We start from the raw sequence: 57671 nt of genomic DNA, 5'->3' as shown, positions 1-57671 counted from the left end.
GGCGCACGGCCTTTTCAAACGATCGCTTTAAACACCACTAATTTCGCCGAACTGGACAGCATCCTCAGCTTCCGCCAGACTGCCGCCCTTTCCCGTCAATCGGATCCCATGGCGAAGCTGCTGGTCCTGCATGGCCCCAACCTCAACCTGCTCGGCAGCCGCGAGCCGGAGGTCTACGGCCACACCACGCTGGCCGACATCGACCAGGCGCTGGCCGCCCAGGCCGCTGCCGCAGGTCATGCGCTGGAGAGCCTGCAGTCCAACGCCGAGCACGTCCTGGTGGATCGTGTACAGGCCGCACGCACCGACGGAACGGCCTTCATCCTGATCAACCCGGCCGCCTTCACCCATACCTCGGTTGCCCTGCGCGATGCGCTGGCGGCGGTGGCGGTGCCGTTCATCGAGATCCACCTGTCCAACCCGCATACCCGCGAGCCCTTCCGCCAGCACAGCTATTTCAGCGACAAGGCGGTGGGCGTGGTGTGTGGCTTCGGTGCCGACAGCTACCGCTATGCGATGGACGCGGCATTGGCACGCGTGCAGGCCGCCGCCGCATCATGAGCCTGTCGCGCGTCCTCGCCAGCGTTGTGCTGTGGGCCGGCCTGTGCGGCGCTGCCAGCGCGTTCGACCGCAAGGACGAGGGCATCGACTGCGCGCATCCGACCACCACGATGGAGAGCGACCTGTGCGCCTCGGACGTGGCAGCGGCCGCCGACGTCGAACTCAACACCGTCTACGCCCAGGCACGCAGGCAGTTGCGCACGCCGGCCAACGGCGGCAACTGCAGCTACTGCGGCAACGCCGAACAGGAACTGGTGCTGGCCCAGCGCGCATGGATGCAGCTGCGCGACCACGACTGCCAAGCGGTGTACGCCCTCAATTCCGACGGCACCGCGCGCAACGGCGCGCAGATGCGCTGCCTGATCACCCTCGCGCGCGACCGCACCCGGCAGCTGCGCGACTTCTACGAACTGCTTTGACCCGAGCGCAACGCGCTTCCCACCACACTGACATCAAAGAGCAAAGAGGCCACCATGGATCTCCGCAAAATCAAGAAGCTGATCGACCTGCTGGAAGAGTCGAACCTGGCTGAAATCGAAATCAAGGAAGGCGAAGAGTCGGTGCGCCTGTCGCGCGCTCCGGTGTCCGGCTACGGCATGATGCAGGCCCCGCCGCAGATGATGATGGCCGCTCCGGCCGCTGCCCAGCCGGCCACCCCGGCGATGCCGATGCAGTCGCCGACCGAAGCCTCCACCGGCGGCACCGCCAAGCCGGGCAACGCGCTGCCGGAAGGCCACGTGCTGCGCTCGCCGATGGTCGGCACCTTCTATGCCTCGTCCGCACCGGACAAGCCGGCGTTCGTCAGCATCGGCCAGCAGGTCAAGGCCGGCGAGACCCTGGCCATCATCGAAGCGATGAAGATGTTCAACCCGATCGAAGCCGATGCGTCGGGCACCATCGTCGCCATCCTCGGCGAGAACGGCCAGCCGGTGGAATTCGACCAGCCGCTGTTCGTGATCGGCTAAGGGGCGGCTGCCATGCTCGACAAAGTCGTCATCGCCAACCGAGGGGAAATCGCGCTGCGCATCCTGCGCGCGTGCAACACCCTGGGCATCCGCACGGTGGCCGTGCACTCCACGGTCGACCGCAATCTCAAGCACGTGGCCATGGCCGATGAATCGGTCTGCATCGGTCCGGCGCCGTCGGCGGAAAGCTACCTCAACATCCCGGCGTTGATCGCCGCGGCCGAGGTCACCGACGCCCAGGCCATCCACCCGGGTTATGGCTTTCTGTCCGAGAACGCCAACTTCGCCGAGCGCGTGGAAGAGTCCGGCTTCATCTTCATCGGCCCGAAGGCAGACACCATCCGCCTGATGGGCGACAAGGTCGAAGCGATCCGTGCCATGAAGTCGGCCGGTGTGCCGTGCGTGCCCGGTTCGGGCGGCCCGCTGGGCGACGACATCGTCGCCAACACCAAGATCGCCCGTGAGATCGGCTACCCGGTCATCATCAAGGCGGCCGGCGGCGGCGGTGGCCGCGGCATGCGCGTGGTGCACGCCGAAGCTTCCCTGAAGACCTCCATTGAAACCACCAAGAGCGAGGCCAAGGCCGCGTTCGGCAATGGCGAGGTCTACATGGAGAAGTTCCTGGAGAACCCGCGCCACGTGGAGATCCAGGTGCTGGCCGACGGCCAGGGCAACGCCATCCACCTCGGCGAGCGCGACTGCTCGATGCAGCGTCGCCACCAGAAGGTGGTCGAGGAAGCACCGGCACCGGGCATCACCGCCGAGCAGCGCGAGCAGATCGGCAAGGTGTGCGTGGAAGCCTGCATCCGCATCGGCTACCGCGGCGCCGGCACCTTCGAGTTCCTGTACGAAGACGGCCGCTTCTACTTCATCGAAATGAACACCCGCATCCAGGTGGAGCATCCGGTCACCGAGATGGTCACCGGCATCGACCTGGTCGCCGAACAGCTGAAGATCGCTGCCGGCCAGAAGCTGTCGATCAAGCAGAGCGATGTGGTGCTGACCGGTCACGCGATCGAGTGCCGCATCAATGCCGAAGACGCCGAAACCTTCGTGCCGAGCCCGGGCACCATCACCGGCTTCCACGCACCGGGTGGTCCCGGCGTGCGCGTCGATACCCACATCTACAGTGGCTACCGCGTGCCGTCGAACTACGACTCGATGATCGGCAAGCTGATCGTGCACGGTCCGGACCGCGAGACCGCCATTGCCCGCATGCGGGTGGCGCTGAGCGAGATGGTGGTCGATGGCATCAAGACCAACATCGCCCTGCAGCAGCGGATCATGCGTGACAAGGGCTTCCAGGCCGGTGGCCAGAACATCCACTATCTGGAAAAGCGCCTTGCCGAGCGCAAGAGCAAGCCGATCGCGTTGACCTGATCGGCAACTGCAGTCGCTGCACATGAAAAGGGCGGGGTTTTCCCCGCCCTTTTTGCGTTTTTACGGTAGCGCCGGGCCATGCCCGGCGGCCTTCCATCGCCACCGCCCACCCGCCGGGCATGGCCCGGCGCTACCGGCGTGGCGTCAGCGCGCGTCGGCCGCGGTCGCCGGAATCTGCGAGTTCGCCAGAGGACGCACGCCGTTCGGCGAGGTCGGATCGACGATCACCATGGTCTCGCTGGACCCATCGGGCCACACCACCTGGAAGGTGCTGCCGGCCGGCAACGACGAGAACGGCACGCCGCTCTGCGCACGGTAAACGGCGGCAACCTGGCTGGCGCCGGCACGGCGTACATCCTCCTGTGCCTTCACCGAGGTCAGCTCCACCTTCGACAGATGCCGGTAGCGGTCCTCGTAGGTGTCGATCATCAGCAGGCCTACCGCACCGGCCGAATAGGCCACGAACAACACCACCCAGAACCAGAACTTGGCCCCATGCAGGAATCGACGGTAGTTCATCGCCCGTCCCTCGTGCCAATCAATCGCTTGATCCATTCCTTCATTTTCCCCGCACCTTGCCGCGAAACCGCGGCGTCATACACAAATTCACGGAAGTCCTGCGTCCCATCCGGCGAACAGATCCCTCCATTCGCGCAAAAACTGTTGACCAGCACGCTGTCGGCTCCACAGGGAAGACCGAGTTCGCAGGCCGCAACCCGCCATGCCAGTTCACTCAGCTGTTCACCGGCCACCATGCCGGTCAATGCCTTGTCGCCCGCCGCACGCAATCCCATGCCCGGCGCGATCGCCATGTACGCCTCCGGATCGCGCGAGGTACGTACGCGTTCAACCAGGTCGCGGCGGTACTGCTCGCTGTCCTGCAGTGGCTCACCTTCGGCAAACAGCGCCGCTTCGGCAGCGAGGTTGCCCTGCTGGGCCGCACGACGACGCTCACCGAGCACCAGTGCCGGCCCCAGCTTGTCGCCGGGCACGAAGCCACCGCAGCGCTGCGCCACCCGTTCGCGCGCCTCCACCATCTCCGGTGCAGCACTCAGGCCAAGGCCGGACAGCACGTTGTTGTCCAGCCGGTAGCCACCCGGGTCAACGGCGTACTGCGCGCAGTAGTCGTAGACCCGGCTGAGCATCCAGCGCGCCTCGTGGTTGCCCTGGTCGGCCTGCACGCGCAGGCGCTGCGCGTAGGCGTACAGATCGGTGGCACTTTCGATGTCGGCGCGGATATCCAGCGGCAGGCCCGAAGGCAGCGCGGTGCCGGGTTCGAACGCAGCGAGGCGGCGTGCCAGCGCTTCGGGCATCACCGGTGCCAACGCCCCCTGCACATCGCCGGCCGGGGCAGCCAGCGGCGCATCGACGCGCGCGTCCATGTCCCGGCTGTGCCCATTGGCCCGATAGCCGGCCACGCCCAGCACGGCCACGGCCGGCAGGACGAGCAACCAGGTTTTCAGGGTCGGGGCGAAAGCCATCGGCAACGTTCGCTGGTACGGCGCACAGGAAAGCGCCGAGTTTAGCAAGGCCCGTGAGGCCTGTCTGAACCGGCTTCGTTCATCTCAAGGCATACGGAGACGCCCTGATGGTCTAGCATGGCCCCCTTTCCCGCGATTGCCCTCACCGCCATGCCGTTCCTGGAACTGACCCTGCGTTGTACCGAAGCCACCCAGCCCCGATATGAGAATGCGCTGGAGGATGTGGGCGCGCTGGCGGTGACCCTGCTTGATGCCGAAGCCGACACCAGCAACGAACAGGCCATCCTCGAACCCGGCGTGGGTGAGACCCCGCTGTGGGACACCTTGGTGCTCAGCGCGCTGTTCCCGGCCGACAGCAATGCCTTGCTGCTGCTGGCCGCGCTGGAAGCCTTCGATCCGGAGCTGGACTGGAGCAACGGCAGCTTCCGCGCCGTGGAAGACGAAGACTGGGAGCGCGCGTGGCTGGACCAGTTCCAGCCGATGGACTTCGGCAGCCGTACCTGGATCGTGCCGTGGAACCACGAGCTGCCGGAAGCCGCGCAGGCCGCCGACGCCGCCATCGTGCGCCTCGACCCGGGCCTGGCCTTCGGCTCGGGCACCCACCCGACCACCGCGCTGTGCCTGCGCTGGCTGGACCAGTTGGCCGTTGATGGCCAGCTGCAGGGCCAGCGCGTGCTCGACTTCGGCTGTGGTTCGGGCATTCTCGCCCTGGCCGCACTGAAGCTCGGTGCCGCCCAGGCCATTGGCGTGGACAACGACCCGCAGGCGTTGATCGCCACCGCCGACAATGCCGAACGCAACGGCGAACAGGCACGCATGCAGGTGTACCTGCCGCAGGACGAACCGGTCGCCACCTACCCGATCGTGGTCGCCAACATCCTGGCCTCCGCGCTGGATGCACTGGCCGAACTGCTGGCCGCCCGTGTCGCCAGCGGTGGTCGCATCGCCCTGTCGGGCATCCTGCATGGCCAGGAAGACGAACTGCTGCAGCGCTATGCGGCCTGGTTCGACGACCTGCAGGCCACCCAGGATGGCGACTGGATGCGCATCACCGGCGTACGCCGCGCCTGATCGTGGTTGAATGACCGCTGGATCCGAGCCCGCGCCCTGAGCATGTCCGAGCCGAACCCACCGCGCCGCCCCCTGGCCACGTTCCTGCGCACCGCGCCGGGACGCGATGCCACGCCTGAAGCCACCGAACCGCGCGAACCGGCGCCGACCGATGCAGCGCCGGTGATCGAGGACATCGACCCGGCAACGGACATCGTGGCGGCAACCGAAACAGAACCGCTGGCCGCCGCTGATCCAATCATCGAGCCGGACTTCACCGCCAAACCCGGCATCGTTGCCACTGCCGCCGATGCGCCCAGCTTCCTTGGCGTGCGCCCGCGGGCGCTGCCCACCCCTCGCTGGCATTGGCTGCTGGTGGCCGCGCTGGCGCTGCTGCTGTTGCTGCAGAGCGTGCTTGCCGATCGTGCACGGCTGGCCGCCGATGCCGGTACCCGGCCGTGGATCGGTGCGCTGTGCAGCGTGCTGCGCTGCGAGCTGCCCGCCTGGCGCGAGCCCACTGCATTGACCATGACCAGCCGTGAAATCCGCCCGTTGCCGGCCCAGCCCGGCGTGCTGCAGATCCAGGCCAGCATCCGCAACGACGCGCGCTGGCCGCAGGCATGGCCGGACCTGCGCCTGTCGCTGTCCGATGCCGATGGTCGTGTGATCGGCACCGGCGTGTTCGCACCGGCGCAGTACCTCGGCGAAAACCCGGGTGCGGCCCCTCTGGAACCGGGCCAGAGCGCACGCATCGCCTTCCGCGTGCAGGAGCCTGCCGCATCCACGGTCGCATTCACCTTCGAGTTCCTTTGACCTGGGCCGGACCGTCCGGCCGTGGCAGGTCGGGCACGCTCGCGCTAGACTGACGGCAATCACCTCATCCGGTCCGGCGCCCCGCGTGCATGGACCAACCAGATCGGGAACCCCCTTGAACGCTGTCCTTTCTCGTCCTGACAACAGTCGTGGCGCTGCCCGGCCACCGCTGCGCGAACATGTGGCCCAGTCCGTGCGCCGTTACCTGCGCGACCTCGATGGCTGCGATGCGGACGATGTCTACGAGATCGTACTGCGCGAGATGGAGATTCCACTGTTCGTGGAAGTGCTCAACCACTGCGAAGGCAACCAGAGCCGCGCGGCCGCGATGCTGGGTATCCACCGCGCCACCCTGCGCAAGAAGCTGAAGGAATACGGCATCAGCGCGTAAGCGCAGCAGGGGTAGTGCCGGCCGCTGGCCGGCAACCGCAACACACTGTCATCATTCATGGGGTTGCCGGCCAGCGGCCGGCACTACCGGCTCCGGTAGATCCACGCCATGCGTGGATGGCCCGCCGGCGGAATCACCCGCCGCCACCCGCCTTCCAGTAGTAACGCACCACGTGGAAGAACACCGGCGCGGCGAAGCACACTGAATCCAGCCGATCGAGCATGCCGCCATGGCCCTCGATCATGTTGCCCCAGTCCTTGATGCCGCGGTCGCGCTTGATCGCCGACATCACCAGGCCGCCCCAGAACCCCATCAGGTTGATCAGCAGCGACAGGCCGAACGCCTGCAGCGGCGTGAACGGGGTGATCCACCAGAGCGCGGCGCCCAACGCGCTGGCACAGAGCACGCCGCCGACGAAGCCTTCCACCGTCTTCGACGGCGACAGCTTCGGTGCGATCAGGTGCTTGCCCAGCAGCTTGCCCCAGATGTACTGCAGCACGTCCGACGACTGCACCACGATCACCAGGAAGGCGAACAGCAGCACGTTGCGCGCCGGATCGTAGCCCGGCACGCGCAGGTTCAGCAGCAGCGGCACGTGCGAGATGCAGAACACGCAGATCATCAGGCCCCACTGCACCTTCGACGTGCGCTCCAGGTAGTGGGTGGTGTCACCACCGATGGTGGCCAGGATCGGCAGGAACAGGAACGCGTACACCGGGATCAACAGCGTGTACATGCCATACCAGTCGATCCACACCAGGTAGTACTGCCACGGCAGCACGATGTAGAACGCGGCCAGCAACGCGTAGTAGTCACCTGATCGTGTTGGCGCCAGGGTGATGAATTCGCGCAGTGCGAACAGCGAGATGATGGCGAACAGCACGATCACTCCGGCGCGCCCGAAGAACAGCGCCAGCCCGACCACGATGGCCATCACCCACCACGCGCGGATGCGCGAGACCAGGTTGGCGATCACCGCGTTGGGCTGTCCACGCTGGCGCCAGCGCAGGGTTTCGGACACCAGCGTGGCCAGCACCAGCACGGCACCTACGCCCGCGAACAGCAGCCCTGTCTGCTGGCCCACGCTGCGTGCGGCAAGATCACCGGACACATCGATCATGAAGCTCATGCACGGCCTCCGTTCGGGGCCAGGGCCAGCAGCGCCTGCCGGCTGCGTGCCAGGAACGCCGCCTTGTCCTCATCGGCCTGCAGCCGCAGCGGCGTACCGAAGGTTGCCGTGCACAGCAACGGCAGCGGCAGGAAACGCCCTTTCGGCATCACACGCTTGAGGTTGTCGATCCACACCGGCACGAACTCCAGCTCCGGGCGTTGCCGGGCCAGGTGGTAGATGCCGCTCTTGAACGGCAGCAGCGGCTCATCACCGATGTTGCGCGTGCCTTCCGGAAACAGGATCAACGAACAGCCCTCGTCCACCGCGTCACGCAGCACCTGCAGCGGATCCTGATGGCGGTTGCCGGCCTCGCGCTCCACCAGTACGCCATTGAATACCGCGTCGATCAGGTAACGACGCAGACCGTCGCGCTGCCAGTACTCGGCGGCGGCGACCGGCCGCACCTGGCGCCGCAGCGCCGGCGGCATCGACGACCAGATCAGCACGAAATCACCATGACTGGCATGGTTGCCGTAGTACACGCGGTGCTCGCTGGACGGCGCGCAGCCAACCCACAGCGCGCGTGCGCCGGTCACTACATGGATGGCCGCGCTGCAGGCGCGGGCGACCAGTTCAGCAAACATCGGCACCTCCGGTCAGGTCTGCGGCCACAGCACGGCCAGCAGCAGGGCAGCGAACTGCAGCAGCGTGGCGGCGTACTGGCGCATCAGCAGACGCCGCATGCCGGTCCAGCGCGCATCCCAGCCACGCGTCGGCGCCTCTGCGTCCAGCCTGCGCAGGCCAGCGGTGTGCAGCGCCTGGTCCACGCGTTGTGCCGCGACTTCACCCTGCAGGCCCTCCTGCTGCAGCAGGCGCAGCAGGCTGGCGTCCAACTGCACCCGCACCGCGTAGTACGCCTGCACAACACCTGCAACCAGGCTCAGCAGCAGCAGGCCAGCGGCGAACATCGCCAGCCCAGGCTCGATGCCCAGCAACAACAGGGCCACCAGCAGCAGGCCCAGCGACAACGCGGCAGGCAATCGCCCCTGCCGCAGCAGCAGATGCATCATCGGCAGATCGGGCACGGCGCTCATGCAATGGTCTCCTGCGCGGCAGCGGCCGCGATCACCTGTAGATGAACGTCGTGCAGCACGATCGACGGCCGCGCGCCACGCACGATCGACACCGCGTCGGCCACATCGCGCGCACGGCCGGTGCGCAGCAACCAGGTCGCCAGGCTGGCCGCGCTACGCGAATACCCCAGCGCACAGCAGACCAGGACGGGGCCTTGGCCGCGCAGGCGTTCAATGGCATCTGCCGCGGCGCGCAGCTGCGCCGCCGAGGGCACCACCAGGTCCAGCATCGGCACGCTGGCGTACGCTGCTCCCGGCGCGCGGCAGGACAGCTCCGCACAGGTGTCGACCACGCCCACCAGCGGTGCCGGCAGTGCGGTACCTGGCAGGCGCCCCAGCCAGACAGCGTCGACGACCGGCACCGGCTGCGGCGCGCGGCGCGTCCACAACCGCGAGTTGATCCACGCCGCACCCAGGTACGGTGCCAGCAGCCAGCGCGCGGCCATCGTCAACCGGCCGGCGCGCTTCTGGAACACCGCCGTGCCCAGCCCGGCATAGGCCAGCGACACCAGCAGCAACGACACCACGGGCCACAGCAGCCACAATGCGGTGCCGCGCAGCATCACCACCGGCACCAGCAGCAGGCCGGCACCCAACACATACAACGCGGCCAGCCGCCAACGCTTCGGGTCACCTGCAGCCTGCCAGGCACGCAACGGCGGCGTGCCCTGCTCTGGCCACAGCCACACGCACAACCAGCCGGCCAGCAGCCCGGTGGGAATGTCGATGAAGTGATGCTGGAACGTGGTCAGCACCGAAATGCCGATCAGCAGCGCCCACACATGCAGCACCAGCCGCCAGACCCCGTGCAGGTACTGCGCGAACTTCACCCACAGCACGATCAGCAGCACGATATGCAGCGACGGCGCCTGGTTGAATGGCTTGTCGAAGCCCAGCAGCACGTCGAACAACCAGCCGAACACACCGCCGATTTCCGGCCGTTCGAAGCTGAAGCGCAACGGCCACAACAGGAAGCACGCCACCGCGATCACCTGCGCGCTGAGCAGGCGCAGCGCGTGCCGGTCCAACTCCAGCCGGCGCCGGCACAGGAAGAACGAGATCGCATAGAACAGGTCGATCGACCAGTACGGCACGATCGTCCACGGCACGAACGGAATCCGCGCCTCCCAGGCAAATGCCATCACCGGCAGCTGGGCATGGCGGCCGGCCATCCAGTTGGCGAAGCCATAGCTGGCGAAGAAGAACGGACCGAGCAGGGCCAGCCACAGCAGGGCGCGCCGCCAGGGGCGCGCCTCGCTGGATGATGCGGTTGCCGCCAGCGTCGCCATCACGCGATCCGTCGTGCCAGCGATACGGTGAAGATGCCGAAGTCATCGATGCGCTGGGCCACCTTCTGGAAGCCGGCCAGGCGCACCAGTTCGTCCATCTCGTGCTGGGTACGGCGGCGCATCACCCACGCCGCGCCACCACGATGGCTGGTCAACGCACGCGCGATGAACTCCAGCTGCGGATGCCACGGCTGCCCGGTATAGGCCAGGTAACCGCCCACCGACACCGTCGCAGCGATGCCCTGCAGCGAACGCAACACCGCATCGTTGTCGGGGAACAGTTCGTAGAGGCCGGACACCACCGCCAGCGTCGGCGCCGGTTCCACTGCTGCCAGCTGCGCCGGATCGAACGCATCGCCCTGTTCGAAGCGGGCGATGTCGGCCGCGCCGAGGCGCTCGATCAAGGCCTTGCCCTGCGTTACGTTCAGCTCGCTGAAATCGCGCAGCACGATGCGGTCGGCACGCTGTTCGCCCTGGCCGAGTGCTTCCAGCACGTAACGGCCATGGCCGGCCGCCACGTCCAGTACGCGCACCGGCGCGCCCTGCCCGCGCAGTCGCTGGGCGGCATCGCGCAGCAGTTCCTGCAGGTGCTTGCCGCGCACGCGGATGCCGCGCCAACCGATCGCATCCAGATAGTTGCGGTCGACCATCCGGCCCAGCGGGCCCTTGCCCCGCGCCTCATCACGGTAGATGTAGTCCAGCGTGCTGCCCGAATCGAAGCCGGTCTGCAGGCCCAGCGCGATGCCCTCCGACAGCGTGCCGCCGAAACGCAGGCCACCGCGCACCACGCGCCAACGCAGGTCGGCCAGGCTGTTGCGCTCCGGTGGCCACGACAGGATCTCCGATTCCTCGAAGGTCGGGCCATGCCGATGCGCATCGCGCCGCGACAGCTCCTGCAGCGGTTCGGCAAAGCGTGCCTGGATGAAGCTGCGGATACGCGCCAGCGCCGGTGCACGGTCACGCTCGCCGAGGGTGTCGTGGAAGAAGCCCGGCAGGTGCACGCGCTCCTTGATCGGGCTGGACAGGCGTTCGTAGAAGCGGTCCTGCGGGCCGCGATGCACCACGAAGTCCGAGCCCGATACCAGCAACTGCACCGGCACGCTGATCGCCTGCGCGTCGGCCACGATGCGGTCGGCCGCTTCGTACAGGCCCAGCAGCACGCGCACCGAGATCGGCCGGGTGATCAGCGGATCGGTGCGGTAGCTTTCCACCCGTGCCGGGTCGTGGGTCAGCCACTGCGGCTTGACGTAGCTGTTGACGAAGAAGTTGCCGCGCAGTTTCTGCATCAGCGCCAGTCCAGCGCGTGCGAACGGCACGTACAGCTTCACCTTGAATGCCGGCGAAGCCATCACCAGCGCGCGCAGCCGCGGCGCATAGTCATGCACCCAGGTGGCGGCAACCACCGCCCCCACGCTCTGCGCGATCACCACGATGTCCTCCACCGCGATGCCATGCTCGGCACTGATGTGGGCGATGAAGCTGTCCAGGTCGCGCACCAGCGCCGGGAAGCCCGGTGCGTCGCCGCGCGTGCCGGGCGAGCGACCATTGCCGCGCGCATCCCACGCGAAGAACGCGGTGTCGGGCAGGTCCAGCTCGTCGACCAGATGGGTGACCCGGCCGGAGTGTTCATGGCCGCGATGCAGCAGCACGATGGCCTTGGCCGGCGTGGTTGCCGTGGTGCTCGGCCAGTACCGGTAGAACAGCGGCACCTGGTCGAAGCTGTGGAATTCCCGTTCCTGCGCCTGACGCATGCAATCTCCGTATGGATAGGGCGTGTAATCGTGTTGTGCTTACCGCTGCGATATCGCCGCGGCTTCCTTCAATCCCTGGCGTACGCGACGGACCACCGTCACCCCACACAGCAGTGCGGCCAGTGCGGCGACCGCGCTGACCACGGTTGCGCCTGCCCAGCCAAACGCCAGCAGCAGGCCCAGCACGCCGATCACGAACGCACGGTCGCTCTTGCCCATCGGGCCGTCATAGCGGCGGCTGGCGCCGACCATCAGGCCCAGCACGCCGGCGTACTCGCTCAGCGCGGCGGCCCAGGCCAGCAGCCACAGTGCCTCGGGGCGCACGCCCGGTACGCTGAGCAGGCTCAGGTACAGCGCCGCGTCGGCGATCACATCGCACAACTCGTTCAGATAGGCGCCCAGCCGCGATTGCTGGCCGAATTCGCGGGCCAGCATGCCGTCGACGGCGTTGAGGGCCATGCGCAGCAGCATCCACAGCGGCAGGGCCAGATACAGCAGCGGCTGGGTGGGAGCGCAGCACCACACCGCAGCGGCCACCAGCAGCGAGACCACGGCCGCAGCCACGGTCACCGTGTTGGCGGTGATCCCCATGCGGTACAGGCCGTGTACGGCCGGACGCAGCAGGTCCTGGAAACGTCCTTTCAATGCATAGATCGACACGATCTGAACCCGCTAATCCTTGGCAGTGCGGGCACAGCCTACCTGATTGCGACAGCGCCACGTATCGAATTGCGCCCAATGCCGGCCCATGCAGGTGCTGTCGAGCGAATCAGGAAGGGAGTCTGCACCGGCCAATTTCCCCCACCAGCGCCCGCCACCGGCCCCCACCGCCTACAATATCGGCCCCGCTCCGCTGCCGATTGCCCTGTCCCCATGACTGCTGATCTGTTGCCCGTCCGCCGGGCCCTCCTCTCCGTTTCCGACAAGACCGGCCTGGTCGAGCTGGCCACCGCGCTGGCTGCACGCGGCGTGGAGCTGCTGTCCACCGGCGGTACCGCCAAGGCGATCCGCGATGCGGGCCTGGCCGTGAAGGACGTCGCCGAGGTCACCGGCTTCCCGGAAATGATGGATGGCCGGGTCAAGACCCTGCATCCGATGGTGCATGGCGGCCTGCTGGGCCGCTCCGGCCTGGACGACGCGGTGATGGCCGAACACGGCATCGGTGCCATCGACCTGCTGGTGCTGAACCTGTACCCGTTCGAATCGGTCACTGCCAAGGCCGACTGCACCCTGGCCGACGCGGTGGAGAACATCGACATCGGCGGCCCGGCGATGCTGCGCTCGGCGGCCAAGAACTTCGCCCGCGTGGCGGTGGCCACCGACCCGTCGCAGTACGCCGAACTGCTGGCCTCGCTGGATGCCAACGACGGCCAGCTGTCGGCCGGCACCCGTTTCGCCTTCTCGGTGGCCGCATTCAACCGCGTTGCCCAGTACGACGCGGCGATCAGCAACTACCTGTCGGCCGTCACCGCCACCGACGCCGCCGTGCCGGTGCGCGCCGAATACCCGGCGCAGATGAATTCCACCTTCGTGAAGGTGATGGACCTGCGCTACGGCGAAAACCCGCACCAGAGCGGCGCGTTCTATCGCGACCTGCATCCGGTGCCGGGCACGCTGGCCACCTTCCAGCAGCTGCAGGGCAAGGAGCTGAGCTACAACAACCTGGCCGATGCCGATGCAGCCTGGGAATGCGTGCGCCAGTTCGACGCGCCGGCCTGTGTCATCGTCAAGCATGCCAACCCGTGCGGCGTGGCCGTTGGCGCCGGCAACGGCGATGCCTACGAGCTGGCCTACGCCACCGACCCGACCAGCGCCTTCGGCGGCATCATCGCCTTCAACAAGCCGCTCGATGCAGCCACCGCGCAGGTGATCCTGGACCGCCAGTTCGTTGAAGTCCTGATTGCGCCGGACTACGAACCGGCCGCGCTGGAATACGCGCAGAAGAAGGCCAACGTGCGCGTGCTGCGCATCCCGCACGGCGATGGCCTGAACAACTTCGACAACAAGCGCGTGGGCTCCGGCCTGCTGCTGCAGTCGTCGGACAACCGCGGCATGACCCGCGACGAACTGAAGGTGGTCAGCAAGCTGGCACCGACCGACAAGCAGTTCACCGACCTGCTGTTCGCCTGGAAGGTCGCCAAGTTCGTGAAGTCCAATGCGATCGTCTACGCCAAGGACAACCGCACCATCGGCGTGGGTGCCGGCCAGATGAGCCGCGTCTACTCGGCGCGCATCGCCGGCATCAAGGCCGCCGACGCGAACCTGGTGGTCGAAGGGTCGGTGATGGCCTCCGATGCGTTCTTCCCGTTCCGCGATGGCATCGATGCCGCTGCCGCCGCCGGCATCAAGGCAGTGATCCAGCCGGGCGGTTCGATGCGCGATGCTGAAGTCATCGCCGCCGCCGACGAACATGGCCTGGCCATGGTGTTCACCGGCGTCCGGCACTTCCGCCACTGATACCTGGAGCGACACGGATGTCTGCAGTCTCTTTGAAACCGCTTGCCGTGCTCGCCTTCGCTGGCACGACCCTGCTGGCCGGCTGCAAGCCGGCTGCCGAGCCCGCACCTGCCCCGCAGGCAGATGCGGCAAAGCCCGCCGCCAGCGAACCGGCGGCGCATGTCAGTCGCACCGCGCGTCTGCAGGCCTTCCTGACCGGGCGTTACGGCAAGGACGCCAAGCTTTCCGGCCAATGGCGCGGCAGCTGGACCCAGGACGATGAAACGCGCGCGATCGACTGGCAGGTCTGCGCCGAGCAGCCGGTGGTGACCGGTGACAGCTGGCAACAACTACTGGCGGTGTGTGGTGCGCTGGTCGATGGCGCGCATATCGACCCGGGAACGATCGAGTTCTTCGTGCTGCAGCCCAAGGGCGATGGCTTCGGGGTAACCAGCGAACTGACCGGCGAGCGCTTCGGCAGTGGTGGCCAGCCCGGCACCGCCAGCATCATCCGCGCCGGCAGCGATTTCTACGGCTTCCGCGTCGAGGATGGCTGGTTCGGCCAGGGCTTCTCGCTGCTCTCGCAGACCCTGGTGCTGCCGGGCCCGAAAGGCCTGACCAGCACCGGCAACGTGCGCAGCCACATCGACAACGACGCCCAGTACGAATGCGAGAACGTCGATGCGGCCGCCGATCCCGATGCCGCCGAAGACTGCCGCACCCGCCGCTTCAGCATCGATTTCGCGCTGCGTTTCGACGACAGCGACCGCAGTGCGCGCATCTGGCCACTGCTGATCGAGGAATCCGGCAACACCTGCGGCGGCAAGCGGGTGCGTCAGGAGCACCGCTTCACCCTGGACCCGAAGTCCTGGACCTACTCCTTCCCCGAATCGCTGCGACGCGAAGGCTGCGAATGACGCACACGCGCCGCCGGGGACCTGGAACTTCCCTTCCCACGCAATCTGGAATCTCGTGATGAACGTACTTGTCATCGGCTCTGGCGGCCGCGAACACGCCCTGGCATGGAAGCTGGCCCAGTCCTCCCGTGTCACTGAAGTGCTCGTGGCGCCCGGCAATGCCGGCACCGCCAACGAAGACAAGTGCCGCAACGTGGCGGTGAAGGTCACCGACATCGATGGCCTGCTCGCCCTGGCCCAGGCCGAAGGCGTGGCGCTGACCGTGGTCGGCCCGGAAGTGCCGCTGGTGGCCGGCGTGGTCGACCGCTTCCGCGCCGCCGGCCTGCGCATCTTCGGGCCGACGGCGGCGGCCGCGCAGCTGGAAGGCAGCAAGGCCTACGCCAAGGATTTCCTGGCACGCCACAACATCCCCACCGCGTTCTATTCGGTGCACACCGATATCGAGCCGGCACTGGCCTACCTGCGCGAGAAGGGCGCACCGATCGTGGTCAAGGCCGACGGCCTGGCCGCCGGCAAGGGCGTGATCGTGGCCATGACCCTGGCCGAGGCTGAAGACGCAGTGCGCGACATGCTCTCGGGCAACGCCTTCGGCGATGCCGGCGCACGCGTGGTGATCGAGGAATTCCTCGACGGCGAGGAAGCCAGCTTCATTTCGATGGTCGATGGCGTGCATGCACTGCCGATGGCCACCTCGCAGGATCACAAGCGCGTCGGCGACGGCGACACCGGCCCGAACACCGGCGGCATGGGTGCGTACTCGCCGGCCCCGGTGGTCACCCCGGACGTGCACGCCCGCGTGATGCGCGAGGTGGTGAACCCGACCGTGCAGGGCATGATCGCCGACGGCATCCCGTTCACTGGTTTCCTCTATGCCGGCCTGATGATCGATGCCAGCGGCGCGCCGAAGGTGATCGAGTTCAACGTGCGTTTCGGCGACCCGGAAACCCAGCCGGTGATGCTGCGCCTGCAGTCGGACCTGGTCGACCTGGTGGACGCGGCGATCGATGGCCGCCTGGACCAGGTGGACGCGCAGTGGGATCCGCGCCCGTCGCTCGGCGTGGTGCTGGCCGCCAGGCCGTACCCGGAAACGCCGATCACCGGCGAGGTGATCTCCGGCCTGGATGATGTGCCGGCAACGGCCAAGGTGTTCCATGCAGGAACGACGCTGGATGCGCAGGGCCAGGTGCTCAGCGCAGGTGGCCGCGTGCTGTGCGTGGCAGCACTGGGTGACAGCGTGCGCGAGGCGCAGGCGAACGCGTACGCGGGCGTGGCGAAGGTGACCTGGGCCAACGAGTTCCACCGCACCGACATCGGCTGGCGCGCGATCGCGCGGGAAATCTGAGACCGCGCTGATCCACGCGTGGCGTGGATCTACTGGATCGCGAAGTAGATCCACGCCATGCGTGGATCCAGCAGGAAAAAAAAGGCCCGGCAATGCCGGGCCTTTCCATTACTCAAACGCTTCGCCGCCTTATGCGGTGAACAGCGCCTTCATCTTCTTCAGCGCGTTCGCTTCAACCTGGCGGATACGCTCGGCCGATACGCCGTACTCGTCCGCCAGCTCCTGCAGCGTCACCTTGCTGTCCGCATCCAGCCAACGGCGGCGGATGATGTCGCGCGAACGCGCATCCAGTTCCGCCAGGCCTTCGCGCAGCAGCTGCATCTGGTTGTCTTCGCTGTCCTCGCGCTCGTAGGCCATCGACGGATCTTCGTCATTGGCCACCAGATACGCAGCCGGCGACGGCGGCGCGTGGTCGTTGTCTTCATCGGTGGGGGCATCGAAACCGATATCGCGGCCGGACAGGCGCGATTCCATTTCCAGCACCTCGCGCTCGGACACGTTCAGGTCCTTGGCCACCGCACTGACTTCGGCCGCGTTCATCCAGCCCAGGCGCTTCTTCGACTTGCGCAGGTTGAAGAACAGCTTGCGCTGCGCCTTGGTCGTGGCGACCTTCACGATGCGCCAGTTCTTCAGGATGAACTCGTGCATCTCGGCACGGATCCAATGCACGGCGAAGGACACCAGGCGCACGCCCATGTCGGGGTCGAAGCGCTTGACCGCCTTCATCAGGCCGATGTTGCCTTCCTGGATCAGGTCGCCCAGCGCAAGGCCGTAGCCGTTGTAACCGCGGGCCACGTGCACCACGAAGCGCAGGTGCGAATGCACCAGCTCACGGGCAGCGTCCAGATCGTTGCCGTCGCGGAAGCGACGGGCCAGGTCCTGTTCGTTATCGACCGACAGCACCGGAATCTGGTGCACGGCACCGATATAGGCGTCCAGCGAACCGAGCGCACTGGGAATCGGCAGATTGTTTGCCACAAGGGCAGTAGAGGTGTTCTGGCTCATAGGCACCCATCTTAGCAGTCTGGGATTTGGACTGCTAAAGGAGGAAAAAGTTCCAGCATTCCACAGATGAAACACTGGTCCCAAACAGAACCCTACCGTAACGCGATTTGATGACAGTGGCGAGCGCGCTTTTCGGGATACACAATCCCTTGGAATTCAACCCACTAGCGCGGAAAGCCCGGCTATTCCGGGTCAAAGGCAGCTGAACAGGTGGCGGTTTCGCCCATTCACCATGGGGCAGCGTTGTTCGCCGTTCAGCCCGATGGCGCCAGCGTCGCCCGCGGCGGCAGCGACCAGTCGATCGGCGCCTGCCCGCGGCGCTGCAGGTACTCGTTGGCCATCGAGAAATGACGGCAGCCGAGAAAGCCGCGGTGGGCCGACAGCGGCGAGGGATGCGGGGCTTTCAGCACGCGGTGGCGGCCGGTATCGATCACCTTGCCCTTCTGCTGCGCGTAGGCACCCCAGAGCATGAACACCAGGCCCTCGCGCTCGCGGTTCAACACGTCCACCACATGGTCGGTGAAGCCTTCCCACCCGCGCCCCTGGTGCGCACCGGCCTTGCCCTCTTCCACCGTCAGCACCGCGTTGAGCAGCAGCACGCCGCGCTGCGCCCACGGGATCAGGCAGCCGTGGTCCGGGCGGGCAATACCGAGGTCACCCTCGATTTCCTTGTAGATGTTCAACAACGACGGCGGCACCGGCACGCCCGGCTGCACCGAGAAACTCAGGCCATGGGCCTGTCCACGGCCGTGGTACGGGTCCTGGCCGAGGATGACCACTTTCACCTGATCGAACGGGGTCGCATCGAAGGCGGCGAAGATCTGCGGTCCAGGCGGGAACACCGCCGCACCGCTGGCCTTGCGCTGCCGCAGGAAGCTGGACAGCTCGCGCATCTGCGGCTGCAGCAGGTAATCGCCCACACGCTGCTTCCAGCTCGGTTCCAGCTGGATCGCCGGGGTGTCCACTACTTCATCGATCATCGCAACACGTCATCGCAACAGAGGTCCATCATTCAACCGGGCCAGCCGCAGCTGGAACAGCACCTTGGTGATCAGCAGGCGCTCTTCGATCGGCTTCAGCACCAGATCGTTGGCGCCGGCCTGGAGCAGGCCGGTCTGGTTGTGCGGATTGCCATCGCCGGTCATCACCAGCACCGGCAGGCGGCGCTTGCCGTAGCCGAAGTCCACGCGCACGCGCTGCACCACGTCGCGGCCGCTCAGCTCTCCCTTCAGGGTCACATCGGTCAGCACCAGATCGATGCGATGGCGGCTGCGCCCGAGCGATTCGGCGGTGAGCAGGGTAAACGCCTCTTCGGCGCTGACCACATGCATCACGTTGAGCTGCTGGCGCTCGAGCATGCGCTTGGTCGCCTCGGCCACCACCCGGCTGTCCTCGATGTAGAGAATGGTCGCGCCGGGAATGGTCTGCGGCTGCACGTAGCCGCGCACGAAGGTCGCCAGGGCCTCGTGGCCCAGCGATTTGTCGAAGTAGTCGGTGACATACTCGGTGAAGCGGCGCTGCTCCAGGTGCTGCTGGGCGTCGCCAGAGACCACGATCACCGGCACATAGGCCTGCCCTGCCGCTTCGCGCACCATCCGCGCCAGCGCCAGGCCGTCGCCATCGCGCAGGGTCAACGAGGTGGTGACCAGATCGACCGGCCCCTGCGCCAGCGCATGCTGTGCGTCTTCGATGCTGTCGCAGCCGATCACCTCCACGCCCGGCAGATCGCGCTGCAGGACGTCGGCGATCAGCTTGCGCACCAGCTTGGAGCCGTCAACCACCATCACCCGCGTCGCGGGCCCTTCAAGGTGCTTCAGCGCTTGCGGTTGCATGCCGGTCTCAGGTGTCGGTCGGGCGGGTCTGGCGGAGGAAGTGGCCGGTCACCAGCCATGCACCCAGCCAGCCCAGCAACAAGGTGCCAAGCAGCACCAGGCTGCCATGCAGCAGGTCCAGGCCATGCAGCACGAACGGGCTGCCGTAGCTGCGCGACAGCTCGGCCAGCGGCGCGCGCAGGGCGGCACCGGCAATGCCGATCAGGCCCAGCGCGACCGCACCGGCGCCCAGGCCATACCAGGCGCCCAGGTACAGGAACGGGCGGCGGATGAAACCATCGCTGGCGCCGAGCAGCTGCAGCACGCCGATTTCCTCGCGGCGGGCCTGGATGTCCAGGCGCACGGTGTTGCCGACCACCAGCGCGGCACCGGCGCCGAGCAGCACCGACAGCACCTGCACCAGCCGCGCACCAAACGCGAGCCAGGCATCCAGGCGCTGCCGCCACAGGGCGTCGTGCTGCACCAGGTCGGCACCGGGCAGGCTTTCCAGCGCGCGTGCCAGCCGTGCATCGTCCTGGCCCTGGCCGGGGGTGACCACCAGCAACGAGGGCAACGGGTTGTCGTTGAGTGCGTCGATGGCTTCGCCGAGGCCGGCCTGGCGCAGTTCCTCCAGGCCCTGCTCCGGCGTGCGCACGGTGACACTGGCCACGTCCGGCCGGTCGCGCAGCTCCCCGGCCAGGCGCAGCGCACCCGGGCCGTCGACGTCCGCCTTCAGGAAGACATTGATGTCGCGCGACTGCTGCACGCTGCCGGCAAACTGCTTGAGGTTGTCCAGCGCGATCGACAGGCCCAGCGGCAGCGCCAGGGCCAGCGCCATGACCATCACGGTCAGCAGCGTCGCCCACGGCTTGCGGCAGGCACGGCCGAGGCTGAACACCACGCTGTGCACGTGGTGCTGGAACCACACGCCCAGGCGCGACGGCGCAGCAGCTTCGGTGTTTTCGTTCTTGGCCATGGTTACTCCGCCAGATCCTGCGGCGAGATGTCGTCCACCAGCCGGCCGTGGTCGAGGATCAGCACGCGCTTGCGCATGTGGCGCAGCAGCGGCAGGTCATGGCTGACCACCAGCACGCTGGTACCGCGTGCGGGCAGCTCGGCAAACAGGGACATGATCTCGGCTGCCAGGGTGGGATCGAGGTTGCCGGTCGGCTCGTCGGCCACCAGCAGCTTGGGCTCGCCGACGATGGCCCGGGCGATGCCGACGCGCTGCTGCTCACCGGCCGACAGCTGCGAGGGCAGCGCCTTTTCGCGGTGGCCAAGGCCCATGCGCTCGAGCACCGAACGCACGCGCTTGTTGATGTCGCCACGGCGGGTACCGCGCAGGATCAGCGGCAGGGCCACGTTCTCGGCGATGGAGCGGTCCATCAGCAGGCGGTGGTCCTGGTAGACCGCGCCGACCGCGCGTCGATGCCGCGGCACATCGCCGCCGCGCACCTTCAGCAGGTTGCGCTCGTCGAACATCACCGCGCCGCGGCTGGGCCGCTCGTCGAGGTGGATCAACTTGAGCAGGGTGCTCTTGCCCGCCCCGGAGTGACCGGTGACGAACAGCATTTCGCCCGGCGCGACCTCGAAGCTGACATCGGTCAGGGCTTCGTGGCCACCGGCGTACTGTTTGCTGACATTGTCGAAGCGCAGGACACTCATGCCCCGATTATGCAGGACCGGCGCGACGGCGTGGAGATGCCGGGGCGATGGTGGGTGCCGACCGTTGGCCGGCACGCCCCGAAAGCCACCCGACCAACGGTCGGGTGCTACCGCACCGATCAGCTGCCGGACAGCATCCGGCGGATCTTGCGGCCGATACGGGTCAGGAACGAGTCGCCGGCATCGGCGCTGGTACGCACCGGCTTGGCCACCACCTGCACCGGGGTAACCGGGCTGGCGCCGTTGCCGGCGTTGCTTGCCACACCTTCGGCGCCCTCGACCGGACGGCCGTGGCGACGACGACGACGCTTGCGCGGCTTGCGCTCGCCGTCCACCGCACCTTCCGGCGCAGCTTCAGCGCGCGGCGGACGCGGGGCCTGCACGGCGGCAGCTTCAGCCGTCACTGCACCCTCGACTGCGGCGGCAGCAACCTGCTCACCTTCCACACGCGGCTTGCGCGGGCCACGCGGACGGCGTTCGCCGCTGCGCTCGCCATCGCGGCCACCACGCCCAGCGCCAGCACCACTGCCGGAACGACCGCCACTACGGCCGCCGCCACGACGCTCTTCCTCGGCGGCGCGCGCTTCGCGTGCTTCGCGGAAGATCTGGCCGACGCTTTCGTTCTCGTCGCCTTCCTCGCCCGGTGCCGGGGCGGCACGCTCAGGGCGCGGCAGCGAAGTCAGGATCTCGCTGGTGACCGCTTCGACCGGGATCTTCTGTTCGATGTAGGCCTCGATGTCCGGCAGGCCCATCGCATAGCGCTCGCAGGCGAAGCTGATGGCATCGCCTTCCTCGCCCAGGCGGGCGGTACGGCCGATGCGGTGCACGTAGTCTTCGGCGTCGAACGGCAGGTCGTAGTTGTAGACGTACTTGATGCCGTCGATATGCAGGCCGCGGGCGGCCACATCGGTGGCCACCAGGATTTCCAGCTGGCCCTTCTGGAAGCGGTTGAGCAGGCTCTCGCGCTTCTTCTGCGGCACGTCGCCGGACAGCACGCCGACGCGGTAGCCGGAACGCTCCAGCGAACGGGCCACGCGCTCGACGAACACCTTGGTGTTGACGAAGACCATGGTGCGTGCGCCTTCGCTGCGCGACAGCAGGCCCAGCAGCAACGGGATCTTCTCTTCGTCGGCCGGGAAGTAGATGCGCTGGCGCACGCGCGCGGCGGTGATGGTCTCGGCTTCGACCACCAGCTTCTGCGGCTCGTTCATGTGCTCATAGGCCAGCTCGAGCACGCGGTGGCTCAAGGTGGCGCTGAACAGCAGGGTCTGCCGGGTGGAGCGCTCGGGCATGCGGCGCAGCAGGAAGCGGATGTCCTTGATGAAGCCCAGGTCGAACATGCGGTCGGCTTCGTCCAGCACGCAGATCTCGCAGGCGTGCAGCGACACCACCTTGTGCTGCTTGACGTAGTCGATCAGGCGGCCGGGGGTGGCGATGATCACGTCCACGCCCTGCTGCAGGATCTCGCGCTGCTTGTCGTAGTCAACGCCGCCGTAGACCAGCGCGAAACGCAAACCCAGGTCCGAACCGAACTTGACCGCATCCTTGTGGATCTGGATGGCCAGTTCGCGGGTGGGGGCCAGGATCAGCGCGCGCGGGTCTTCCGGCTTGCGATCGGCCAGTGCCGGGCGGGTCAGCAGGCGGTTCACGACAGCGACCAGGAAGGCCAGCGTCTTGCCGGTGCCCGTCTGGGCCTGGCCGGCGACGTCGCCACCGGGCAGCGCGACCGGCAGGGTCAGCGCCTGGATGGGCGTGCAGCGGGTGAATCCGGCTCCTTCAAGACCGGCCTGCAGGGCCGGATGCAGATCAAAGGAGGAAAAAGTCAAATCGGTCAGCGGTTTGTCGCTCATGTGTCCGTCTTGGTATGGCCACGCGCCTGCGGGCGGCGGCACTGAAATCTGTCTGGGGCTCCGTCGCAAACTGCGGCCCCTGCGGCGGGTCGGGCTGGCCGGGACCCCTCGGGTCCGCGCGCCGCACAATGCCCCAGTTTACCGCACTCGGGCCAGCAAACCGGAATCGGGCGTCTCACAGCTTACGGAGACGCACTTCTTCACCCCGCAGTACCGCGCTTGAACAGCGGCGCGGGCTCCCATGGCCTACCGCGCCAGCACCCCCATTTCAGCCATGGACAGTGACATCGGACACATACCGGGCTCAGCATCGATCACGATACGCTGGGTTCCAGCCAGCATCTGTCCCTGCCCTGCGATAGGGGTACACTGCCGGCCGTGAGCGTCCAGGCATCCCGCCGAACGCACCGTGGCAGTCCGCCGCGAGGCAACGACGAGGGTCACGCCACCGGGCATGGCCCAGTTCACCCACCTCCGGCCTGGCCGGGTGCAATCCAAGACGAGAAACCAAGATGAGCGACAAGGTTGTACACGTCGGCGATGCCGACTTTGATAGCGCCGTACTGAATTCCAAGGAACCGGTGCTGGTCGATTTCTGGGCCGAGTGGTGTGGCCCGTGCAAGATGATCGCCCCGGCGCTGGATGAACTGGCCGATGCCTACCAGGGCCGCGCCAAGATCGCCAAGGTCAACGTGGACAACAACCGCGCCCTGGCCGCCAAGTACCACGTGCGTTCGATTCCCTACCTGGTCGTCTTCAAGGACGGCGAGAAGGTGGGCGAGCAGATCGGTGCCGTTGGCAAGGCCCAGCTGGCCGGCCTGCTGGACAAGGCCCTGGCCTGATCCCGCGCTTTCCGGCAGCCGTTTTCGACGGCTGCCGGGCAGGCGCCCCGGCGCCTGACTGAATACCGTATCCGGCGACCCTTGCGTGGCGCCGCGGGCCGATGATAGTGTCGGCACATCCGGCCGCGTTCGCGTGCCGCATCTTCTGGACGCAGTTTCTTCCAGACCCATTCCCAATGTTCGCCGCCCCAGCCGGGCGCTCGCACCTTCAAGCGAGGAATAACGCTCTTGTCCGATAACACTCCCGAAACCGGTAGCGCTGATGCGCCCGCCGAAAAGCGCGTGCGCAAAGCCCGCGTAACCAAGGCTGCCGCTCCGGCCGCCGCCGAAACCAGCGCCGCCCCTGCGCAGCCTGCCCTGCCGCTGGCAGCCGCGCCCGAGGCGCCGGCACCGGCCGCAGCGCCTTCCGCGCCGAGCGCACCCGCCGCCGAGGCCCCTGCCAGCAGTGGCGGCGGCGAAGGTGGCGAGGGCCGCGAATCCGGCCAGCCGCGGCAGTCGCAGCAGAACAACCAGGGCGGTGGCCAGAACCAGAACCCCTACAACCAGGGCGGTCAGCAGGGCCAGCAAGGCCAAGGCAACCGCCGTGACCGTTTCCGCAACCGCCGCGACCGTGATCGCAATGGCGGCGGTGGTGGTGGCGGTGGTGGCAACGGCGGTCGCTTCCGCGACGACGGCATGCCCAACGACAACGGCGAACAGCAGCCGTTCGTACCGCGTCCGCACGCCAACGTCCCCGAAGGCTTCCCGGTCTATTCGCTGAGCGACCTCAAGCGCATGCCGGCCCAGAAGCTGCTGGAGATCGCCGAGCAGCTGCAGATTTCCGAAGGCGTGGCCCGTGCCCGCAAGCAGGACGTGATCTTCGCGCTGCTGAAGGTGCTGACCCGCCACGGCGACGGCGTTGCCGCCGACGGCGTGCTGGAAATCCTGCCGGACGGCTTCGGCTTCCTGCGCGCGGCCGAGGCCAGCTACCTGGCCGGCCCGGACGACACCTACATTTCGCCCAGCCAGATCCGCCGCTTCAACCTGCGTACCGGCGACCACCTGTCCGGCCGCATCCGCTTCCCGAAGGACGGCGAGCGCTACTTCGCGCTGTCGATCGTGGACACCATCAACGGTGAGCCGCTGGAAGCGTCGAAGAACAAGGTGCTGTTCGAGAACCTGACCCCCCTGTTCCCGCGTCGCCGCTTCACCCTGGAGCGCGGCAACGGTTCGTCGGAAGACATCACCGGCCGCATCCTCGACCTGATGGCGCCGCAGGGCAAGGGCCAGCGCTCGCTCATCGTGTCCCAGCCGAAGGCCGGCAAGACGATGATGATGCAGCAGGTGGCCACGGCCATCACCACCAACCATCCGGACGTGCACCTGATCGTGCTGCTGATCGACGAGCGCCCGGAAGAAGTGACCGAAATGCAGCGCACCGTGCGCGGCGAGGTCATCAGCTCGACCTTCGACGAACCGGCCGCGCGCCACGTGCAGGTGGCCGAAATGGTCATCGAGCGTGCCAAGCGCCTGGTCGAGCACAAGAAGGACGTGGTGATCCTGCTCGACTCGATCACCCGCCTGGCGCGAGCCTACAACAACGTCGTGCCGAGCTCGGGCAAGGTGCTGACCGGTGGTGTGGACGCCAACGCCCTGCATCGCCCCAAGCGCTTCTTCGGTGCCGCGCGCAACGTGGAAGAAGGCGGCAGCCTGACCATCATCGCCACCGCGCTGGTCGATACCGGCTCGAAGATGGACGAGGTGATCTACGAAGAGTTCAAGGGCACCGGCAACAGCGAAGTGCACCTGAGCCGTCGCATCGCTGAAAAGCGCGTGTTCCCGGCCATCGACATCAACCGTTCGGGCACCCGTCGCGAAGACCTGCTGATCGAGCCGGAGCTGCTGCAGAAGATCTGGATCCTGCGCAAGCTGCTGCATCCGATGGATGAAATGACGGCGATGGAATTCCTGCTCGACAAGATGAAGAACACCAAGTCCAACGACGAGTTCTTCGGTTCGATGAAGCGCTGATCGCGCGGCATTGATGGAATACGGAAAGGCCCCGCAGTGCGGGGCTTTTTCTTTGGGTGGCGGCAGGACAAACGGCTTCACTTCGCGACTCGTTGATTTGGCGATAATCTGCGGGACAAATGCCTGACTCTCCGCCCCGGCCGCGCTGGCCGGGCCGCCGATTCCCGCTGTTGCCCCATCCGGAGGATCCGGCGGGTCCAGCCCTGCCCGATCCTTCAACCGCATGCGCACACTGTCTCCCCGGCTCAACCTGGGCAAGCTGATCCTTGCCCTGGCCCTGCTCAGCGCCGTCATCGCCCTGGCCAATACGCTGCTTGCCAGCTATCGCGTGCAGCGCGACCAGCTGGTGGGCAACACCCTGGAAGCCAACCGCGTGTACGCCACCAAGCTGGCCGAGACCACGCAGAACTTCCTGCTGGCCGCGCAGCAGCAGCTGGCCTATGCCGCCACCCGGCTTGGCGACAGCGACATGGATCCGGCCCAGGCGCAGGATGAGGCCCGTCGCCTGCAGCTGCAGTCCAGCAGCTTCAACTCCTCGCTGGTGGTGGCCAACGACGGGCGGGTGATCGCGACCTCGCCGCAGAGCCTGCAGCTGCAGGGCGAGATCCTGCGCAGCGCTGGCAACAAGGCAGCGTTGGAACGGCGCCAGCCGATGATCAGCGATCCCTACCAGTCGGCCACCGGCAAGCTGCTGATCTCGATCTCGCACCCGGTGTTCGACCGCAGCGGCCACTACCGCGGCTATGTCAGCGGCACGCTGTACCTGCGCCAGCGCAGTGCGCTCAATACCCTGCTGGGTACGCACTACTACCGCGACGGTTCCTACCTGTACGTGGTGGATCGCCATGGCCGCCTGATCTACCACATCAATCCCCAGGAAGTGGGCACGTATGCGCTCAGCAACCCGGCCGTGAAAGCGGTGATGCGCGGCCAGCGTGGTGCGCAGCAGGTGCGCAACAACCACCGGGTAGCGATGCTGGCCGGTTACGCGCCCGTCGCGGCAACCGGCTGGGGCATCGTCGCGCAGCGCCCGACCGAGGCGACGCTGCAGCCGCTGTCACGGCTGATGTCGGCGGTGATCTGGAATGCCATTCCGCTGGGCGTGTTGTCGCTGCTGATCACCTGGTGGTTCGCCCGCCGCATTTCGTTGCCGCTGTGGCAGCTGGCGCGCAACGTGCAGGACGGCGAAGATACCGGCAACGCGATCAGCCACGTCAATGGCATCCGCGCCTGGTACTTCGAGGTGGCGCAGCTGAAACAGGCGGTGCTGTACAGCTTCAATGCGCTGCAGGACCGGATCGGCACGCTCAACCGCGCCAGCCGCACCGATCCGCTGACCGGACTGCTCAACCGCCGCGGGTTGCAGCAGGCGCTCGACGTGCTGCAGGCGCAGGGCCTGCCGTTCGCGATCCTGGCGCTGGACATCGACCGTTTCAAGTCGATCAATGACGGCCACGGTCATGACATCGGAGATGCGGCCATCGTGCACATCGCCGAACAGATGCGCCGCCATTCGCGCGAGACCGACGTGCTGTGCCGCGCCGGTGGCGAGGAGTTCCTGGTGCTGTTGCCGGGCGTTGGCATCGAAGCGGCCCGGCAGACCGGCGAGCGCCTGCGACAGGCCATCGCCGACGAACCGTTCGCTCCGGTGGGCACCATCACCGTGTCACTGGGCGTGGCCCACTTCCCCAGTTTCCATACCGATCCGGAACAGGCACTGCGCTTGGCCGACAAGGCCCTGTACCTGGCCAAGGAACAGGGCCGCAACCGGGTGGTGGTATACCCGCACGCCGATTGAGCACATCGATTCGAGCGGGATGCGCCGGGGCAGGCCCGGCGCATCCCGCAATGACGCATCAGCCCAGCGGGGTCAGCAGGCGCGGGCCTTCCTGCGCACGACCGACCATGTACACACCGCCTTCGGGCAGCAGGTCGCTTCCGGCGGCCAGGGTTTCCTCGCCGGTCTTCCACGGCGCCTGCTGGCGCGGGCCGGGAATGTACGCGCTCCAGCGGCCGTAACGCTCGCTCTGCTTGTCGAAGAAATAATTGACCGGCACGCGCACGGTCCAGAAGTCCCGGTCCTTGTCCTCGCCGGTAGTGGGCGGGTTGAAGGTCCATTCGCGGGCGCTCCTGACGCTGGCCTTGGCAAGCACGTCGCGCAGCTGGTTCATCGTACGCTCGGGACCGACCACGGTCAGGTTGGTCTGCTCGGCAATTACGTCAGCTACCTTGCCATCACGCCCGACCTTGACCAGAAGCATGACAGTGCCCTGCCCGCGGATCGATGCCGCCTGCGGTGGGTAGACCGGTGCGCGCGTCTTCGCTGCGGTGACGTCATCGGTGCTCGGCGCACTGGATCCGCCGAGCTTGCCGAAGCGGGCATCAACCACCCGTACCTGCATGCTGTTGCCCTCCATGTTGCCGGCAATCAGACGCAGGTGGACGGTAGTACGGGCAGGCATCGGCTTGCCGTCGACCAGCGTCGGCTCAAAGCGCCAGCTCTGCACCGCCTTGTCGACGAACCCCGCTACGCCAGCATCAACCTTCTCGCGACGATCGAGCTGGAACCCTTCAACCTGGCCTTCGCGGCCGATGTCGATGACCCCGCTGAGGGTCATGCTGGCCTCGGCCTGCCTGCGTACCTCGCGCGCGGTCTGTGCATCGGCGGTATCGATCAGGGCGCCACCGCCAGACACCGCAAGGGCCAGTGCCAGGAAAAGAGAAGAACGCATCATTGCCGATCCTTGGTGATGAAAGTGCCGAGATTACCCGAGTTCCTCGCCGTCGGCGCGGCCAATCACGCCAACCGCTGCGCAGCCGAATACGGTGGCGTGTCCGGATAATCGCCCGCCGCAAAGCGCGCCTGCAGCCCCTGCCACCAGGCGGGATCGAACAGGTGGCGATAGTGCTCGCGCACCGCTGCCAGTTCCTGCCCGGGCAAGCCCATGAACGGCCCGAACCGCTCAGGGAAAACATCGCGCGGACCGACATGGAACCAGGGCTCATCGGCCATCGCTTCTTCCGGAGAGCTTGGCTTGGGCCAGGCCCGGAATACGCAGTCGCTGACCAGGCACAACTCGTCGTAGTCGTAGAACACGGCACGGCCGTGGCGCGACACGCCGAAGTTCTTCGGCAGCATGTCACCGGGGAAGATGTTGTTGCGCGCCATGTCGGTGATCGCCTGCGCGTAGTCGAGTACCGCTGCGCGCACGGCCTCGCCAGCCTGTTCGCGCAGATAGAGATTCAATGGCCGGAAGCGACGCTGCACGTAGCACAACGCGATCTCCACCTCGTCGCCATCCACGCGCACGCTCTGCGCGCACTGCTGCAGCAGCTCGTCCAGCAGCACCGGGGCGAAGCGTTCGCGCGGGAAACGCAGATGCCGGTAGGGCTGTGCGTCAAGCAGGCGACCGACACGGTCGAGGTTGAACACCAGGGCGTACTTCTCCTCCACCTGCTGCCGCGACATCGTCTTGGGCCAAGCGAAACGATCGCGGATCAGCTTGAACACCAGCGGGTAACTGGGCAGGGTGAACACCGCCATGACCATGCCCGGCGTGCCTTCGGCATGCGCCAGACGCTCGTTCGGGTGTTCATTGAAGTGGCGGAAGAACGTCCGGTAGCGCTCGGTCTTGCCCTGTTTGGCGCGTCCGAGCACGGTATAGATCTCGTCGATCGGCTTGCCCGGCAGCAGGCTGCGCAGGAACACCACCGCATCGCCAACCGTACCCAGGTCAGCCTGGAAATAGCTGCGCGACACGCCGAACAGATGGGCCACATCGCGACGCCGGGTCAGCACGGCATCGGCGCGCAGGCCCTGGTCGTCATTGACCAGCGCGATCACGCACGGCGAGAAACGGTGTTCACCGAACACGCGCCCGACCAGATAGGCGCGACGCTCGCGGTAGAACACGGTATCGAGCAGCTCGATGCTGCGTACCGGCGTGTCGCCCCAGTGCGCCAGATCGTCCTGCAGGCGCACGGCGATGGCGGCGGCACAGCGCAACTGGTGCGCATACGGAACATCGAAGCGGTAGTCGGCCAGCACCCGTTGCAGTGCCTCTACCGGCCGCGTCGGCGAGACCGCGTAGGTGTGGCGCGCCACCGGATGGGTGATCGCATCGGAGGGCTCGACATCGAAGGCGATGAACTCCACTTCCGGGTCCACACCGCGGATGGCGAACAGCCGTCGCGACAACGTGTTGTAGAAGGTCTTGTAGAGCTCGGCGTCGATCAGGCCCTGCAGCAGGGCACTGAAGTGCGCGTGCACCTGCAGCCACAGCGCGCGTTCGCTGATGGCGTCACCGGCCAGCCGCCGCAGCGCATCCATCTGCTCGGCGATGCACTGGTCGTACAGGGCGATGCGCTCCACCGCATCGTGGCGCGCCGCCGCCCAGTCGCGCTGCTGGAAACGCAGCCGGGCACGCGCCGTGATCGCGGCAAAGCGGGCGTGATACTGCTCGAAACCATCGCGGATGGCCTCGGCGATGCGCGGTGCCAGTTCGGTTGCAGTGACAGGATCGGACATGCACGTCGTATCCGGGGAAACCGACCTCACCATACGCTGGCGTGGGGTAGCTTGTGTAGAGCCGAGCCACGCTCGGCTGCTGCTGCCTCAGAGAACCAGACAAACGCAACCATTCCTACAGACCCCGGGCGACTGCATTGCCTACTCTTTCAGGCCCATAACGGCATGAGGTGACGCATGCAGCAAATGACCCTGATCCCACGCATGGAGGAAGGCAACGTAATCCCGCAACGGGTACGCGACGGCTACATCAGCGCGACGGCGCTCTGCCAGTCAGTGGGCAAGCGCTGGTCGGACTATCGGTCGCTGAAATCCACCGGTGAGTTCATCGAGGAGCTGACCCTGCAGACCGGCCTCCCGGAGGACCAGCTCATCCATGTGGTGTCCGGGGGCAATGCGGCGATGCAGGGCACCTGGATCCACCCTTACCTGGCCATCAATCTCGGCCAATGGTTGTCACGCAAATTCGCGGTGAAGGTGTCGCAATGGGTGGTGGAATGGCAGCAGGGTCGGGCGAACGCCGTCATGCCCGCCCACATCGAGCGCTACATGCAGAACCGCTCGAAAGTGCCCTACACGCATTTCTCGATGTTGAACGAGCTGACCCTGAACCTGATCGCGCCACTGGAGCAGGCGGGCTATACGCTGCCGCAGGAGCTAGTTCCGGACATCTCCGAGGGCCGGCTGTTCTGCAAGTGGCTGCGCGATCACAAGGGCATCGAGCCCAACACCTTCGACACCTATGAACACAGCTATCCAGACGGCCGCAACGTGCAGGCAAAGCTCTATCCGAACGAGCTCTACGAAGACTTTCGCCGGCACTTCAACGAGACCTGGCTCCCACTGCACGCGCCCAGATACTTTGCTGCGCGCGACAGGCAGGCGCTGACGTTCGTACGCACGCTTCTGCTGCCTTCGACATGACATCACAGCGGACCGATCCCTGGGCTGCCGTGCAGCACCAGGGATCGGTCCCACCGAGCCGGCTCAGATCGCCAGTTCGGCCTCCACGTCCTGCACCTTGCGCCGCGCCAGGGCGAGGTTGGACTTGGTCCGGTCCAGCACGATGTAGAAGAACAGGCCCTTCTTCTTCGCCACCGGGCGCATGATGTGATACGCCTTGCCGAGCGAGATCAGGATGTCCTCGATGCCATCGTTGAGGTTGAGCGAGGCGGCGGTTTTCATCTTCGCGCGGATCACTTCGGTGTTGCCGGCCGCCGCCACTTCCATGTCCATGCCCGAACCGGCCTCGCCCAGCAGCATGCCGCTTTCGTAGTCGACCAGCGCCACGGCCTGCGCGCCATCGATACCCATCAGTGCAGTCAACGAATCATTCAATCCAGCCACGTTGCACCCCTCTCAATGTTGGTTCGAGCCCCTCGTTCCCCTGCGGCCGGGCTCACGATCCGCTGAGTTCGGCCAGGATCGCCTGGCCACATTCCCTGCTCTGCCACAGCACCTGGCCGATCACGCTGCGCTGGTCGCAGGCCGCCATCAGCAGCAGCGGCGCTCGCCCCTCGGCCTGGATGGCCAGCATCAGTACCTTGCCGCCGGCGGCCTCCAGCATCAGCGTCTGCAGATCGCCCAGTGCCAGTTCGCGTCCCACTGCTGCGGCCAGGGCCAGCATTGCGCTGGTCATCGCCGCCAGGCGTTCGCCGCGCCCGTCCGCACCAGCACTGACCAGGGCAAAGCCATCGACGCTGGCCAGCACCACGGTCCGCACCCCTTCCACCCGCTGCTGCAGGTCCTGCAGCAGCGGCTGCAGGCGCTCGCGCTGCTGCGCGTCCGGCAACGGCGCGCCTTGTCCATCAGCCATGTGCGGCCACCAGTGCATGCGCTTCCATTTCGCTCATCAATACGTCCATCAGCAGCAGTCCTTGTTCGCGATCGCGGGCATCCACCGCCAGCAACGGCAGCGGCTGGCCATCGAGCCGGGCGCGCTCGGCCCAGTCATCCAGTGCCGCTGCCGGCACCTGGTCAAGATGGGTCACCGCCACCACCAGGGCCAATGCCGGACCGAACGGGCGCAGCACCTGCAGGTAGGCGTCCAGCTCAGCGGCCACCCCGGCACGGCGCGCGTCCAGTAGCAACACCGCACCGCGCGCACCCTGCAGCAGGATCGGCCACAGGAAATCAAAGCGCTGCTGGCCAGGCGTGCCATACAGGCGCAGCCTCTCGCCGTTGGGCAGGTCGATATCGGCGTAGTCCAGCGCCACCGTGGTCGAAGCCTTGTCGGCACCCGCGCGGTCGCTGTTGGCTACGTCGGTGTCGACCACCGCACCGGCGGCGATGCTGCGTACCAATGTCGACTTGCCGCTGCCCATGCCACCGAGCACCACCACCTTGTGCTCACGCATCGCGGTCACTCCCGCGCAGCGTGCGCCACAGGCGTGCGAGCAGGCCGTTGTCAGCAGTGTTGGCACGCGCACCCGCCAGCGGTACTGCAGGTGCGACCTGCAGCTGCGCATAGCCGCACAGGTAGGCGGCGTGGATGAAATCGCGCACGGCGGCGGCGGGAAGATCCAGCAGCATCGCGCATTCGTCCACCGTGCAGGCACGCTTGAGCAGCAGCGAACAGAGACGGAAGCCATCGTGATCGTGGCCGAGCACGCGGAAGTCCGGCCAGCGCAGCAGCTTCACCGACGCCCCGCGCAGGCGCTCATCCAACGCCTGCCAGTGACGGCTGCGCTGCGCCCATTGCCACAGCAACGGACGCAACGGCAGTCGCGTGCGGTCACCCGCCAGTGCCTGCAGCTGCGCCGGCAGCAGCGCATCCAGATACAGGTGCTCGAAGCCCTGCGCCAGCCGTTCCACCAGCACCGTAGCCGGCTCGTGCAGCAGCACCGCCTGGTCCTGTTCCAGATCCAGCAGCAGCAGCGGCTCTCCACCCTCGCCCAGCAGCGCCTGGCCCTGCCGCGATGGCAGCCGCTCGCGCAGCAGGCGGGTGATCGCATGCGCGCCGTCAGCCAGGCGGATCGGTGTCGCGTCGGTGCCGGTCTGCATGCCGCGCAGCGCCCGTCCTATCGCGCCATCATCCAGTACGTCCTGGCCGCCATCGCCTTCGCGCAACTGGCCGCCGAGGTCCTCGATCCAGCAGTGCAGGCGCGGGCGCTGCTGGCGCATGCGCAGTGCCGCGTTGCGCAGCGCCGGCGTATCGCGGATCACCAGCAGATCGCAGTCGTCCAGGTCCTGGCTGCGGCGGATCTGCCCGTCCGGCAGCGCCGAGGCCAGCCGCAGCCTCTGCAGCAGGGCCTGTTCGCCCTGGATGTCGGTTCCCACTACGAGCACGCGTGCCATCCGTGTTCCCCGTGCGACCACCTCCCCGGCGGTCTCGCATCGCCAAGGCTAGGCCATGGCTTGCCGCCATCGTCGTGATCGACTGCTCATATTGGTGGCAGTGGTGAACATGCATGCATCCGTTCTGCGACGGCCATCGCGGGCAAGTTTCATGCCGTGTTGACGGCGTTCCGACAGATGACGGATTTCACGGTTCCGGGCCCGAGTACATCCACGCCATGGGTGGGGTCAGATCCCTCTGCGGTACAGAGGGATCTGACCCCAGGCCCGCAAAAAAGAAACCCGCGCCGAGGCGCGGGTTTCTTTCCAGGTCTCAACCGGGCGGCGATGAATCAGCCGCGCAGCTGCTCCAGCGCGGCATTGAAGGTCGCGCTCGGACGCATCGCGGCAGCGGCCTTGGCCACATCCGGACGGTAGTAGCCGCCGATGTCCACGGCCTTGCCCTGCACCGCGATCAGCTCGTCAACGATCTTCTGCTCGTTGTCGGCCAGCGCCTTGGCCAGCGGAGCGAAGCGTGCCTGCAGTGCGGCATCTTCGTTCTGCGCTGCCAGGGCCTGCGCCCAGTACAGGGCGATGTAGAAGTGGCTGCCACGGTTGTCGATGCCACCGAGCTTGCGCGACGGCGACTTGTCGTTGTCCAGGAACTGGCCGTTGGCCTCGTCCAGTGCCTTGGCCAGCACGCGGGCGGCAGCGTTGTCGTAGCGGTTGCCCAGATGCTCCAGCGACGCGGCCAGGGCCAGGAACTCACCCAGCGAATCCCAGCGCAGGTAGTCCTCTTCGACGAACTGCTGCACGTGCTTCGGCGCCGAACCGCCAGCACCGGTCTCGAACAGGCCGCCACCGGCCATCAGCGGGACGATCGACAGCATCTTGGCGCTGGTGCCCAGCTCCATGATCGGGAACAGATCGGTGAGGTAATCGCGCAGCACGTTGCCGGTCACCGAAATGGTGTCCTCGCCCTTGCGGATGCGGGCCAGCGAGAAGGTGGTCGCTTCCACCGGCGGCAGGATGCGGATATCCAGGCCGGTGGTGTCGTGGTCCTTCAGGTACGTCTCGACCTTGGCGATGACCTGCGCGTCGTGGGCGCGGGCGGCGTCCAGCCAGAACACGGCCGGGGTGCTGCTCAGGCGCGCGCGTTCGACGGCCAGCTTGACCCAGTCCTGGATCGGCGCGTCCTTGGTCTGGCACATGCGCCAGATGTCACCGGCTTCCACGGCGTGTTCGAACACCACGTTGCCGGCCTCGTCGGTGACCTTGACCACGCCGTCGGCAGCGATCTGGAAGGTCTTGTCGTGCGAGCCGTACTCTTCAGCCTTCTGCGCCATCAGGCCGACGTTGGGCACCGAGCCCATGGTGGCCGGGTTGAAGGCACCGTTGCTGCGGCAGTCGTCGATGACAGCCTGGTACACGCCGGCATAGCAGCGGTCCGGAATGACCGCCTTGGTGTCCTGCAGCTTGCCTTCGGCATTCCACATCTTGCCGGAGTCGCGGATCATCGCCGGCATCGAGGCGTCGACGATCACGTCGCTCGGCACGTGCAGGTTGGTGATGCCCTTGTCCGAGTTGACCATGGCCAGGCCCGGACGCTGCGCGTACTCGGCCTGCAGGTCGGATTCGATGGCGGCACGGGTGGCTTCGGGCAGCGACGGCAGGCGCGCGACCAGATCACCGATGCCGTTGTTGGCATCGAAACCTGCCTGCTTGAGCGTGTCGGCGTGCTTGGCGAGCACGTCCTTGTAGAACTCGTTGACGACCACGCCGAACATGATCGGGTCGGAGACCTTCATCATGGTCGCCTTCAGGTGCAGCGAGAACAGCACGCCCTGCGACTTGGCGTCTTCGATCTGCGCATCGATGAAGGCGGCCAGCGCCTTGCGGCTCATCACTGCCGCGTCGACGATCTCACCGGCCTTGACCGCGGTCTTTTCCTTCAGCACGACGGTGCTGCCGTCCTTGCCGTGCAGGGTGATCTTCAGCGCGCCGGCGTTGGCCAGGGTGGCCGACTTCTCGCTGCCGTAGAAATCACCCGCGTCCATGTGCGCAACGTGCGACTTCGAATCGGACGCCCAGGCGCCCATGCGGTGCGGGTGCTTGCGGGCGTAGTTCTTCACCGACAGCGGCGCGCGCCGGTCGGAATTGCCTTCGCGCAGCACCGGATTGACTGCGCTGCCCTTGACCTTGTCGTAGCGCGCCTTGTAGTCGCGCTGCTGGTCGTCGGCCGGGGTTTCCGGGTAATCCGGCAGCGGATAGCCCTGGTCCTGCAGTTCCTTGATGGCGGCCTTCAGCTGCGGCACCGAGGCGGAGATGTTCGGCAGCTTGATGATGTTGGCGTCGGGGGTGGTCGCCAGCTGGCCCAGCTCGGCCAGGTCATCGTTGACCTTCTGCGCATCGCTCAGCAGTTCCGGGAACAGCGACAGGATGCGGCCGGACAACGAGATGTCACGGGTTTCCACTGCGATGCCCGCGGTGGAGGTATAGGCGTCGACGATCGGCAGCAGCGACTGGGTGGCCAGGAACGGTGCTTCGTCGGTCAGCGTGTAGAGGATCTTGGACATGGGGGACTTGGACTCTGTAGCAGTGCTCAGGGGAAGGCCGGCGCCAGCGCCGGGCCACGTGCAACCGTGTCACTTTCCCCGCCGCCGTCAGGGTGGGCGCGCGCCGGGGAAACCCCTGCATTGTCGCGTTTTCAGCCGCGCGGGGCAAAGCCGTGCCATACGCGGCGGTACTGCACGCCGGCAACGCTGTGATCCATCCACGCATGGCGTGGGTCTGCGGAAACAGCCCCGCGCGAGGATCGGCCAGGTGTCTGCACCTGTAGATCCACGCCATGCGTGGATGAGGCCTTCCCGCAACGCCACCAACAAAAAAGGACGCAGCCTCGCGGCTGCGTCCATCGTGAGTCCAACCGGGAGAGAGTCGGCGGGACTTACTTGACCTCGAACTCCTGCGGCGTTCCGGCCGCCTTACCATCAACCATGACTTCGGCGCGGTACTTGCCGGCCGGCCAGCCATTGGCATTCTTGAAGGTGATGTTGGTGGTCTCTGCACCGCTGGTGTTCAGGGTTGCGTTCTGCTCACCGGCCACCTGGCCATCCTGGAAGGTCAGCTTGGCGCCGACGGTGACATTGTTGGCCGCGCCATCGGTCTTCACCGAGACGATGACATCGTCCTTCGGCGCGAACAGGGCGGCCGTGGTGACCGACTTGTCAGCTGCGGCGGTCTTGCCGACAGTGACCGCCGATACCGCTACGGCCGATGCAGCCATCGGCGGCGGTGCGCCGGTCATCGGCGCGGGCGCCTCGGCCGGCGTGGTTGCCGCCGGAGCCGCGTTGTTGTCTGCGGTTTCTTCCTTCTTCTTGCAGCCCACCAGGGCGACGCTGCCCAGCAGCGCGGCCAGCAGGGCATTCTGAAGCGGGGTCGTCTTGATCATTCGGGGTTCCTCCAAGGATTGTTCGGACGGCGATTGGATCGCCGGTATTACTTCGGCGGCAGTTTCAGGGTCTGGCCCGGGAAGATCTTGTCCGGGTCGTCGAGCACATCGCGGTTGGCTTCGAAGATCTTCTTCCAGGCGTTGGCATCGCCCAGGTGCTGCTTGGCGATCTTCGACAGCGAATCACCCTTCTGCACGGTGTAGGTGCCACCGCTGACCACCTCGGCGGTACTGTCCACCGAAGCACTGACGCCGGAAAAGTCCGCCTTGGGGACCTGCTGGGCGGTACTGTCGACGCTGCCACTGACGCCGGAGAAATCGGCTTTCTTCTCGGTACTCATCCACACACTCCCGTCTGTATGACTACATGGCTGGCACGGTGTCATAGAGGTTGTTAAATGGGGATGGTGCCGATGTGAAGCCACCCCCCGGGGCGGCTGAACAATCGGGGCCCAACCGGTAGCGCCGGGCCATGGCGGGCGGCTCTGCATATGGCCGCTGCGCTCGCCGGGCATGGCCCGGCGCTATCTGTAACCGCCTGCGGCGGTTACTGCCGCAGTTCGCGGTAGGTCGCGGCCGGGGCGGCAATGTCAGGGCTGGCGCGCCACGGGTTGATGTCCAGGCCACCGCGACGGGTATAGCGGGCTTCGACTTCCAGCCACTGCGGCCGGCAGCGCGCAGACACTTCACTGAAGATGCGCTCGACGCACTGCTCATGGAACTCGGCGTGCTCGCGGTAGCTGACCAGGTAGCGCAGCAGGCCGGCACGATCGATCTGCGGGCCGCGGTAGCGCAGGCTGACAGTGGCCCAGTCCGGCTGCCCGGTGACCGGGCAGTTGGACTTCAGCAGGGCCGAGACCAGGGTCTCCTCCACCAGCGCATCGGCGTTGGCCGACAGGTAGTCCGCCTGCGGCGGGCCATAGCAGTCGATGTCCACCTCAAGGCCGTCGATCGACTCGCCCAGCGGTGATTCGCGCAACGCCGGCAGGCCGAACGTGACCTGGACCGGGGCGCCGGCGCAGGCCGACAGGTCGGCGACGAGGCGCTCGCGCAGGGCTTCGGCACTGTCGATGCGGGTGCTGTTGAGGGAGTTCAGGTACAGCTTGAACGACTTCGATTCGATCAACCGCGGCGAGGTGCACGGCACCTGCACGGTGGCGACGGCGACCTGCGGTTTGCCACGCAGGTCAAGCCAGCTCAGCTCGAAGGCGTGCCAGCGGTCATGGCCGACGAAGGGCAGCGCGGCCTCGTCCAGACCGATCTCGGCACGGGCGCCGACGCGCGGGATGGGAAACAGCAGGCCGGGATCGTACTGCGACGGGTAACTGACCTCGCGACCGAGGCTGGAATCCTGTGGGGTGTTCATGGCGCTTATTGTATCGCGCGCAGAGCGGGCCTTCGGCCGGGTCGGCCAACGGCGGAGCCCCTCCGTGGCGGGGTTGGTTGGTCGGCAGAGCGGTCTATCGGGTTGGCCGGGAGGGTGGGTTGGCTGGGGGACGCCGTGAATACGTCCTTGTAGGCTCGGGCGCGCCATGCATGGCGCTTACGCCCCCAGCCCACCCACCCTCCCGGCCACGGTCAAATTCCCGCGCCACCACGGGAAAGATCAGGAAAATCAAAATCAAAAACCGATGCTTCAGACGTTCATGATGTCCGCCGTGTCGACCAAGGTCGACACCTACCAAAGCAGGATGTCGTTCCGACAGCCGCGGGAAGCTGTCGAAGGCGGGGTGGGTCCGGTTGCGGGGGTGTCCGCGGCATGGATGCCGCGGCCAAGCCCCCATGGACGGGTTTACGGCGTCCCCCGCAACCGGACCCACCCTGCCATCCCACGGATAGCCCGCTTCTGCTGTTGCTGTTGCTGTTGCTGTTGCTGTTGCTGTTGCTGTTGCTGTTGCCGGCCAGCGGCCGGCACTACCGCTTCGGCGGGTGCAGGGCGCAGCCCTGCCGGAAACCCTCAACCCGCCGGGGTGCCCGCACCATGCAGATAATCCAGGCTCACCTGCAGCAGCGCACGGAATCCGACATCCAGCGCCTTCTCATCCAGCAGGAACTTCGGCGAATGGTTGGCCGGCGCCGTCGCCGGGTCGATGCCCACGCTGGTGGAACCGACGAAGAAGAACATGCCCGGCACTTCCTTGGCGTACAGCGAGAAATCCTCCGCGCCCATCTGCAGCGGCGGCTCGTACACGTTGTCCTTGCCCACCACCGCCTGCAGGCTCGGCAGCATCTTCGCGGTCAGCGCCGGGTCGTTCACCGTGGCCGGGTTGCCTTCCGATTCGTAGATGTCGGTCACCGCCTTGGCCCCATGCGCGGCAGCGGTGTGGTCGGCCACGTTGCGCAGATCGGCGAAGATCTGCTGGCGCATGCCTTCGTCGAAGGTGCGGATGGTGCCGACCATCTCCACTTCATCGGGAATGATGTTGTAGCGGATGCCGCCGTTGATCGCGCCGAAGGTCAGCACCGCCGGCTGCTTGGACAGGTTGGCGCGGCGGCTGACGATGGTCTGTGCGGTGCCGATCAGATCAGCAGTGGCCACGATCGGATCCACGCCGTTCCACGGTGCCGAGCCATGGGTCTGGCGGCCGATCACCTTGATGCCGAAACGATCGGACGCGGCCATCAGCGGGCCACCGCGCACCGCGATCTGCCCTGCCTGCACGCTGGAGAACACATGCAGGCCGAACACCGCCTCGGGCTTGAAGTCGGCAAACAGGCCTTCCTTCAGCATCAGCGCCGCACCGCCCTCTTCCGGCGGCGGCGCACCTTCTTCGGACGGCTGGAAGATCAGCATCACCTGGCCCGGCAGGTCCTTCTTCATCGCCACCAGCGCTTCGGCCACGCCCAGCAGGGTGGCAGTGTGCGCGTCATGGCCACAGGCATGCATCACGCCTACGGTCTGCCCGCGGTACTGCGCGGTGGCCTTGGAAGCGAACGGCAGGCCGGTCTGCTCGGTCACCGGCAGTGCGTCCATGTCCGCGCGCAGGGCGATCTTCGGCCCCGGCTTGCCGCCTTCGATGATCGCCACCACGCCGTGGTGGGCAATGCCGGTCTTCGGCTTCAGGCCCATCGCGCGCAGGCGCTTGGCGACCTCGGCGGAGGTGCGCTCCTCGCGGTTGGACAGTTCCGGGTGCTGATGGAAATCGCGGCGCCATTCAACCACCTTGGCCTGCAGGCGCTGTGCGGCAGCGGTCACTTCCGGGCGCTGTGCGTCCTCGGCGTGGGCAAGGGACGGCAGGGCCAGCAGCAGGGCGGACAGCAGCAACGAACGGCGCATCTCGATCTCCACGGAAGGGGTCTGCACCTGAATGTAGGGCAACCTTGCCGTTACGGGAACCTCCAGCGTCGTCCATCTGTCAGAGCGCCCGTCCCATCCGTCATGCAGGAAACCCGGTGGGCCACAGGTATGCTTTGCGCATTGCCACCCGGGGTGCCACCCCGTCCAGCCCTCTTGGAGTCTTGAATGTCACGTGTTTGGAAGATCGTGCTGCTGGTCGTGGCGGTACTGGTGCTGGCCGTGGTTGGCCTGCGCGTACTCGGTGGCGGCAAGGACAAGGCTGCCGGGCAGCAGGCAGGCGTCGGCCAGGGGGGCGAAGATCCCGATGCCGGCCCGGTGCCGGTGACCGTGGTCGATGCCGCGCGCCAGGACGTGCCGGTGTATGCCAGCGCGCTGGGCACGGTGACCGCGATGAACACCGTGACGGTCAGCCCGCAGGTGGGCGGCCAGCTGATGAGCCTCAATTTCCGCGAAGGCCAGGAAGTGAAGAAGGGCGACGTGCTGGCGGTGATCGACCCGCGCACCGCCCAGGCCAGCTATGACCAGGCCGTTGCATCCAAGCGCCAGAACGAAGCCCTGCTGGCCACCGCACGTTCGAACTACCAGCGCTCGAACGCGCCGGAGTACCGCCAGTTCGTGGCCAAGACCGATCTGGATACACAACGAAACCAGGTGGCACAGTACGAAAGCGCAGTGGCGGCCAATGAAGCCAGCATGCGTTCGGCGCAGGTGCAGCTGCAGTACACCCGGGTCACCGCGCCGATCACCGGTATCGCCGGCATCCGCGCGGTCGACGCCGGCAACGTGGTCAACGCCGGTACCGCACTGGTCACCCTGACCCAGATCCATCCGATCCACGTGCTGTTCAACCTGCCCGAACGCCAGCTCGGCGACGTGCGCCAGGCGCAGGCCGCCGGCAGCGTGCCGATCGCAGCGCTGGACCGCGCCGATTCGCACGTGCTCAGCGGCGACGGCAAGCTGGACGTGGTCGACAACCTGATCAGCGCCGACAGCGGCACCTTCAAGGCACGCGCGGTGTTCGACAACACCGACAACGGCCTGTGGCCGGGCCAGTTCGTCAATGTGCGCATGCAGCTGCGCACCATCGGCGGCGGCGTGGTGATCCCGACGCAGGCAGTGCTGCGTGGCCCGGACGGCGAGTACGTCTACGTCGTGCAGGGCGACAACACGGTGAAGATGCAGACCGTGCGCAGTGGCGTGGAAGTGGGCGACAGCCAGGTGCAGATCGCCGAAGGCCTGAAGGGCGGCGAGCGCGTGGTCAGCGAAGGCCAGTTCCGCCTGAAGCCGGGCAGCAAGGTGACCGCGCTGAAGCCGGGTGAGACCCCGGCCGCACCGACCGAGGCCGAACTGAAGGCCGCCGAACAGAAGAGTGGCGGCGGCCGCCGCGGTGGTGGCCCGCGCTGAGCGCAGGCCCCTGCTCTTCCCCGCGCCGGCGATCCCGCCGGCGCTGCCATTGAAGTGCCAGCAAGGATCAGTCCGTGGGCTTTTCGACGATCTTCATCCGCCGCCCGATTGCCACCTCGCTGTTGATGGCGGGCTTGTTGCTGCTGGGCATCCTCGGTTACCGCAAGCTGCCGGTGTCGGCGCTGCCGGAAATCGATGCACCCAGCCTGGTGGTGACCACGCAGTACCCCGGTGCCAACGCCACCACCATGGCCTCGCTGGTGACCACGCCGCTGGAGCGCCAGTTCGGGCAGATCTCCGGGCTGGAACTGATGACCTCCGATTCCTCGGCGGGGTTGTCGACGATCATCCTGCAGTTCTCGATGGACCGCGACATCGACATCGCCGCACAGGACGTGCAGGCGGCGATCCGCCAGGCCACCCTGCCCTCGTCGCTGCCGTACCAGCCGGTCTACAACCGGGTGAACCCGGCCGACGCGGCCATCGTCACCCTCAAGCTGACCTCCGATACGCGGCCGCTGCGCGACGTCAACAACTACGCTGACTCGATCCTCGCCCAGCGCCTGTCGCAGGTGCAGGGCGTGGGCCTGGTGTCGATCGCCGGCAACGTGCGTCCGGCCGTGCGCATCCAGGTCAATCCGGCGCAGCTGTCCAACATGGGCTTGACCCTGGAAGAGCTGCGCAGCGCGCTCACCCAGGCCAACGTCAATGCGCCGAAGGGCTCGCTGAACGGCAAGACCCAGTCCTACAGCATCGGCACCAACGACCAGCTGGCCAGCGCCGCCGAGTACCGCGACACCATCATCAGCTACAAGAACGGCCGCCCGGTGCGGCTGTCCGACGTGGCCGAAGTGATCGATGGCGTGGAGAACGACCAGCTGGCGGCATGGGCCGACGGCAAGCCGGCCGTGCTGCTGGAAGTGCGCCGGCAGCCGGGCGCCAACATCGTGCAGACCGTCGAGCGCATCCGCGCGCTGCTGCCGCAGCTGCAGGGCGTACTGCCGGCCGACGTGCACCTGGAGGTGTTCTCCGACCGTACCGAAACCATCCGCGCCTCGGTGCATGAAGTGCAGTTCACCCTGATCCTGACGATCGGCCTGGTGGTGGCGGTGATCTTCGTGTTCCTGCGCCGGTTCTGGGCCACCATCATTCCCTCGGTGGCAGTGCCGTTGTCGCTGGCCGGCACCTTCGCGGTGATGGCCTTCACCGGCATGTCGCTGGACAACCTCTCGCTGATGGCGCTGGTGGTGGCCACCGGCTTCGTGGTCGACGATGCGATCGTGATGATCGAGAACATCGTGCGCTACATCGAACAAGGCAAGAGCGGCAAGGAGGCGGCCGAGATCGGTGCGCGCCAGATCGGCTTCACCGTGCTGTCGCTGACGGTTTCACTGGTGGCGGTGTTCCTGCCGCTGCTGCTGATGCCCGGCGTCACCGGCCGCCTGTTCCACGAGTTCGCCTGGGTGCTGAGCATCGCCGTGGTGCTGTCGATGCTCATCTCGCTGACGCTCACCCCGATGATGTGCGCCTACCTGCTCAAGCCCGATGCGCTGCCCGAGGGCGAAGACGCGCACGAACGTGCGGCCGCGGCCGGCAAGCAGAACCTGTGGACGCGCACCGTCGGCCTGTATGAGCGCAGCCTGGACTGGGTGCTGGAACACCAGCCGCTCACCCTGGCCGTGGCCGCAGCCGCGCTGGTACTGACCGTGCTGCTGTACGTGCTGATTCCCAAGGGCCTGCTGCCCGAGCAGGACACCGGCCTGATCACCGCCGTGGTCCAGGCCGACCAGAACATCGCCTTCCCGCAGATGGAGCAACGCACCCAGCAGGTGGCCGAAGCGCTGCGCAGGGATCCGGACGTGACCGGCGTATCGGCCTTCATCGGTGCCGGCAGCATGAACCCCACGCTCAACCAGGGCCAGCTGTCGATCGTGCTGAAAGAGCGCGGCGAACGTGATGGGCTGGAAGACATCCTGCCGCGCCTGCAGAAATCCGTCGCCGGTATTCCCGGCGTGGCGCTGTACCTGAAGCCGGTACAGGACGTGACCCTGGACACCCGCGTGGCCGCCACCGAGTACCAGTACTCGCTGTCGGACGTGGACAGCGCGGAAGTCGCGCTGCAGGCCAACCGCCTGACCCAGGCGCTGCGCCAGCGCCCGGAACTGGCCGACGTCGACAACAACCTGTCCAACCAGGGCCGCGCACTGGAACTGAACATCGACCGCGACAAGGCCAGCGTGCTGGGCGTGCCGATGCAGACCATCGACGACACCCTCTACGATGCGTTCGGCCAGCGCCAGATCTCGACCATCTTCACCGAGCTCAACCAGTACCGGGTGGTGCTGGAAGTGGCGCCGCAGTTCCGCACCAGCACCGCGCTGATGGAACAGCTGGCGGTCGCCTCCAACGGCGCCGGCGCCCTCACCGGCACCAACGCGACCAGCTTCGGCCAGGTCACCTCGTCCAACTCGTCGACCGCCACCGGTATCGGTGCGCAGAACACCGGCATCACCGTCGGTGCGGGCGGCATCATCCCGTTGTCGGCGCTGGCCGAGGCGAAGGTTTCCAGCGCGCCGCTGCTGGTCAGCCACCAGCAGCAGCTGCCTGCGGTGACGGTTTCCTTCAACGTCGCGGCGGGCTATTCGCTGTCCGATGCGGTCAAGGCCATCGAAGAGACCAAGGCCAGCCTGGACATGCCGGCGCACGTGCATGCGCAGTTCATCGGCAAGGCCGCTGAATTCACCGGCAGCCAGACCGACGTGGTGTGGCTGCTGCTGGCCTCGCTGGTGGTGATCTACATCGTGCTGGGCGTGCTGTACGAGAGCTACATCCACCCGATCACGATCATCTCGACCCTGCCGCCGGCCGGCGTCGGTGCGCTGCTGGCATTGATGGTCTGTGGCCTGAGCCTGTCGGTGGACGGCATCGTCGGCATCGTGCTGCTGATCGGCATCGTCAAGAAGAACGGCATCATGATGGTCGACTTCGCCATCGAGGCGCGGCGCACCGGCGCCAACGCGCGCGAAGCCATCCGCCGCGCCTGCCTGCTGCGCTTCCGCCCGATCATGATGACCACCGCTGCAGCCATGCTTGGCGCGTTGCCGCTGGCGCTGGGCACCGGCATCGGCTCGGAACTGCGTCGGCCGCTGGGCATCGCCATCGTCGGCGGCCTGCTGCTGTCGCAGCTGGTAACCCTGTACACCACGCCGGTGATCTACCTGTACATGGAACGCTTCTCGGAATGGCTCGCCCGTCGCCGCGAACAGCGTGCGCTGCGCGATGGCACGGTGCAGGAGCCGCAGGCATGACCCTGGCCCCGCACCTTCGGGGGGCTGCACGATGAACCTGTCCGGCCCCTTCATCCGCCGCCCGATCGGCACCGCCCTGCTGGCCATCGGCTTGTTCATGGTCGGCGTGATCTGTTACCTGCGGCTCGGCGTGTCGGCACTGCCGAACATCGAGATCCCGGTGATCTTCGTGCATGCCAGCCAGTCCGGTGCGGATGCGGCGACCATGGCCTCAACGGTGACCGCGCCGCTGGAGCGCCACCTCGGCCAGCTGCCAGGCATCGACCGCATGCGCTCGTCGAGCTCGGAAGGCAGCTCGCTGGTGTTCATGATCTTCCAGAGCGACCGCGACATCGATTCGGCCGCGCTGGACGTACAGACCGCGATCAATTCGGCGCAGGCCGACCTGCCCTCGGGCATGGGATCGCCGATGTACCAGAAGGCGAACCCGAACGACGATCCGGTGATCGCCATCGCGCTGACCTCGCAGACGCAGTCCGCCGATGAGCTGTACAACGTCGCCGATTCGCTGCTGGCCCAGCGCATCCGCCAGATCGGCGGTGTCGCCTCGGTGGATATCGCCGGTGCCTCGACGCCGGCGGTGCGTGTGGACGTCAACCTGCGCCTGATGAACGCGCTGGGACTGACCGCCGACGACCTGCGCAATGCCGTGCGCGCGGCCAACGTGACCTCGCCCACCGGCTTCCTCAGCGATGGCAACACCACCACGGCGATCATCGCCAACGATTCGGTTGCACGCGCCGCCGACTTCGCCGATCTGGTGGTCAAGACCCAGGGCGATGGCCGGGTGATCCGCCTGAAGGACATCGCCAACGTCTACGACGGCCAGCAGGACGCCTACCAGGCCGCGTGGTTCGACCACAAACCGGCCGTGGTGATGTATGTGTTCACCCGCGCCGGCGCCAACATCGTCGAGACCGTGGACCGGGTGAAAGCGCAGATTCCCGCGTTGCGCGACTACCTGCAGCCGGGCACCACGATGACGCCCTACTTCGACCGCACCCCGACCATCCGGTCGTCGCTGCATGAAGTGCAGATCACCCTGCTGATCAGCCTGGCGATGGTGGTGCTGACCATGGCGCTGTTCCTGCGCCGGTTGGCGCCGACGCTGATCGCGGCGGTCACCGTGCCGCTGTCGCTGGCCGGTGCCGCGCTGGTGATGTACGTGATGGGCTTCACCCTGAACAACCTGAGCCTGCTGGCGCTGGTGATCGCGATCGGCTTCGTGGTCGACGACGCGATCGTGGTGATCGAGAACATCATGCGCCACCTCGACGAGGGCATGCCGCGGATGCAGGCGGCCTTCGCCGGTGCGCGCGAAATCGGCTTCACCATCGTCTCGATCACCGCTTCGCTGGTGGCGGTGTTCATCCCGCTGCTGTTCGCCAGCGGCATGATGGGCGCGTTCTTCCGCGAATTCACCGTGACCCTGGTGGCGGCGATCGTGGTGTCGATGATCGTTTCGCTGACGCTGACCCCGGCGCTGTGCAGCCGCTTCCTCAGCGCGCACGACCACACGGCGGCACCGTCGCGCTTCGGCCGCTGGCTCGATGCCGGTCACGAGCGGATGCTGCGCGTCTACACCGTGTTCCTTGATTTTTCGCTGCGCCATGCGCTGCTGCTGTCGTTGACGCCGTTGATCCTGATCGGCGTCACCATCTTCCTGTTCGGTGCGGTGAAGAAGGGCGCGTTCCCGCCGCAGGACACCGGCCTGATCTGGGGCCGCGCCAATTCCAGTGCGACGGTGTCCTTCGAGGACATGGTCAGCCGCCAGCGCCGCATCACCGACATGCTGATGGCCGACCCGGCAGTGAAGACCGTGGGCGTACGCCTGGGCAGCGGCCGCCAGGGTTCCAGCGCGCAGTTCAACGTGGAACTGAAGTCGCGCAAGGAAGGCCGCCGCGAAACCACCGCACACGCACTGGCACGGCTGAGTGCGAAGGCCGACCGCTACCCGGACCTGCAGCTGCGCCTGCGCGCGATCCAGGACCTGCCCAGCAACGATGGCGGTGGCAACAGCCAGGGCGCGCAGTACCGCGTCTCGCTGCAGGGCAACGACCTGGCCGCACTGCAGGAATGGCTGCCCAAGCTGCAGGCGGCATTGAAGAAGAACCCGAAGCTGCGTGATGTCGGCACCGACGTCGACAACGCCGGCCTGCGCCAGAACATCGAGATCGACCGGGCCAAGGCCGCGCGCCTGGGCATCTCGGTCGGCGCCATCGACGGTGCGTTGTACGGCGCCTTCGGCCAGCGCCAGATCTCCACCATCTACTCGGACATCAACCAGTACAGCGTGGTGGTCAATGCGCTGCCGTCGCAGACCGCCACGCCTTCGGCGCTGGACGAAGTGCATGTGCGCGCACGCAACGGCGAGATGGTGCCGATCACGGCGGTGGCCCGCCAGGCGCCGGGCCTGGCGCCCTCGCAGATCACCCATGAAAACCAGTACACGACGATGGACCTGAGCTACAACCTCGCCCCCGGCGTCAGCATGGGCGAGGCCAAGGCCATCATCGACAGCACCGTAGCCGGCATGCGCATGCCCGGCGACATCCGCCTGGCCGACGACGCCGGCTTCGGCTTCAACTCCGACCCCAGCGACATGCTGATCCTGGTGCTGGCAGCCATCCTCACCGTCTACCTGGTGCTGGGCATCCTGTACGAAAGCCTGATCCACCCGGTGACGATCCTGTCCACCCTGCCGGCCGCCGGCGTCGGTGCGTTGCTGGCGCTGTTCGGCACCAACACCGAACTGTCGGTGATCTCGATGATCGCGCTGGTGCTGCTGATCGGCATCGTCAAGAAGAACGCGATCATGATGATCGACTTCGCCCTGGTGGCGCAGCGCGAACATGGGCTGACTCCGCGCGATGCTGCCCGTGAAGCCAGCATCGTGCGTTTCCGCCCGATCATGATGACCACGATGGTGGCGATCCTGGCGGCGGTGCCGCTGGCGATCGGCCTGGGCGAAGGTTCAGAGCTGCGTCGCCCGCTGGGCATCGCGATGATCGGCGGCCTGCTGTTCTCGCAGAGCCTGACCCTGCTCAGCACGCCGGCGCTGTACGTGATCTTCTCGTGCCTGGCCGAGCGCTGGAAGGCGCGGCGCGCGCGCAGGCGTGAAGCGAAGCTGCTCAGGCGCGCACAGCGGGCCTGACTTCGGTAGCGCCGGGCCATGCCCGGCGGCCTTTCAGCAATCCGCGCTGCGCGCTCGCCGAGCATGGCCCGGCGCTACCGGCCTCTGGTGGGTGCGGACCGTTGGTCCGCACGCCGATGGCATTTGACGCGCTGTAACGAAAAGAGAACAATTCTCATCCAGCCATGGTCCTGCGCCCCCTTGTGGCGCCCCGCTGCCGTCCCCGGCACGCCTGCGTGATCCCAGCCACCGACCTTTCCCCCCTGCATGGGCGGATGGCCCGTGGCCGCCCGCCGAGGATCTCCATGATGTTGCCGATTCGCTCCCCCCGCCTGGCCGTACTGGCCGTCGCGCTGTCCGCCGCCTGCACTGCACACGCCGAAGCCCCGGCCGGATCCCGCAGCGCCACCGATCTGGACGCGGTCAAGGTCATCGCCGAGCGTACCCATACCGAGGCTGGCGCCCTCGGCGATCGCGCCCTGCGTGATACCCCGTTCGCGATCACCGCCGTCGGCCGTGAGCAGATCGAACAGCGCCAGGTCGTGTCGCTGGGCGAAGCCTTCCTGCTCGACCCCTCGGTCACCACCCAGGTCAGCGCCTATGCCAGTGGCTGGAGCTCGCCGATCCGCAACCGTGGCATCGACCTGAATTTCGACAGCTACCGGGTCAACGGTCTGCAGGTCTCGTCCTGGGGCACCGAATGGCCGCTGGAAGTGATGGAACAGGTCGACCTGCTGAAGGGTCCGGGAGGTTTCCTGTACGGCTTCGGCGCGCCGGGCGGCATCGTCAACTACATCACCAAGAAGCCGACCGACGTACCGACCTTCTCCGCCCAGCTCGGCTGGCGCGAGCAGGGCATCGTCAGCGGCGGCATCGACGTCGGCGGCCGCTTCGGCAACGAGCAGATGTTCGGCTACCGCTTCAACGCATACCAGGAAAAGGGCGAAACCTTCAACGGTGGCCATGTCGATCGCAAGGTCGGTGCACTGTCGCTGGACGCGCGCCTGAGCGATGCGCTCACCTGGACCTTCGACGGCGTGTTCCAGTCGCGCGACCTGCGCGAGGAATCACCGCAGTACTACTTCCGTGGCCTGACCTCACTGCCGCGGCCGATCGCCGGCGATGTCGACAACAGCGTGCCCGGCACCTACTACGACACCCGCTCCAGCCTGCTGTCCACCGCGCTGAACTGGCAGATCAACAGCGACTGGAAGGCCAGCCTGAGCTATGGCGTCACCACCTCGTGGAACGACGTCAACAAGATCTTCGCCTACATCGACGATACCAACGGCGACTATGCCGTCAACGTCTATGAGCTCGGCGGCAAGAGCGAGTGGAAGCTGGCGCAGGCACTGGTGCAGGGCCGCTTCGGCACCGGCCCACTGCAGCACCAGCTGGTGGCCGGTGTCAGCCACCAGACCGGGCTGGGCTGGGACCGTCCCTACGAGTTCAGCCTGATCGGCCGCGCCAACCTCTACCAGCGCCATGGCATCCGTCACGACGCGGTGGGTTCCCGGGTGATGACCCGCGGTGACGAGACCGTGCAGCAGGCGGTGTTCGTCAGCGATACCGTCGATCTCGGCCATGGCTGGTCGGTGCTGGCCGGTTGGCGCTACAACGACTTCGAGACCAAGGGCGCCTACCACACCTATCCGGTCACCCCGACCTATGCGGTCATGTTCAAGCCCAGCGAGGCCGTCACCCTGTATGCCAGCTACATCGAGTCGCTGGAAGCAGGCAGCCGCGTAGGCAGCAGCTACATCAATGCCGGCGATGTGCTCGACCCCACCATCAGCAAGCAGTACGAGATCGGCGCCAAGGTGGAAGCGAATCGCTGGAACGCGAACGTCGCTGCGTTCCGCCTGGAACGTGGCGCCAACATCGATCAGCTGACCGATGCAGGCAAGCGCCTGGTGCAGGATGGCATCACCCTGTACGAAGGCATCGAAGCCAGCGCCGACCTGCACCTGACCGATGCGCTGACCGTGGGCGGTGGCGTGACCTGGCTGGACCCGACCTACGACAAGCTGTCACCGGGCAGCGCGGCGCAGGAAGGCAACCGTACCGTCGGTGCTGCGCGCTGGAGCGGCGTGCTGCACGCCACTTACCAGCTGCCGTGGGTGGAAGGGCTGGAGACCTATGCCGCCGTGCGCTACTACGGCGATGTCTGGTACGACGCCGACAACACCCTGAAGCTGCCCGACTACACCCTCGTCAACGCCGGCATCGGTTACCGCCTGCTGGCCTCCGGCCATCCGGTGACCCTGCGTGCCAGCGTGGAGAACCTGGCCAACCGCAGGTACTGGTCCAATGCCGGCGTCGGCCTGCCGCGCACCTTCGCGCTCAGCGTGCGGTTCGACATGTAACGGGCCTCGGTAGCACCGGGCCATGCCCGGCGGCTGCATGCCACGCCGCGCCGCGCGCTTGCCGCGCATGGCGCGGCGCTACCGGATTTCACGCGTGGCCCGTAATAATGGTGGCCGATCCTTTCGCCGAGCCTGCATGTCCGCACGCGAATCCCGCCTCAGCCGCCTGTGGGCCCACGAGAAGGCCAGCTATGGCCTGCGGGTGTTCATTGCCCTGACAGCGGCCCTGGCCGTGTGCTGGCACCTGGATGCGCTGACCGCGCTGCCCGGCGTGTTCCTCGGCATCATCGCCAGTGCGATTGCCGAGACCGATGACAACTGGTGGGGCCGGACCAAGGCCGTGCTGCTGTCGCTGTTGTGCTTCTGTCTGGCAGCGGCCTCGGTGATCTGGCTGTTCCCCTGGCCGTGGATATTCATCGCGGCACTGGCGCTGTCCACGTTCGGCCTGACACTGCTCGGTGCACTGGGCGAGCGCTACGCGTCCATCGCCCAGGCGACCGTCACGCTGGCCATCTACACCATGATCGGCCTGGAACAGCATGGCGCCCATGACCTGCACAGTGCGCTGGATGCGGTCAGCCACCTGCTTGCGGGTGCGGTCTGGTACGGGCTGCTGTCGATCCTGTGGACCACGTTGTTCGCCAACCGGCCGGTGCGCGAGCGCGTGGCCCGCCTGTACGTGGAACTGGGCCGTTACCTGCAGCTCAAGGCCGCGCTGTTCGAACCCGTACGCGAGGCGGACCTGCAGCGCCGCCAGCTCGACCTGGCCGAACAGAACCGTCGCGTGGTCGGCGCGCTGAACGAGGCCAAGACCGCGATCCTGGCGCGCTTTGGCCGCTCCGGACGGCCCGGCGTCAACTCCGGCCTGTACCTGCGCCTGTACTACATGGCACAGGATTTCCATGAGCGCGCCAGTTCCTCGCATTACCCGTACGGCGCGCTGGTCGACGCGTTCTTCCACAGCGACGTGCTGTACCGCTGCCAGCGCCTGCTCGATCTGCAGGGCCAGGCCTGCGCGCGGCTGGGCGAAGCGATCCGGCTGCGTCGTCCGTTCGTCTACGGCGAGAGCAACCAGCAGGCCGGGCGCGATCTGGCCGATGCCCTGGCCTACCTGCGCGACCAGCAACGCCCGCAGTGGCAGCGCCTGCTCGGCTCGCTGGACCTGCTGGTGCACAACCTGCGCAGCATCGAGCGCCGCCTGCTCGATGCCGAACGATCCGAAGCCAGCCTGGACAACGTCGACACCCGCCTGCGCGACAGCAACCCGCACACGCTGCGCGAAATGGGCGTGCGCGTGCGCCAGCAGCTCACCCCCGGCTCGGTATTGTTCCGCCATGGCCTGCGCATGGCGCTGGCACTGATCGCCGGTTTCGTTGCCATCCATCTGTTCAATGCACAGAACGGCTCGTGGGTCCTGCTGACCATCGTGTTCGTGTGCCGGCCCAGCTTCGGTGCCACCCGCCAGCGTCTGGCCCAGCGCATCGTCGGTACGCTTGCCGGCCTGGTGCTGACCTGGGCGCTGCTGCAGCTGTTTCCAACGCTGGAGATCCAGCTGCTGATCGCACTGCTGTCGGCACTGCTGTTCTTCTTCACCCGTACCGACCGCTATCTGGTCGCCTCGGCCGCCATCACGGTGATGGCGCTGACCTGCTTCAACCTGATCGGCGACGGCTTCGTGCTGATCGTGCCGCGCATGGTCGATACGGTCCTGGGGTGCGCAATCGCCGCAGCGGCCGCGTTCCTGATCCTGCCGGACTGGCAAGGTCGACAGCTGCACCGCGTGCTGGCGCGGGTGCTGGATACCGCCGCCCGTTATCTGGAATCAGTGCTGGGCCAGTACCGCAGCGGCATGCGCGACGACCTGGCCTACCGCATCGCCCGCCGCGACATGCACAACGCCGATGCCGCACTGTCCACCGCATTGTCGAACATGCTGCGCGAACCGGGCCACGTGCGCCGCAACCTCGATTCGGGTTTCCACTTCCTGGCGTTGTCCAACACCCTGCTCGGGCATCTGTCGGCGCTGGGTGCGCACCGCGACCAGGTCGACAGCTACGCGGGCGATCCACTCGCGCTGGCCGCCGGCGAGCGCGTGCGTAAAGCGCTGCAGCAGCTGGCATCGGCATTGACGGCGCAGCAGCCGGTGTCGGAGGAGGACAACGACGCCGATCGTGCGGTGGCCGCGGAACTGGAGCAGCTCGATGAGACGATGCCGCCGAAACTGCAGTTGATCCGCACGCAGATGGCGCTGGTGCTGCGGATGTTGCCGAAGGTGAGAGCAGCGGCCAATGGCGCGGTGCGCGGCCTGGCCTGAGCGGACGGCATCCACGCATGGCGTGGATCTACTGGAGCGGCATCCACGCATGGCGTGGATCTACTGGAGTGGCATCCACGCATGGCGTGGATCTACTGGAGTGGCATCCACGCATGGCGTGGATCTACTGGAGTGGCATCCACGCGTGGCGTGGATCTACTGGAGCGGCATCCACGCATGGCGTGGATCTACTGGAGCGGCATCCACGCATGGCGTGGATCTACTGGAGTGGCATCCACGCGTGGCGTGATCTACTGGAGCGGTATTCGGGCGTGACCCTGTCGGCCGTGCAACATCGTGTTGCGTGCACGGGGGCATTCCGATCACGCCCCGACGCCGATACTGCGGTGTCGCCCACGCAGGATCTCCCCCATGAAGATCGAACTCAACGACCGCACCGCACTGGTCACCGCCTCCACCGCCGGCATCGGTCTGGCCATCGCGCAGGGGCTTGCCGCCGCGGGTGCGCAGGTCATCCTCAACGGCCGCAGTACCGACAGCGTGGAACGCGCACGGCAGCGCCTGCTGGCTGCAATTCCCGGCGCCAACGTGCTCGGCGTGGCCGCCGACCTGTCCGACGCCCGCGGGGTCGACGCGCTGCTGGCCGGCCTGCCGGGCAACGTCGACATCCTGGTCAACAATGCCGGCATCTTCGGCCCGCAGGACTTCTTCGAGACCGACGATGCCACCTGGGAGCAATACTGGCAGACCAATGTCATGTCCGGCGTGCGCCTGTCGCGCGCCCTGCTGCCGGCGATGGTCGACGCCGGTTGGGGCCGCGTGCTGTTCATCTCCTCCGAATCGGCACGCAACATTCCTGCCGACATGATCCATTACGGCGTCAGCAAGACCGCGCAGCTGTCGTTGTCGCGCGGCCTGGCCAAGCGCGTAGCCGGCAGCGGTGTCACCGTCAATGCGGTGCTGCCCGGCCCGACGTTGTCCGATGGCTTCGCAACGATGTTCGAAGAAGAGCGTGCACGCACCGGCAAGCCGCTGGAACAGATCGGCCGTGAGTTCGTGATGGCCCATCGTCCTGCATCGGTGATCCAGCGCGCGGCCACGGTCGAGGAAGTGGCCAACATGGTGGTCTACCTCGCTTCGCCGCAGGCGTCGGCCACCTCCGGCGCAGCGCTGCGGGTCGATGGCGGCGTGGTCGACGATATCGTGTGAGCGTTGGTGGGGTGTGTGGACCAACGGTCCGCACCTACCGCATCCCTGCCTGACAGGCAGGGATGCTAGGCTGCGCCGGTCCAAGGAGGTTCCATGTCCGGTCACAACCAGTTCGCCCTGCTGCGCCAGCGCCGTTTCCTGCCATTCTTCATCGTGCAGGGGTTGGGTGCCTTCAACGACAACGTGTACCGGCAGGCGATCATCGGCCTGCTGTTCTACCTGGGCGTGGCCGAGAGCGAGCGCACGCTCTACACCAACCTGGCGCCGGCGCTGTTCATCCTGCCCTACTTCCTGTTCTCCGCCCTGGCCGGGCAGATCGCGGAAAAGCTGGAGAAGTCGCGGCTGATCGTGATCACCACCACCATGGAGATCGTGATCATGACGCTGGCTGCGGTGGGCTTTCTCACCGAGAGCCTGCCGGTGCTGCTGGTGGCCCTGTTCTGCACGGGTCTGCAGTCCACCCTGTTCGGCCCGGTGAAGTACTCGGTGCTGCCCTCGGTACTGCGTCCGGAAGAACTGACCGGTGGCAATGGCCTGGTCGAGATGGGCACGTCGATGTCGATCCTGACCGGCATGATCGTCGGCGGCCTGGTGTTCACCCTGGCAGGCACCCATGGCCCGATCGTGGCCGCCACCGCTGTCATCGCGCTGGCGATCTGCGGCAACCTGGCCGCGCGCATGATTCCCAAGGTGGATGCCGGCGCCCCGGACCTGAAGATCAACTGGAACCCGATCCCCGAATCGCTGGCCGTGCTGCGCATGGCCAGGAAACAGAAGGCGGTACGCAACGCCATCCTCGGCGTGTCCTGGTTCTGGTTCGTCGGCACCATCCTGACCGCGCAGCTGCCGTCCTATGCGGTCACCAACCTCGGTGGCGAGCCCACCCTGTACATCTTCGCCCTGGCGCTGTTCTCGGTCGGCACCGGTGTCGGTTCGCTGCTGTGCGAAAAGCTGTCGGCGCGCACGGTGGAGATCGGCCTGGTGCCGCTGGGTGCGTTCGGCATGACCGCCTTCCTGCTGGACCTGTACTTCGCACGCGCCGGTGAGGCCACCGCGCAGGGCCTGTCGGTCACCCAGTTCGTGCACCAGGCCGGCAGCATCCGCATCATCATCGACCTGCTCGGCATCGGCCTGTTCACCGGCTTCTTCGTGGTGCCGCTGTTTGCTTTGATCCAGAGCCGCACGCCGAAATCGGAGATGTCGCGCGTATTCGCCGCGCTGAACATCCAGAACTCCGGCTTCATCGTCGCTGCGGCCGTACTCGGCCTGCTCACCCAGCGCCTGCTCGGCTGGACCATCCCGCAGCTGTTCCTGGCACTGGCCATCGCCAATGCCGTGGTGGCGATCTACATCTTCACCATCGTCCCCGAATTCCTGATGCGCTTCCTCAGCTGGGTGATGGTGCGCACGCTGTACCGGCTGCGCCCGCACGGCATAGAAGCGAACGTGCCCGATGAGGGCGCCGCGCTGCTGGTCTGCAACCACGTCAGCTACATGGACGCGCTGATCCTGTCGGCGACGATCCCGCGCCCGGTGCGCTTCGTCATGTACTACAAGATCTTCAACATCCCGGTCATGCGCTGGATCTTCCGCACTGCCAAAGCGATTCCGATCGCCGGTGCGCGCGAAGACCCGGCCTTGATGCAGCGTGCGTTCGATGAGGTCGATGCCGCACTCGCCGAGGGCGAGCTGGTATGCATCTTCCCGGAAGGCGCACTGACCCGCGACGGCACGATGGCAGCGTTCAAATCCGGCGTGGAGAAGATCCTCGAACGCCGTCCGGTACCGGTGGTGCCGATGGCCCTGCGCGGCATGTGGTCGAGCATGTGGAGCCGCCGCGATACCCGTCTGGGCCGCATGCGCGTGCCGCGCCGGTTCCGGGCGACAGTGGAGGTGGTCGCCGCCCCGGCGGTGGATGGCCATTCAACCGATGCCGCCGCCCTGGAAGCGCAGGTCCGGAGCCTGCGCGGCGACCTCGCCTGACGCAATCGCCCCCATCCGGGGGCGATGACGGTACGCTGCACACGCCACCGTCCAAGGGCGATGCGAGGCCTGACGGGGCTGAAAACGCATACATGCGTCGTTGGTTGCGGTAGATTACGCACCCACAGGGGGGAGGTTCGGCCCGTTCACACGGCCGACCACCAAGGAATGGAGTCTTGCTTTGAATCAACCGCCACCGCTCAGCCGTCCGGTCTACATCCCCAACCATCTGGTCTGGGCGATCCTGACGACGCTGTTCTGCTGCCTGCCGTTGGGCGTGGTGTCGATCGTGTATGCCGCCCAGGTCGATGGTCGCAATGCGGCCGGTGACCTGCCGGGGGCCTATAGCGCGTCGCGCAAGGCGGGCTGGTGGGCGGTGGCTTCGGCCGCGGCCCTGCCGGTCCTGTTGCTGTTGTGGTTCGGGCTGTTCGGCGGCTTGGCCGCGCTGGGCGCTCTATCCGACCTTTGATTCACCACCACCACCCATCGAGGAGCTTGAACCATGAACACCACCACTGCGCAGGTCCCCAACAATCTGGTCTGGGCCATCCTGTCCACCCTGTTCTGCTGCCTGCCGGCCGGCATCGTGTCGATCGTCTACGCCGCGCAGGTCAACGGCAAGCTGGCTGCCGGCGACGTCGCCGGTGCCCGTGATTCGGCCGACAAGGCCAAGAAGTGGGCCATCTGGTCGGCCATCGCTGCCGTTGTGGTTGGCGTCCTGTACTTCATCATCATCATGGCCGTTGGCGGCCTGGGCGCCCTGAGCGGCGGCAACGGCAGCTACTGATGCCCGCGACGGGGTCCGGCCATGCGCCGGATCCCGCCCCCGCATGTCCGCACTTCCTGCTCGTTCCCGACTTACCCGCTGGGCTCCGCTGCTGGCCGCGTCCGGCCTGGCTGCGGGTGCCGCCGTGGTCCTGCGCCACGTCAATCCGTATGTCTCCGGCAATCCGCTGCCGGGCTGTCCGCTGTACGCACTGACCGGCTTCTACTGCCCCGGCTGCGGCAGCACGCGCTGCCTGTACTCACTGGTCCACTTCGACCTGCCCGGCGCGATGGCGATGAACCCGTTGCTGGTCATCAGCCTGCCCTTCCTGTTCCTGATGCTGCTCAACACCGCCGGCGTACGCCCGCGCGTGCTTGATCCACTGATGCGGGTACTGGCCAGCCCCACGTTCTGGCTGTGGCTGCTGCCCGGCTATGCCGTGCTGCGCAACCTGCCGTGGGCACCGTTCACCGCCCTGGCTCCGGTGTAGGTTTCCCGCCAACGGCGCAGCCCCTCGTGGTGGAAGGCAGAAGCTGGGGTTGGCCGGGCGGGTGGGTTGCGCAGGGGCCGCTGCAAGTACGTCCATGTAAGCTCGGTCGCGCCATCCATGGCGCTTACGCCCCTGCGCAACCCACCCGCCCGGCCACGGACAATTTCCGTGCGCGTCCACCACGGAAAAGAAAGAGAAGATCAAAAGCCGAAGCGGGTCGCTCCGCTCGGCATCCACGCATGGCGTGGATCTACTGGCCGTCATCGGAAACTGTCGGGGGTGGGGCGGTGTGGGGCTGCAGGACCGTTGGCGCCATGGATGGCGCCATCGAGCCCCCATGGATGGGTTAACGGCGTGTCCTGCAGCCCCGCACCCCCCCCC

49 protein-coding genes are annotated in these 57671 nt (G+C 66.8%); 24 read left to right on the top strand and 25 right to left on the bottom strand.

Annotated features, from left to right (window positions below; translation table 11 throughout):
• Positions 1-108 precede the first annotated feature (108 nt).
• Genes aroQ through accC form a run of 4 tightly spaced genes read left to right on the top strand, consistent with a single transcriptional unit; the run spans position 109 to position 2906 of the window.
• A complete protein-coding gene (aroQ, locus tag ABIA73_RS17760) occupies positions 109-561 on the top strand; it encodes a type II 3-dehydroquinate dehydratase (RefSeq protein WP_025878630.1) in 453 nt (150 codons plus the stop codon).
• On the top strand, positions 558-980 hold the full coding sequence (locus ABIA73_RS17755) for a lysozyme inhibitor LprI family protein (RefSeq protein WP_279208935.1): 423 nt from the start codon (positions 558-560) through the stop codon (positions 978-980). The genes aroQ and ABIA73_RS17755 overlap by 4 nt, the downstream gene beginning before the upstream one ends.
• Before the next feature lie 54 nt (positions 981-1034).
• Positions 1035-1526, top strand: coding sequence for an acetyl-CoA carboxylase biotin carboxyl carrier protein (gene accB / locus ABIA73_RS17750; RefSeq protein ID WP_025878628.1), 492 nt, complete (start codon positions 1035-1037; stop codon positions 1524-1526).
• Positions 1527-1538: 12 nt separating this feature from the next.
• On the top strand, positions 1539-2906 hold the full coding sequence (gene accC / locus ABIA73_RS17745) for an acetyl-CoA carboxylase biotin carboxylase subunit (RefSeq protein ID WP_032976444.1): 1368 nt from the start codon (positions 1539-1541) through the stop codon (positions 2904-2906).
• 144 nt (positions 2907-3050) lie between these two features.
• Here the strand turns inward: accC and ABIA73_RS17740 are convergent, their stop codons facing one another.
• Positions 3051-3425: a hypothetical protein gene (locus tag ABIA73_RS17740; protein WP_105164750.1), complete on the bottom strand. Its 375-nt coding sequence runs from the start codon at positions 3423-3425 to the stop codon at positions 3051-3053.
• Entirely contained in the window at positions 3422-4387 is a 966-nt protein-coding gene (locus tag ABIA73_RS17735; RefSeq protein WP_301866952.1) for a hypothetical protein, read from the bottom strand. Before ABIA73_RS17735 ends, ABIA73_RS17740 begins: the two co-directional genes overlap by 4 nt.
• Positions 4388-4537: 150 nt before the next feature.
• Here ABIA73_RS17735 and prmA point away from each other — a divergent pair, with 150 nt between their 5' ends.
• The 3 genes from prmA to fis all read left to right on the top strand — a co-directional run bounded on the left by prmA (position 4538) and on the right by fis (position 6641).
• On the top strand, positions 4538-5458 hold the full coding sequence (prmA, locus tag ABIA73_RS17730) for a 50S ribosomal protein L11 methyltransferase (RefSeq protein WP_059065374.1): 921 nt from the start codon (positions 4538-4540) through the stop codon (positions 5456-5458).
• Positions 5459-5500: 42 nt separating this feature from the next.
• The gene (locus ABIA73_RS17725) at positions 5501-6250 is read left to right on the top strand and encodes a DUF3426 domain-containing protein (protein WP_033832371.1); all 750 of its coding nucleotides are present in this window, start codon (positions 5501-5503) and stop codon (positions 6248-6250) included.
• 115 nt (positions 6251-6365) lie between these two features.
• Positions 6366-6641, top strand: a complete 276-nt coding sequence (gene fis / locus ABIA73_RS17720) for a DNA-binding transcriptional regulator Fis (RefSeq protein WP_006397198.1) — start codon at positions 6366-6368, stop codon at positions 6639-6641.
• A 133-nt stretch (positions 6642-6774) separates the two neighbouring features.
• On the opposite strand, the gene ABIA73_RS17715 is transcribed toward fis, so the two are convergent.
• Genes ABIA73_RS17715 through ABIA73_RS17690 form a run of 6 tightly spaced genes read right to left on the bottom strand, consistent with a single transcriptional unit; the run spans position 6775 to position 12585 of the window.
• Complete coding sequence (locus ABIA73_RS17715) at positions 6775-7770, bottom strand: phosphatidate cytidylyltransferase (RefSeq protein ID WP_309911086.1); 996 nt, start codon at positions 7768-7770, stop codon at positions 6775-6777.
• Positions 7767-8396 carry a lysophospholipid acyltransferase family protein gene (locus ABIA73_RS17710; RefSeq protein WP_263929758.1) on the bottom strand — a complete coding sequence of 210 codons (630 nt, stop codon included), beginning with the start codon at positions 8394-8396 and terminating at the stop codon, positions 7767-7769. Before ABIA73_RS17710 ends, ABIA73_RS17715 begins: the two co-directional genes overlap by 4 nt.
• A 12-nt stretch (positions 8397-8408) precedes the next feature.
• Positions 8409-8846, bottom strand: a complete 438-nt coding sequence (locus ABIA73_RS17705) for a hypothetical protein (RefSeq protein WP_154881146.1) — start codon at positions 8844-8846, stop codon at positions 8409-8411.
• Positions 8843-10174: a phosphatase PAP2/dual specificity phosphatase family protein gene (locus ABIA73_RS17700; protein WP_354276088.1), complete on the bottom strand. Its 1332-nt coding sequence runs from the start codon at positions 10172-10174 to the stop codon at positions 8843-8845. Before ABIA73_RS17700 ends, ABIA73_RS17705 begins: the two co-directional genes overlap by 4 nt.
• On the bottom strand, positions 10174-11925 hold the full coding sequence (locus ABIA73_RS17695) for a bifunctional alpha/beta hydrolase/class I SAM-dependent methyltransferase (RefSeq protein WP_301867186.1): 1752 nt from the start codon (positions 11923-11925) through the stop codon (positions 10174-10176). Before ABIA73_RS17695 ends, ABIA73_RS17700 begins: the two co-directional genes overlap by 1 nt.
• Positions 11926-11964: 39 nt before the next feature.
• Positions 11965-12585, bottom strand: a complete 621-nt coding sequence (locus ABIA73_RS17690) for a CDP-alcohol phosphatidyltransferase family protein (protein WP_088101499.1) — start codon at positions 12583-12585, stop codon at positions 11965-11967.
• A 213-nt stretch (positions 12586-12798) separates the two neighbouring features.
• Here ABIA73_RS17690 and purH point away from each other — a divergent pair, with 213 nt between their 5' ends.
• Genes purH through purD form a run of 3 tightly spaced genes read left to right on the top strand, consistent with a single transcriptional unit; the run spans position 12799 to position 16620 of the window.
• Complete coding sequence (gene purH, locus ABIA73_RS17685; protein ID WP_025878616.1) at positions 12799-14382, top strand: bifunctional phosphoribosylaminoimidazolecarboxamide formyltransferase/IMP cyclohydrolase; 1584 nt, start codon at positions 12799-12801, stop codon at positions 14380-14382.
• Between the two features lie 17 nt (positions 14383-14399).
• Positions 14400-15278, top strand: coding sequence for a hypothetical protein (locus ABIA73_RS17680; RefSeq protein WP_218788076.1), 879 nt, complete (start codon positions 14400-14402; stop codon positions 15276-15278).
• A gap of 58 nt (positions 15279-15336) precedes the next feature.
• Positions 15337-16620, top strand: a complete 1284-nt coding sequence (gene purD, locus ABIA73_RS17675) for a phosphoribosylamine--glycine ligase (protein WP_080149705.1) — start codon at positions 15337-15339, stop codon at positions 16618-16620.
• Positions 16621-16749: 129 nt separating this feature from the next.
• Here purD and rpoH read toward each other — a convergent pair whose 3' ends face one another.
• From rpoH to rhlB, 6 genes are all read right to left on the bottom strand, one after another.
• Positions 16750-17625 carry an RNA polymerase sigma factor RpoH gene (gene rpoH / locus ABIA73_RS17670; protein WP_025878613.1) on the bottom strand — a complete coding sequence of 292 codons (876 nt, stop codon included), beginning with the start codon at positions 17623-17625 and terminating at the stop codon, positions 16750-16752.
• Positions 17626-17879: 254 nt separating this feature from the next.
• Positions 17880-18605, bottom strand: coding sequence for a uracil-DNA glycosylase (gene ung / locus ABIA73_RS17665; RefSeq protein ID WP_033832381.1), 726 nt, complete (start codon positions 18603-18605; stop codon positions 17880-17882).
• A 9-nt stretch (positions 18606-18614) separates the two neighbouring features.
• Positions 18615-19457, bottom strand: coding sequence for a response regulator (locus tag ABIA73_RS17660; RefSeq protein WP_025878611.1), 843 nt, complete (start codon positions 19455-19457; stop codon positions 18615-18617).
• Positions 19458-19464: 7 nt separating this feature from the next.
• Positions 19465-20412 (bottom strand): permease-like cell division protein FtsX, encoded by a 948-nt coding sequence (ftsX, locus tag ABIA73_RS17655; RefSeq protein ID WP_025878610.1) that lies wholly within the window; start codon positions 20410-20412, stop codon positions 19465-19467.
• 2 nt (positions 20413-20414) lie between these two features.
• Positions 20415-21101, bottom strand: coding sequence for a cell division ATP-binding protein FtsE (gene ftsE / locus ABIA73_RS17650; protein ID WP_025878609.1), 687 nt, complete (start codon positions 21099-21101; stop codon positions 20415-20417).
• A gap of 119 nt (positions 21102-21220) precedes the next feature.
• The gene (gene rhlB / locus ABIA73_RS17645; RefSeq protein WP_080149704.1) at positions 21221-22951 is read right to left on the bottom strand and encodes an ATP-dependent RNA helicase RhlB; all 1731 of its coding nucleotides are present in this window, start codon (positions 22949-22951) and stop codon (positions 21221-21223) included.
• A gap of 512 nt (positions 22952-23463) precedes the next feature.
• Here rhlB and trxA point away from each other — a divergent pair.
• The 3 genes from trxA (at position 23464) to ABIA73_RS17630 (ending at position 27601) form a co-directional block, all read left to right on the top strand.
• On the top strand, positions 23464-23793 hold the full coding sequence (gene trxA, locus ABIA73_RS17640; RefSeq protein ID WP_025878607.1) for a thioredoxin: 330 nt from the start codon (positions 23464-23466) through the stop codon (positions 23791-23793).
• Between the two features lie 228 nt (positions 23794-24021).
• Entirely contained in the window at positions 24022-25803 is a 1782-nt protein-coding gene (gene rho / locus ABIA73_RS17635; protein ID WP_033832384.1) for a transcription termination factor Rho, read from the top strand.
• A gap of 223 nt (positions 25804-26026) precedes the next feature.
• Entirely contained in the window at positions 26027-27601 is a 1575-nt protein-coding gene (locus tag ABIA73_RS17630; protein ID WP_354276087.1) for a sensor domain-containing diguanylate cyclase, read from the top strand.
• Positions 27602-27659: 58 nt separating this feature from the next.
• Here the strand turns inward: ABIA73_RS17630 and ABIA73_RS17625 are convergent, their stop codons facing one another.
• Together ABIA73_RS17625 and aceK are read right to left on the bottom strand one after the other, a co-directional pair.
• The gene (locus tag ABIA73_RS17625) at positions 27660-28535 is read right to left on the bottom strand and encodes an energy transducer TonB (protein WP_256993988.1); all 876 of its coding nucleotides are present in this window, start codon (positions 28533-28535) and stop codon (positions 27660-27662) included.
• Positions 28536-28600: 65 nt separating this feature from the next.
• Positions 28601-30331, bottom strand: coding sequence for a bifunctional isocitrate dehydrogenase kinase/phosphatase (gene aceK, locus ABIA73_RS17620; RefSeq protein WP_025878603.1), 1731 nt, complete (start codon positions 30329-30331; stop codon positions 28601-28603).
• 177 nt (positions 30332-30508) lie between these two features.
• Between aceK and ABIA73_RS17615 the strand changes: the two genes are divergently transcribed.
• Entirely contained in the window at positions 30509-31255 is a 747-nt protein-coding gene (locus tag ABIA73_RS17615; RefSeq protein ID WP_100436997.1) for a KilA-N domain-containing protein, read from the top strand.
• Between the two features lie 63 nt (positions 31256-31318).
• Here the strand turns inward: ABIA73_RS17615 and ABIA73_RS17610 are convergent, their stop codons facing one another.
• The 9 genes from ABIA73_RS17610 to ABIA73_RS17570 form a co-directional block, all read right to left on the bottom strand.
• The gene (locus tag ABIA73_RS17610; RefSeq protein ID WP_025878601.1) at positions 31319-31678 is read right to left on the bottom strand and encodes a hypothetical protein; all 360 of its coding nucleotides are present in this window, start codon (positions 31676-31678) and stop codon (positions 31319-31321) included.
• Between the two features lie 52 nt (positions 31679-31730).
• Entirely contained in the window at positions 31731-32147 is a 417-nt protein-coding gene (locus tag ABIA73_RS17605) for a roadblock/LC7 domain-containing protein (RefSeq protein ID WP_132823927.1), read from the bottom strand.
• A complete protein-coding gene (locus tag ABIA73_RS17600; RefSeq protein ID WP_025878599.1) occupies positions 32140-32688 on the bottom strand; it encodes a GTP-binding protein in 549 nt (182 codons plus the stop codon). Before ABIA73_RS17600 ends, ABIA73_RS17605 begins: the two co-directional genes overlap by 8 nt.
• Positions 32681-33628 carry a hypothetical protein gene (locus tag ABIA73_RS17595; RefSeq protein WP_059065350.1) on the bottom strand — a complete coding sequence of 316 codons (948 nt, stop codon included), beginning with the start codon at positions 33626-33628 and terminating at the stop codon, positions 32681-32683. Before ABIA73_RS17595 ends, ABIA73_RS17600 begins: the two co-directional genes overlap by 8 nt.
• A gap of 332 nt (positions 33629-33960) precedes the next feature.
• Positions 33961-36183 carry an NADP-dependent isocitrate dehydrogenase gene (locus ABIA73_RS17590; protein ID WP_336032611.1) on the bottom strand — a complete coding sequence of 741 codons (2223 nt, stop codon included), beginning with the start codon at positions 36181-36183 and terminating at the stop codon, positions 33961-33963.
• A gap of 371 nt (positions 36184-36554) precedes the next feature.
• On the bottom strand, positions 36555-37058 hold the full coding sequence (locus ABIA73_RS17585; protein ID WP_025878596.1) for a hypothetical protein: 504 nt from the start codon (positions 37056-37058) through the stop codon (positions 36555-36557).
• Positions 37059-37105: 47 nt separating this feature from the next.
• Positions 37106-37399, bottom strand: coding sequence for a LysM peptidoglycan-binding domain-containing protein (locus tag ABIA73_RS17580; protein ID WP_025878595.1), 294 nt, complete (start codon positions 37397-37399; stop codon positions 37106-37108).
• Positions 37400-37605: 206 nt separating this feature from the next.
• Positions 37606-38424: an NADPH-dependent 7-cyano-7-deazaguanine reductase QueF gene (gene queF / locus ABIA73_RS17575; RefSeq protein WP_354276086.1), complete on the bottom strand. Its 819-nt coding sequence runs from the start codon at positions 38422-38424 to the stop codon at positions 37606-37608.
• A 591-nt stretch (positions 38425-39015) separates the two neighbouring features.
• Positions 39016-40335 (bottom strand): M20 family metallopeptidase, encoded by a 1320-nt coding sequence (locus tag ABIA73_RS17570; RefSeq protein WP_080149909.1) that lies wholly within the window; start codon positions 40333-40335, stop codon positions 39016-39018.
• Between the two features lie 186 nt (positions 40336-40521).
• Between ABIA73_RS17570 and ABIA73_RS17565 the strand changes: the two genes are divergently transcribed.
• From ABIA73_RS17565 to ABIA73_RS17520, 10 genes are all read left to right on the top strand, one after another.
• Entirely contained in the window at positions 40522-41760 is a 1239-nt protein-coding gene (locus ABIA73_RS17565) for an efflux RND transporter periplasmic adaptor subunit (protein ID WP_059065356.1), read from the top strand.
• A 74-nt stretch (positions 41761-41834) separates the two neighbouring features.
• On the top strand, positions 41835-45068 hold the full coding sequence (locus ABIA73_RS17560) for an efflux RND transporter permease subunit (RefSeq protein WP_025874642.1): 3234 nt from the start codon (positions 41835-41837) through the stop codon (positions 45066-45068).
• Between the two features lie 31 nt (positions 45069-45099).
• Positions 45100-48222: an efflux RND transporter permease subunit gene (locus tag ABIA73_RS17555; RefSeq protein WP_025874641.1), complete on the top strand. Its 3123-nt coding sequence runs from the start codon at positions 45100-45102 to the stop codon at positions 48220-48222.
• 287 nt (positions 48223-48509) lie between these two features.
• Positions 48510-50567 (top strand): TonB-dependent siderophore receptor, encoded by a 2058-nt coding sequence (locus ABIA73_RS17550; RefSeq protein WP_354276085.1) that lies wholly within the window; start codon positions 48510-48512, stop codon positions 50565-50567.
• A gap of 136 nt (positions 50568-50703) precedes the next feature.
• Complete coding sequence (gene yccS / locus ABIA73_RS17545; RefSeq protein ID WP_346603430.1) at positions 50704-52881, top strand: YccS family putative transporter; 2178 nt, start codon at positions 50704-50706, stop codon at positions 52879-52881.
• A gap of 372 nt (positions 52882-53253) precedes the next feature.
• Positions 53254-54051 carry an SDR family NAD(P)-dependent oxidoreductase gene (locus ABIA73_RS17540; protein WP_025874638.1) on the top strand — a complete coding sequence of 266 codons (798 nt, stop codon included), beginning with the start codon at positions 53254-53256 and terminating at the stop codon, positions 54049-54051.
• A 93-nt stretch (positions 54052-54144) separates the two neighbouring features.
• Entirely contained in the window at positions 54145-56034 is a 1890-nt protein-coding gene (locus ABIA73_RS17535; RefSeq protein WP_099843927.1) for an MFS transporter, read from the top strand.
• Between the two features lie 181 nt (positions 56035-56215).
• Positions 56216-56503: a CD225/dispanin family protein gene (locus ABIA73_RS17530; RefSeq protein WP_025874636.1), complete on the top strand. Its 288-nt coding sequence runs from the start codon at positions 56216-56218 to the stop codon at positions 56501-56503.
• Positions 56504-56536: 33 nt separating this feature from the next.
• On the top strand, positions 56537-56821 hold the full coding sequence (locus ABIA73_RS17525; RefSeq protein ID WP_025874635.1) for a CD225/dispanin family protein: 285 nt from the start codon (positions 56537-56539) through the stop codon (positions 56819-56821).
• A gap of 43 nt (positions 56822-56864) precedes the next feature.
• Entirely contained in the window at positions 56865-57290 is a 426-nt protein-coding gene (locus tag ABIA73_RS17520) for a DUF2752 domain-containing protein (RefSeq protein WP_025874634.1), read from the top strand.
• Positions 57291-57671: the final 381 nt, after the last annotated feature.

This window comes from Stenotrophomonas sp. 2694 (assembly GCF_040548715.1).
GTDB lineage: Bacteria > Pseudomonadota > Gammaproteobacteria > Xanthomonadales > Xanthomonadaceae > Stenotrophomonas > Stenotrophomonas indicatrix.
The sequence above is the reverse complement of the archived record's forward strand: the minus strand, read 5'-3'. Positions and strand labels throughout refer to the sequence as shown.

Bases quoted from the DNA above. Each gene is read 5' to 3' on its own strand.
- aroQ (WP_025878630.1), top strand. From the start codon at position 109: ATGGCGAAGCTGCTGGTCCTGCATGGCCCCAACCTCAACCTGCTCGGC.
- ABIA73_RS17755 (WP_279208935.1), top strand. From the start codon at position 558: ATGAGCCTGTCGCGCGTCCTCGCCAGCGTTGTGCTGTGGGCCGGCCTG.
- accB (WP_025878628.1), top strand. From the start codon at position 1,035: ATGGATCTCCGCAAAATCAAGAAGCTGATCGACCTGCTGGAAGAGTCG.
- accC (WP_032976444.1), top strand. From the start codon at position 1,539: ATGCTCGACAAAGTCGTCATCGCCAACCGAGGGGAAATCGCGCTGCGC.
- ABIA73_RS17740 (WP_105164750.1), bottom strand. From the start codon at position 3,425: ATGAACTACCGTCGATTCCTGCATGGGGCCAAGTTCTGGTTCTGGGTG.
- ABIA73_RS17735 (WP_301866952.1), bottom strand. From the start codon at position 4,387: ATGGCTTTCGCCCCGACCCTGAAAACCTGGTTGCTCGTCCTGCCGGCC.
- prmA (WP_059065374.1), top strand. From the start codon at position 4,538: ATGCCGTTCCTGGAACTGACCCTGCGTTGTACCGAAGCCACCCAGCCC.
- ABIA73_RS17725 (WP_033832371.1), top strand. From the start codon at position 5,501: ATGTCCGAGCCGAACCCACCGCGCCGCCCCCTGGCCACGTTCCTGCGC.
- ABIA73_RS17715 (WP_309911086.1), bottom strand. From the start codon at position 7,770: ATGAGCTTCATGATCGATGTGTCCGGTGATCTTGCCGCACGCAGCGTG.
- ABIA73_RS17710 (WP_263929758.1), bottom strand. From the start codon at position 8,396: ATGTTTGCTGAACTGGTCGCCCGCGCCTGCAGCGCGGCCATCCATGTA.
- ABIA73_RS17705 (WP_154881146.1), bottom strand. From the start codon at position 8,846: ATGAGCGCCGTGCCCGATCTGCCGATGATGCATCTGCTGCTGCGGCAG.
- ABIA73_RS17700 (WP_354276088.1), bottom strand. From the start codon at position 10,174: ATGGCGACGCTGGCGGCAACCGCATCATCCAGCGAGGCGCGCCCCTGG.
- ABIA73_RS17695 (WP_301867186.1), bottom strand. From the start codon at position 11,925: ATGCGTCAGGCGCAGGAACGGGAATTCCACAGCTTCGACCAGGTGCCG.
- purH (WP_025878616.1), top strand. From the start codon at position 12,799: ATGACTGCTGATCTGTTGCCCGTCCGCCGGGCCCTCCTCTCCGTTTCC.
- ABIA73_RS17680 (WP_218788076.1), top strand. From the start codon at position 14,400: ATGTCTGCAGTCTCTTTGAAACCGCTTGCCGTGCTCGCCTTCGCTGGC.
- purD (WP_080149705.1), top strand. From the start codon at position 15,337: ATGAACGTACTTGTCATCGGCTCTGGCGGCCGCGAACACGCCCTGGCA.
- rpoH (WP_025878613.1), bottom strand. From the start codon at position 17,625: ATGAGCCAGAACACCTCTACTGCCCTTGTGGCAAACAATCTGCCGATT.
- ung (WP_033832381.1), bottom strand. From the start codon at position 18,605: ATGATCGATGAAGTAGTGGACACCCCGGCGATCCAGCTGGAACCGAGC.
- ABIA73_RS17660 (WP_025878611.1), bottom strand. From the start codon at position 19,457: ATGCAACCGCAAGCGCTGAAGCACCTTGAAGGGCCCGCGACGCGGGTG.
- ftsX (WP_025878610.1), bottom strand. From the start codon at position 20,412: ATGGCCAAGAACGAAAACACCGAAGCTGCTGCGCCGTCGCGCCTGGGC.
- ftsE (WP_025878609.1), bottom strand. From the start codon at position 21,101: ATGAGTGTCCTGCGCTTCGACAATGTCAGCAAACAGTACGCCGGTGGC.
- rhlB (WP_080149704.1), bottom strand. From the start codon at position 22,951: ATGAGCGACAAACCGCTGACCGATTTGACTTTTTCCTCCTTTGATCTG.
- trxA (WP_025878607.1), top strand. From the start codon at position 23,464: ATGAGCGACAAGGTTGTACACGTCGGCGATGCCGACTTTGATAGCGCC.
- ABIA73_RS17630 (WP_354276087.1), top strand. From the start codon at position 26,027: ATGCGCACACTGTCTCCCCGGCTCAACCTGGGCAAGCTGATCCTTGCC.
- ABIA73_RS17625 (WP_256993988.1), bottom strand. From the start codon at position 28,535: ATGCGTTCTTCTCTTTTCCTGGCACTGGCCCTTGCGGTGTCTGGCGGT.
- aceK (WP_025878603.1), bottom strand. From the start codon at position 30,331: ATGTCCGATCCTGTCACTGCAACCGAACTGGCACCGCGCATCGCCGAG.
- ABIA73_RS17615 (WP_100436997.1), top strand. From the start codon at position 30,509: ATGCAGCAAATGACCCTGATCCCACGCATGGAGGAAGGCAACGTAATC.
- ABIA73_RS17605 (WP_132823927.1), bottom strand. From the start codon at position 32,147: ATGGCTGATGGACAAGGCGCGCCGTTGCCGGACGCGCAGCAGCGCGAG.
- ABIA73_RS17600 (WP_025878599.1), bottom strand. From the start codon at position 32,688: ATGCGTGAGCACAAGGTGGTGGTGCTCGGTGGCATGGGCAGCGGCAAG.
- ABIA73_RS17595 (WP_059065350.1), bottom strand. From the start codon at position 33,628: ATGGCACGCGTGCTCGTAGTGGGAACCGACATCCAGGGCGAACAGGCC.
- ABIA73_RS17590 (WP_336032611.1), bottom strand. From the start codon at position 36,183: ATGTCCAAGATCCTCTACACGCTGACCGACGAAGCACCGTTCCTGGCC.
- ABIA73_RS17585 (WP_025878596.1), bottom strand. From the start codon at position 37,058: ATGATCAAGACGACCCCGCTTCAGAATGCCCTGCTGGCCGCGCTGCTG.
- ABIA73_RS17580 (WP_025878595.1), bottom strand. From the start codon at position 37,399: ATGAGTACCGAGAAGAAAGCCGATTTCTCCGGCGTCAGTGGCAGCGTC.
- queF (WP_354276086.1), bottom strand. From the start codon at position 38,424: ATGAACACCCCACAGGATTCCAGCCTCGGTCGCGAGGTCAGTTACCCG.
- ABIA73_RS17570 (WP_080149909.1), bottom strand. From the start codon at position 40,335: ATGCGCCGTTCGTTGCTGCTGTCCGCCCTGCTGCTGGCCCTGCCGTCC.
- ABIA73_RS17565 (WP_059065356.1), top strand. From the start codon at position 40,522: ATGTCACGTGTTTGGAAGATCGTGCTGCTGGTCGTGGCGGTACTGGTG.
- ABIA73_RS17555 (WP_025874641.1), top strand. From the start codon at position 45,100: ATGAACCTGTCCGGCCCCTTCATCCGCCGCCCGATCGGCACCGCCCTG.
- ABIA73_RS17550 (WP_354276085.1), top strand. From the start codon at position 48,510: ATGTTGCCGATTCGCTCCCCCCGCCTGGCCGTACTGGCCGTCGCGCTG.
- yccS (WP_346603430.1), top strand. From the start codon at position 50,704: ATGTCCGCACGCGAATCCCGCCTCAGCCGCCTGTGGGCCCACGAGAAG.
- ABIA73_RS17540 (WP_025874638.1), top strand. From the start codon at position 53,254: ATGAAGATCGAACTCAACGACCGCACCGCACTGGTCACCGCCTCCACC.
- ABIA73_RS17535 (WP_099843927.1), top strand. From the start codon at position 54,145: ATGTCCGGTCACAACCAGTTCGCCCTGCTGCGCCAGCGCCGTTTCCTG.
- ABIA73_RS17525 (WP_025874635.1), top strand. From the start codon at position 56,537: ATGAACACCACCACTGCGCAGGTCCCCAACAATCTGGTCTGGGCCATC.
- ABIA73_RS17520 (WP_025874634.1), top strand. From the start codon at position 56,865: ATGTCCGCACTTCCTGCTCGTTCCCGACTTACCCGCTGGGCTCCGCTG.